Here is a 57671-nt window from a genome sequence, read left to right on the forward strand (position 1 = left end):
CGCGGTACGGTCCCCACACAGCACGAGTCGGCCCCGCGCACGCGGGGATGGTCCTGCCAGCAGCAGCCGGACGGGGGCGGCGTTGGTGTCGGCCCCGCGCACGCGGGGACGCTTGTTGGTCTGCTGGTCAACCCTGCTCAAGGACCTGAGGCAGATAGCCTCTGCGACACAGGACTGTCGGGCGCATCCGGGTGATGCGCCGTTGCTCGACAGGTGGGTGGAACAGTGAGCCCGATGCGGCTGGCGACCTGTTTTGTCGGTGGGTTTGGCTAGCTTGGCGGCCGTGGGCGCAGACAGGCTGACGGGGGTTCCCCAAGAAGCGTTCGTCGGAGATGAACCAGTCGGCTTGACGCCGCTGGGCGTGCTGTGGGGTAAGAGCGCGGGCAAGGCCGGTGGGCACACCAACCTGCTGCTGCAGCATCTGCTCGATACCGCCGCTGTAGCCGAGCTGATCTGGGATCACTACTTGGCGACCTGGGTACGCCAAGTGCTCGATGATGTGGCGGGAGACGGAGTGGGGCGCCGGTTCTTCGCCTGGATATGCGGAGTGCATGACTTCGGCAAGGCCTGCCCGGCGTTCCAGCATCTAGATGCTGCTGGTGCCGCGCTTGTCCGCCGCGCAGGACTCGTCTGGGATGAGCGGGTGGTCGCCCGGCATCGCTGGCGGCATGACCGAGCAGGCGGGCTGCTGATCCGTGAGCACCTGGCGGCAGCGCGGTGGTCCGACCTAAATATCGACTGGGTGTGGCCGCTGGTTGCGGGCCACCATGGACTGTTCCCGACGCTCGGCGAAGTCACAAAACCAGATCGTCGTGCGCGGGGCCGACTCAGCGGCAGAACTCCCGGATGGCGGAAGGCTCAAAGCGAGTTGCTGAGCGCTTTCACCACGGCGCTGGGATACGACGATGTCGCAGCCGCCGAGCCCAAGCTGGTCCCCAACCGGGCAGTGCAGTTGCAGCTCAGCGGGTTCGTGGTGATGTCGGACTGGATCGCCAGCGACCAGGCCCATTTCGTCGGTGTGGACTCGTTGGCGCGCGTCAGCATGGACGGTGCGCGGGAGCGCGCTGGGTTGGCATGGAAGCGGCTGGGCCTGCGCGGTGGTTGGGGTGAACTGCCCCCTCCAGGTAGGGACGCCTTTCGGCAGCGCTTCGGAGACGATCCGCGTCAGGCGCAGGCGATGGTGGTGGACATCGCGGCCCGGATGGATGCGCCGGGACTGGTCGTGGTCGAAGCGCCCATGGGGGAGGGCAAGACCAAGGCGGCGCTGCTGGCGGCAGAGGTGCTGGCCGCCCGATGGGGCATGGATGGCGTGTTCGTCGGGATGCCCACCCAGGCAACCTGCGACCCAATGTTCACCGCTGTGCGGTCATGGGTGGAGGCGATCGATCCGTCGCTGGCCTCGCAGGTGGCGTTGCTGCATGGCAAGCGGATGTTCAACAGGCACTGGCGGGACCTGCTTGAGGACGACGATCCCTGTCCAGACGACCGTTTCACCGGGGTCGAGGAGGACGAGTATGGGCTCGAAGACCCCTACGGGGTGGCGTCTGGATCAACAGACCCGCAGACCGTACCGGAGCGCAGGGCTCCCGCGGAGTGGTTTCTCGGAGCCAAGCGCGGACTGCTGAGCCCGTTCGTGGTGGGTACCATCGACCAGCTGCTTTTCGCGGCGACCCGCACCAAGCACGTGATGCTGCGGATGGCGGGCTTGGCAGGCAAAGTTGTCCTGCTGGACGAGGTTCACGCCGCCGACGTCTACATGTCACAGTTCCTGGCCGAAGGGTTGCGGTGGCTGGGCCAGGCTGGCGTGCCGGTGGTACTGCTGTCGGCTACTCTGCCGCCGGCGCAGCGCCGAGAGTTGTTGGCCGCTTACCTGTCAGGCGCGGCTTCGTACGAGGACGTTGACGCCCTCGACGTGGGAATGGTCCCGGAGCCCGACGGATATCCGAGTGTGACGGCCGTGTGGTGGGCCGGATCGGCTGTCGGCCATGCCGTGCAGAGCAGCCGGTCATGGCGCCCGGACCTGCAGGTGGCGGTGGAGGTGCTTCCTGAACGGCCCGGCGGCTCGACCGACGATCCTGATGCGCCGTCTCCCGGTGATGAGCAGGTGGTCGCCCTGCTGCGGGAACGTCTCGCCGACGGGGGATGCGCGCTGGTGATCCGCAACACCGTTGCGCGCGCACAGCGAACATTCGGAGCCTTGCGGACGGTGTTCGGCGACGAAGTCCGCCTGCTGCATGGGCGGCTTTGCGCCACTGACCGCGCAGACCGGACGGAAGAGTGCCTGAGCCTGCTCGGACCGCCCACGTCGGAGGGGCCTGGTCGCCCTCACCGCTTGATCCTGGTGGCAACGCAGATCGCCGAGCAGTCGTTCGACGTCGACGCCGATCTGCTCATCACAGATCTGGCGCCCATGGACCTGATGTTGCAGCGGATCGGCCGGACCCATCGGCACGCGGGCGTACGGCGGCCGGAGCGGGTAAGCGAACCGCGGGTGGTGGTCACCGGTTTCGCTCCAGGTGACGGGGCGCCGCCGTGGTTTCCGCAGGCCGCGACGCGCATCTACGGCCGCTACCTGCTGCTGCGCACGGCGGCCCTGGTCTGCGCGTACGCAGGCGGGAGCTGGTCGGTCCCGGGGCAGGTGCCTCGTCTGGTGGCCGATGTGTACGAGGGCGATCGCCAGGTGGTCCCGGCCAGCTGGGCCGAGGCCGAGCGCGAGGCGCAGGCCGACTGGGTCGCCAGGCAGCGCGCCCGCGCTGAGAGCGCGGAGCCGTTCCTGCTGTCGCGCAGAGGGGAGCACACACGGCCGACGCTGGAGGGCCTGCACCGAGGCAGTACCCGGGACGGGTTGTCGGAGGAGCACCATCGCGCGATGGTGCGGGACGGCGAGCCCGGCATCGAGGTGGTGATGGTCCGCCGCGACGATCACGGCTACCGCACCTTGTCGGGCAGGTGGCTGGGCGTGCACGGGGACGCCTCCCGTGACGTCCTTGACGACGTTCTCGGAGGCACCGTGCGTCTTCCCACGGCACTGACCGAGGAAGCCGAGCGGACTCTGGCGCCGCTGGAGGGATGGCGTGATCACCCGTGGCTGCGCTACAGCCGCGCACTGGTGCTCGACGCCTCGGGCGTGGCGCGAATCGGTGACCACGTCGTTCGCTACGACCGATTGCTGGGGCTGGTAGAGGAGAGTCGTCGCAGGTAAAGGGGGCGGAGAGGCCGTAGCCGCCTCCGCCCCCCTCCCCGCGTGACGCGGGGCCTACATGCGGCTCACACGTGATCGGGAGCCATCCCCGCCGGAGCGGGGCCGCCCTTCCTCCATGGAAGGAAGGCCGGGTCTGGCCACTTTGCCATAACTCCAATAACGATCTTTTTCCTCCATTAAGGTCACATCTCGCTACACGAGATCGATTGAGAGGTCGGCGATGTCCGAGTTCTCCCTGATAACGCAGCCGTGGCTACGGGCGCGGTTGGATGCGCGGGTCGAATTGCTGGGGTTGGCGGACGCCCTCGCACGCGCTGGCGAGATCACGGAAATCGTCGTCGATCTCCCGACCCAGTTTCCGGCGCTGCTGCGGCACGTGCTTCTCCCTGTCGTGGTCGACGCACTGGGAGCACCCGCCGACCGCCGAACATGGGCACGGCGGTTCGACCGAGGAGCCTTCACCGAGGACGAGCTCGAGAAGATCGACGCCTACCTGCACAAATACCGAGAACGCTTCGACCTGTTCCACCCTGAGACACCGTTCGGACAGGTCGCCGACCTGCGCACGGCGAGAGGCGAGACGAAGGGATCGGGGGTACTGATCGCCACGCAGGCGACCGGGAACAACGTGCCCTTGTTCTCCTCGCGCACTGAGGCTGATCCGCCTGCATTGACACCGGGCGAGGCAGCACTGTGGCTGGTACACGCCCACTGCTGGGACACCGCCGCCATAAAGACAGGGGCGGTCGGTGATCCTCAGGTCAAGTCCGGCAAGACGACCGGCAATCCCACCGGGCCACTGGGGCAGCTGGGCGTCGTGCTACCGATCGGCCGGACTCTGTACGAGACGCTGCTGCTCAACACTCCCATCGGCGTCCAAGGACGGCTCGGCGCCCCGCAGTGGACTCGCCACATCGGCCCCCAATGGGAGACGCGAACCGCGCAGGGACTGCTGGATCTGTGGACCTGGCAGTCGCGTCGCATCCGGCTCATCCCCGAGCAGACCGCCGACGGCCCGCGCGTCACCCAAGTCATCCTCGCGGCCGGGGACCGGATCGCTGAGACGCCCGACTGGGAACCGCACACCGCTTGGAAGGCCGCTAACCCCGCCAAGAGGACCGCGAAGCGCACCCCCCTGCGGCCACTGCGACACACTCCCGGCAAAGCGATCTGGCGCGGCATGAACGCCCTGCTGGCTGTGGAGGCCGACGACACCGCCGGCCTCCGGACCAGTGAGCTGCTCGATCAAATCAGCGGCCTGATGGCCGACGAGCTGATCGACGAGCGCTACCCACTGCGCGCCGAGACCTTCGGCATGGTGTACGGAAATCAGTCCGCCATCGTCGAAGACGTCCTGCACGATCTGATTCCCCTGCCGATAGCCGCGCTGCGCGCCGACACCGAGATCCACTCATTCGTTCTGGAAGCTACCGAGCAGGCCGAACAACTCGCCCAGGCCGTCAACCGCCTGTCGGCTGATCTGCGCCGGGCCGTCGGCCTCGACCCGATCCCCTGGGACAAGGGGCAGCGACCCGGCGAGCGACTGCTGCACCTGCTGGATCCGGTGGTCCGACGCCTGCTCCACGGCCTTCGGGGGGTCACCGATCCCCAGGCGCTCGACCGCGCAAGACTGGGCTGGGAACTGACGGCCCGTCGCCTGGCACTGCAGGTCGCTGACTCCGTTCATGCCGCAGTCCCGGAGTCTGTGTTCGCAGGACGCGAGGTCAGGAAACCCGACGGAACGAAAGAAGCCGCCTATCCCTTGGGCGTCGCCGAGGACGCTTTCCGCAGGAGACTCAACCTCATCCTCCCCCGCGCCGCCGAATATCGGCGCCAGAACACTCCCCCATCAACCGGCGAGGAAACTCATGACCAAGCGCTATTGGAGCCGTGTCGCCCCTGACGGCACCTGGCTCACAGACCCGCGCACCGGACTTCCACTCGGCCCTCCGCCGGGCGAAGAATTGGCCGCGTTGCGCGCCGGGCTCGGCCGCTCGGCCGGAGAAGTGCCAAAAATGTGGCGCTTTTACACGTGCCCGATCGACGACGAGCTGGCCAAGCGCGGGGAGGTGTCGGTTGAACAGGAGGCCGAGCACGCGGCGCTAGCGCTGTACGGACTGCACCAGCAGTCCAAGCGCAAGTCGATGCACCACCCGCAAGTGCCACTGGGCAAGGCGCTGTACAAGCTGCGGATCAGTTCGCGATTCAGCACCCAGGCCGTGGACGCGCGCGTCAACGCCGCCGCCACCACGACAAGCCCCACTGCACTGCTGATGCGGCTGCGCGGGCTGATCGACCAGCTCCGCGTCATCGACCAGCCCTTGGACTACGACGGGCTCATGCGGTTGATCCACGACTGGCATTACGAGGAGAGCCGCCGCAGGGCCCGCCGCCGTTGGGCCGTGGAGTACCAGGTCTGGGCAGGTCAAGACGAGGAAAGCCCTGACACCTCCGACAGCCGAGCACCCGGCGACCGAAACGCAGGGTAGCCGCTCATAGACAGGCGCTTCGAGCCGTCTACTCCGGTACCAACTAGCGCTCCACCAAGGAGATCGTCATGCCTGAGCACCAGTACGTCGACTTCCACATCCTGCAGACCGTGCCGCCGGCCAACCTCAACCGCGACGACCAGGGCAATCCGAAGGAGGCCTACTTCGGCGGCGTGAGGCGCTCCCGTGTCTCGTCGCAAGCCTGGAAGCGCGCCACCCGCATCGAGTTCGACCGGCACCTGCCCCAAGTCGAGCGGTCCACGCGAACCAAACAGATCGCCAAGCAGCTGGCCGACCGGCTCGCCGACCGCACCGCTCTCAACGAGGAGCAGGCGCAGCGGCTGGCCAACGCACTGCTGGAGCCCCTGGGCATCAAGGCCGGACGCAAGGACGGCGATACCGCCTACCTGCTGTACTACGGCTACGGCCAGCTCGACCGCATCGTCGGCCTGGTGGCCGACCGCGCCGCGGAACTGGCCGAGCTCCCCGACGACGCGCTCGTCGCCGCTGCCAAGAACTTGAAGATCGCCGACGAGCTGAAGACTGGCCATCCAATGGGAGTCGCGTTGTTCGGCCGCATGGTCGCCGACATCCCCTCCCTGAACGTCGACGCCGCCGCACAGGTCGCCCATGCGCTGTCCACACACCGCGTCGAACTCGAGTCCGACTACTACACCGCGGTCGACGACGCCAACGAACGCGACGAAACCGGCGCCGGGATGATCGGCAACATCGGTTTCAACTCCGCCACCCTCTACCGGTACGCCACCATCGGCGTGCACCAGCTGATCGACAACATCGGGTCCGTCGACGCGGCTCTGGACGCAGTGCAGCGCTTCGGCCGAGCGTTCGCGCTATCCATGCCAACCGGCCACATCAACGCCTTCGCCCACCGCACCCGGCCCAGCCTCGTCGCGGTCGTGGTCCGCGACGACCAGCCGGTCAACCTGGTCTCGGCGTTCGAACGACCTGTTCCGGCCACCGACTCGGGCGTCGCCGCCGCCTCCGCCGACCGGCTCGCCAAAGAGTACCTGCGCTCAGTCAAGCAGTGGGGCGATGAGCCCGTGCACGTGGCCGTGTCCCACGCCTTCGACGAAGACGTGGAGTCCGTCACCCGGGCGTTCGGTCCCAACCGGACCTTCGACCAGACGCTGGAGGGCCTGAACGAGACCCTGACCCAGGCGTGGAAGCAGGGCTGAGGACCACCGCCATGGCACACCGCGATCACCGCGTCCTGCTGCTGCGGCTCGCAGGGCCTCTGCAGTCTTGGGGTGAGCAGAGCCGCTTCAACCGGCGTGAGACCCGGCCTCAACCCACCAAGTCCGGGGTGCTCGGCCTCCTGGCCGCGGCCCAGGGCCGCCGCCGCGAAGACCCTCTGAACGACCTCATCGACCTGGCCATCGGAGTGAGGGTCGACCAGGCAGGGACGCTGCTGCGCGACTATCACACCGTCAGCGACTACCGCGGTCGTCCGCTACCGCAGGCCGCTGTGAACGCCAAAGGCGTACAGAAGCCCACCTCCCCGGTCAAGTACACCCATGTCACTCAGCGGTTCTATTTGCAGGACGCTTTGTTCGTCGTCGGCGTTGCCGGACAGGCCGAGCTTCTGGAGTCTCTCGCCGCCGCCGTCCGGCGCCCCGCTTTCCCGCTGGCGCTCGGACGACGCTCCTGCCCACCGACTCAGCCGATCGTCTTGGGCATACACCCCGGCACACTGAGCGAAGCGCTCACCGAGCAGCCTTGGCAGGCCGGCCCCGCCGTCCGCCGCGACTTCCAACGCCGTCACGGACGTCGCGCCCGCATCGACCTGTCCGTGACCATCGAGACCCCCGACGGCGACGACGTCGTCCACGACGTGCCGCTGTCGTTCGCTCCCCGCGACCGCCGGTACGCCAGCCGACGCGTCACCCACTCCTGGGTCTCGGCACCCACCGGATTCCCCGACCCCGACGCGCCCACCGCCGAGGGCCACGACCCCTTCGCGCTGCTGGGCTGGTGATCGACGATGCCCTACCTGTCACGCGTCCGTATCAACCCACTGCGCAAGCAGTCCCGCGACCTGCTGACCAACCCGCGGGCCATGCACAGCCACGTCTGCGCCGCCGTCCCCGCCGCGCCCGACAACGAACGCCTGCTCTGGCGGCTGGACACCGACAACCCGCACCGCCCCCATCTGATCGCCCTCACCTGGTCCAAACCCGACTGGACCCATCTGGTCGAAGCCGCCGGCTGGCCTTCAGCCGACGGCGACCACTACACCATCGCCGACTACTCCCCACTCCTGGCGCAGCTGGCCATCGGCCGCGAGTTCAACTTCCGGCTGACCGCCAACCCGGTGCAGAACACCTCCCGGCCCATCAAGCCCACCGCCATCCAGATCGCGCAGATGGGCAACGGGCAGCGCAGATCCTTCCGCCTCGGCCACCGCACCGCCGACGCCCAACTCGGCTGGCTGCTGCGCCGGACCGCCAAACACGGCTTCGAAATCCTCCCTGCACGCACCGACCCCGGCCTGCCCGACCTGCCCGCCACCGACACCACACCTGCCCCCGATGTCCGGATCACCCACCGCGAGCGCGTCACCTTCACCAAAGGAAACCGCCGACGGGTCGTCCTGCACACCGCCACCTTCCAGGGCCACCTGCGGGTCACGGACGCCGACCTGCTCACCCGCGCCCTGCTGCACGGCATCGGACCGGCCAAGGCCTACGGCTGCGGCCTGCTCACCCTCGCGCCCCGGAACGGACGCTAATGACCGACATCTGGTGGAAGGCCCACCCGCACGATCTGCACCGCCTCCAGGACCGCGTTTCCAGCGTCTACGTCGAACGCTGCCACGTCGACCGCGACGAGAACGCCGTCGTGGTCATCAACAAACGCGAGACCGTTCGCATCCCCGCCGCCCTAGTCGCGGTGCTGCTACTGGGCCCGGGCACTCGCATCACCCACGGTGCCGTCAACCTCCTCGGTGACTCCGGTACCGCCATTTGCTGGGTCGGCCAGCAAGGCGTCCGCCTGTACGCCTCCGGACTCGGCCCTGCTCGCGGCGCCGGACTGCTGCACCGTCAGGCCTACTTGGTCACCCGTCCTAAGAGCTCGTCTCATTTGGTGAGTCGGCGGTGGCAGATGAGAGCGCAGGCAATGGCGGTGAAGGCCAGGAAGTGCTCGGCCTTGCGTTCGTAGCGGCGGTGCAGACGGCGGCATCCAAGGAGCCAGGCGATGGTGCGTTCGATGGTCCAGCGGTGGCGGCCCAGCCGCTGGGAGGAATCGACGCCTTTGCGGGCCAGGCGGGGGGTGATGCCGCGCGAGCGCAGCCATCGGCGCAGGTGGTCGTAGTCGTAGCCTTTGTCGCCGTGGAGCTTGGCCGCATCGGCGCCGGCGGGGCCCGCGGCGCGAGCGGATCGGCGGGATGCCGCGGACGAGGGGCTGCAGGGCCTGGCTGTCGTGCAGGTTGGCCGGGGAGATCGCGACACTGATCGGCAGACCGGAACTTTCGGTGATCAAGTGGATCTTCGACCCGTTCTTGCCGCGGTCGACAGGATTCGGGCCTGCCGGCTCCCCCCTTTGAGCGCCCGCATGCCGGCCGAGTCGATCGCGCGCCGCGACCAGTCCAGCTCTCCACGCGAGCCCAGTTCGTCCAGGATCAGCCGGTGCAGCCTGGGCCACACCCGCGCCTTGGTCCACTCGGTGAAGCGGCGGTGCGTCGTGGGCCCGGACGGGCCGAACACCGGCGGCAGCTGCCGCCAGGTGCAGCCGGTGGTGGCCACGAAGATGATCGCGGCCAGCACCTCACGGTCGCCGTACCGGCGCCGGCCGCCGCCCTGGGGCCGAGTCGGGGCAGGTGGCACCACCCGCTGGAACAGCTCCCACAACTCGTCTGGAACCAGCCGCTCGACCATCACCACGAGCGACAGAGTACCGATCAAGCCAAATGAGACAAGCTCTAAAGAGCGATTGAACGTCGCTCGTGCCATGTATGCCATGCGCTTTCCCGGTGAGGACGTCTCCACGGCGACGATGCAGCAATTCGCGGCCGCGAAGGCACCCGCATCCGCAAGCTCTACCAGATGCACTCAGAACGCACCGGCGTCCCTTGGAAGCGCCGCCACTACAAGGCCGGAGACCCCTACGCAGTCGGCGACGACCTCAACCGGCTGTTGTCGGCCGCCAACGCTGCTCTCTATGGCATCTGCCACGCCGTCATCGTCGGCCTCGGCGCCAGCCCAGGCCTCGGGTTTGTACACACCGGATCGGCGATCTCCTTCGTCCTGGACATCGCAGACCTGTACAAGGCCGACTACACCATCCCTCTCGCCTTCGACCTGGCAGCGAAAGGACTCACCGAAGAGCGAGACGCCCGAACCGGGCTACGCGACCTCATCGCCGAAAACCGCCTTCTGGGCCGCATCGTGCACGACATCAAAACACTGCTCGCTCCCGACGAGTCAACTCGCATTCCCATCGACGAAGACGTCAACCAACTCTGGGACGAACACTCCGGAGCAGTCGCCGGAGACGTCAACTGGTCCGGCACCGAAGACCTTGTCCAACCCGGCATGGGGGACCAACACATTGCCATCATCGGCCCCGAATTCGACCCGCCCGCGGGCGATCCCCCTCACACGCCATGACAACCGTCATAGTTCTCATCGCAGCCCCGGAAGGACTCCGCGGCCACCTCACCCGCTGGATGGTCGAAGTACACGCCGGAGTGTTCGTTGGCAACCCCAGCCGCCGCATACGCGACCGCCTCTGGGAACTACTGGCCATGCGCATTGGCGACGGCCAAGTCATCCTCGTAGAACCCGCAACTAACGAACAGGGCTGGGCCGTCCGTACCGCTGGCAAAGATCGCTGACGCCCCACCGACTTCAACGGCCTCATCCTGTCCGCCCGCCGCCGAACCCAAGCGAATGAAAACCCGCCACTTCCGAGGTAAATACGCAGGTCAAACAAGTGTCGGCCCCGCGCACGCGGGGATGCTCCTGGCCAGCTTGCCGTACAGTGGCGAGAGGCTCGGTCGGCCCGCGCACGCGGGGATGCTCCCCTCACGATGGTGACCCGGTCGCCGGCGCCGGAGCTGGCCCAGCACAGGCGGGAAACTCCCCGTCCCCACCGGCCGGTCTTCGTCAATCAATTCGCCTCTGTACAGACGCGGAGACTTCTCTAGGTCTCGCGGCGACAGCTCCCTTCCCATGGCTCCCGCACGCAGACGCATTTCCGCACCAGGGCGTTTCGGGGAAGCCCGCGGACTGAGTCAGCTCCCACGCGCGCGTAGATGTTCCATACAAGTGCACGCTACTGCACGCGTATTCGCACGTCGGCCTGGCGTACGCAGGGATGGTTCTTGATCTACCTGGATTGGCTGGCCGAGGGCGTCCGTCCGCCCCGGGCACGCGGAGATGCCCCCGCCTGCACACCGGCAGTGCCACCTGATCGCGTCGGCCCCGCACGCGCGGGGATGCGTCCTTGCCCGCGACCGGCCGATCTTCCGTCGGCAGTCGCCTCCGTACAGACACGGAGGCTCCTCTAGAGTTCAGCGGCGACCAGCTCCGCGCCCCGTTGACCCCGCGCACGCGGGGATGCTCCCACCGCGTCTTGCAGGTAGCACTGCTGTGTGACGTCGGCCCCGCGGATGCGGGGATAACCGCAGAGTGAGCGGCCCTGCGCCGCCTTCCCTGATGGCGGCCACGCGCAAGCGGTGATGGTTTCACCGCGTCTTATGGCCAGGTGTGCTGTTCGGGGACGTTGGTGACAGGCGACATGCCTTGGGCGGTTCTTGAACGGCAAGAGGGCCTTCTGGTTTCGGTGTGGATTGCGACTTCTGCACCGACGTCCAGGAGGCCCTCGTGTCCCACCACAGGCGCCCCGTTGACCCCGACCGGACGCCTGCGCCCGGCCCGGTTGTCGTGGACGACGGTCAACCGTTGCAGATCGCTTCGGCGTCCGCCATGCCACAGCCGCGCGTTGGGCCGCCCGCTACCGGCACCTCGGCCAGGCTGGCATGCACGACCGCCCCCGGCCGACCGCATCACAGCCCCAGACGGACGCCACCGCACATCGATGCCCTGGTGCTCGCCCTGTGCCGGGCGTATCGCGTCGGTCCAGCCGACTCGTCCATGCACACTGGCCGCCCGCACCGGCGTCGCGCCGTCCACCGCGCACCGCATCCTGGCCCGCCACAGGTGTGGCGCCCCTGGCGGCGTGCGACCGGGCCACCGGCGAACCCGTCCGCCGCTACGAACGCTCCCGCCCCGGCAAGCTGGTCCACATCGATGTGAAGGCTCGGCCGCACCCCCGGACGGCGGCAGACACAGGGCCCCTGGGGCGTGCTCCGGGGGCCGCGCCAACCGCACTGGCACGGGCTACCTCATTCTGCACATCGCGCTGGACGATCCCCTGGCCTACACCGGAGATCCCTGGCCGATGAGACCGCGGCCACCCGCGCCGCGTTCCCGGTCCGTGCCGCGGCCTGGTTCGCCGCTCGCGGCATTGCCATACGGCGTGTGCTGACCGACAACGCCTGGGCCCACACCAGGACCACTTGCGCACCAACTGCGCAACGCTGGGCATCAGCCCGCGCTGGAACCGGCCCTGACGGCCCCAGACCAGCGACAAGGCCGAACGCTCCCACCGCACCCTGCTCGAAGAATGGGCCCACCACCGGCCTACGCCTGCGATGCCGAACGACAGGCCGCCTCCGGCGACCGGCTCGGCTGGTACAACCACCACCGACCCCACACCGGCATCGCGGGCCAAACTCCAGCCGCGCGCGTCACCAACCTGTCCGAACAGGACACCTCAGCTCCCGAAGAGTCAACTCGCATTCCCATTGACGAAGGCGTCAACCAACTCTGGGACGAACACCCCGGAGAGTTTCCGGAGGTGTCAACTGGTCCGGCAGCGAAGAGCTCGTCCAGCCCGGCATGGGCAACTAAAACATCGCCGTCATGAACAGGCGACGTTCAGGGCGAGGGCCGAGTGGTCGGTGAGGCCTAGTTCTCGTGGCTGATGAAGGTAGTCGCAGGCCAGAATCCGCGCCCGACGGGAGGTGGCGACGAACGCATGGTCGATGCGATACCCAAGGCCTGATCGGCCGTACCAGGAATGTTCGACGGCCCGTGGGTGCAGGTGACGGAATGCGTCAGTGAGGCCGGCGAGGGCGAAGGAGCGGTAAAAGTCATACTCCCAGTCGCCGAAGACGCTGTGATGCGGAATGTGACCAGGCTCGACGACATTGAGGTCTCCCGCAACGATCAACAGGCCGGTGCCGTCGGAGACCAGTGCGGGGAGGGCTGCAGAGACCGCCGCCTGGAATGCGCGCTTGTCTTCGTTGCGGCGTTGTCGTGGCCCTCGTGAGGGAACGTACAACCCCAGCAAGGTGACGGGGCAGTCGCCGATCTCTAGGGACGCACAAGGAGCGCGATGCGGGAGGACCGTGACGCCACTGTGCACTGGAGTCAGTGCGGCACTACGGGAGGCCAGCACGGCTCGGTAGTCACGGTCTGGGGCCTTAGGGACGAGCACTGAAGCGTAGCCGTGGTCGGTCAGGGCCGCGATGAGCGCGTGGCTGCCGGGCCCGGCCCCGACCTCGGTGATGACCAGCAGGTCGGCGGCCGGTTGGTCGGCCAGCCAGGCCGCTTGACGGCGAGCGCGTGCGGGCGAGGCGTGTTGTGTGTTGAACACGAGGACTCGCGCGGCGGTGGCGGACGCCTTGTGCCGAGGTGTGCGGGCGATGAGGGCGAGTTGGTCAGCTGACATGAGCGTGGGTTCTGCTCGTCGTCGAGGACGACCTCACCGAGGCCGTCCAAGCGCCAGTGGAGCCACGAAGCGGATGCCGGCCCTGGCCGACGGACGAATCCGCCGTCCACGTCATCACGCCTGGTGATCCCCGGCGACTGCGAACGGTCTTGGCGGGACAACCGAACGTTACGGCGTTTGGCGGGGCCGCGGCGAGCGTTTCGAAGGTGATCGGCACCTGTCCCTGGCCGGGGGTGTGTGCGATCGCTGCGTTGTATGGTGGCGCGAGCTCTATCTGCGTAGAAGCGGCCGGTTGGTGCCGTGTGTTGGCGTGGCGGGTGCGGAGCGGATGCAGCACCTTGCTGCGCACGAATGAGCGGAGGACGGCTGGACGTGGGGAGCTGCCTCCCCCCGGCGGGGCTCTTGGGTGAGGTAGGGCGTTGCTGGCCTCTGCGGTGTGAAAGACCACCCGCGTACGATCTCGGCAGGTGAAGGCACTTTAGGTTAGCCTTGCCTCATTTGATCGTGCCTTCGGAACGCGGAGGGGCTGTGAACGCGACTCGGACTGGGGTGGAGGTCGCCGCGGGGCGGTCCGCCGCGGAGGCGTTGGAGCCGTTGGCGCGTCGGCTGCGCGCCGCCGCGGACGGCGGGCTCACGCTGGGGATGGCGCCCGACCTGGGCGTCGTCGGCGACGGCTGGATGACCGTGACCGAGTTGGCGACTCCGCCGTACGAACGGCTGTCCGAGATGGTGGCGGCCGTCCAGCACCAGTGGGAGGCGCCGCCGCACGTGGCCGCCGCGTTGTGGTGGAAGGGCGCGTCGTACTGGACGTCGCTGCCGGTCGCGGTCGGTTGGCTTCTGAACCGGCGCGTGCCCCTGCTCACGGCCGACACCGCGCTCCTGCGCAGGTCCGAGCTGACCATGGTGGAGGTGGCGGCGCGGGAGCTTCGGGTCGCCAGCGGTGACGACCTCGGCGAGGTCATCGGCGACACGTTGCTGCGTGGTGTGCATGCGCCGCTGATCGACGCGTTGCACGCGCTGACTCGGGTGGGACGCCGCGGCCTGTGGGGGTCGGTGGCGGAGGCTTTGACTTATCCGATCGTCTCGTTCGGGCAGGAGCTTGGGACGGACGGTTCGGCGGAGGCCGCGGGCGCGCTGCTGCGGTCGATCGGGGCTCCGGTGGACGGGCTGATGGATCTGCCCGCCATGCGGCGCCGTACGTGCTGCCTTTGGGTGACGCTGGGCAAGGACCCCTGCCCTTCCTGTTGTGTCACGGTGAAGGAGCGCTACGCCCATGCGCGGGGGTGAGGTCCTGCGGAGCGCGCTCGTCGGGCAGTGGCGGTGCGCGGCGGTCGGGGCCGTGCTGGCGACCGGGCATCAGGCGGGCGAGGCGCTCGTGCCGGTGCTGATCGGCGTGGTGATCGACGAGGCGATCACGCCGGGTGACGGGCGGGCGCTCCTCGTGTGGATCGCGGTGCTGGCCGCGGCGTTCGCGGGGCTGTCGTACAGCTACCGGTTCAGTTTTCGGCTTGCCGAGCGGGCGTCCGAGCAGGCCGCGCACGAGTTGCGGCTGCGCATCACCCGCCGGACGTTGGACCCGCGCGGCGGTGCGGAGGCGGGGCGGCTGCCGGGGGAACTGGTGAACATCGCCACCGGCGACGCCAAGCGGGTCGGCGCCGTGCACGTGGCGGTGACGGCGGGGATCGCGGCGCTGGCCGGGTTGGTGTTCGGCGGTGTGGCGCTGCTGCGGGTCTCGGTGCCGTTGGGGCTGCTGGTGCTGCTCGGTGTGCCGCCGCTGCTCGGGTTGGCGCATCTGCTGGGGAAGCCGCTGGAGCGGCGCAGCGCCGCCGAGCAGGAGCGCGCCGCGCACGCCTCGGGCGTGGCCGCCGATCTGATCGCAGGGCTGCGGGTGCTCAAGGGCATCCGCGCCGAGCGGGCGGCGGTGGACCGGTACCGGCGTACCAGCCGGGAGTCGTTGGCGGCGACCGTGCGGGCGGCGCGTGCGCAGGCGTGGCATGACGGCGGCATGCTGACGTTGACGGGCGTGTTCATCGCCGTGGTCGCGCTGGTGGGCGGACGGCTGGCGGTGTCGGGGGACATCACGGTCGGGCAGCTGGTGACCGCGGTGGGTTTGGCGCAGTTCCTGCTGACGCCGTTGTCGATTCTGTCGTGGGCCAACGGGGAGTTGGCGCAGGGACGGGCGTCGGCGGCGCGCATCGCGTCGGTGTTGGGGGCTCCGCCTGCGGTGGAGCGGGGTGACGGGGTGCTTCCGGAGCCGGTGCGGGGCGCTGTGCGGCTGCGTGGGGTGTCGTGCGGCGACGGCGTGCTGCGGGGGTTGGATCTGGACGTCGCGCCCGGCGAGATGGTCGGCGTCGTGACCACGGATCCGAGGGCGGCGACGTGGCTGCTGCGTCTGCTCGGCCGTTCCGCCGATCCGGACTCGGGCGCGGTCGAGGTGGACGGGGTGCCGCTGGCGACGCTGGACCCGGCGGAGGTCCGCCGCGCCGTCGTGGTCGCCGAGCACGACGCGGACCTGTTCGAGGGCAGTCTCCTAGAGAATGTCGCGGCCGCGGCCGGCGACGGCGGCGGGGTGCGGGGGGCGATGGTCGCGGCGGCGGCCGACGAGGTCGCCGCGAACCTGCCGCAGGGTGCCGCGACGCTGCTGGCCGAGCGCGGGCGGTCGTTGTCGGGCGGGCAGCGGCAGCGAGTGGCGCTGGCCCGGGCGCTCGCCGCCGACGCGCCCGTGCTGGTGCTGCACGATCCGACCACCGCCGTGGACGCGGTGACGGAGGAGCGGATCGCGCAGGGCCTGCGTGAGGTGCGTCGAGGCCGGACGACGATCGTGGTGGCGACCAGTCCGGCGCTGCTGGCCGCCGCGGACCGGGTGGTGGTCCTGGACGGCGGTGCGGTCGTCGCCGAGGGCTCCCACGCCGACCTCATCCATGAGCATCCGGCGTATCGCGCGGCCGTTCTGTACTGAGGAGGGCCTTGTAGTGACGGTCACGGACGAGCGCGCTCTCGCCGCCCCGGTCGAGGGCGAGCGCGGCGAGGAGCGGGAGCTGCTGCCGACCGCGTCCGGGAAGCGCACCTGGGCGGCGGTGCGGGAGTTGGCGCGACCGCACCGGCGCACGCTGATGGGCGGATTCGCCGCGCTGGTCGCCGCGACCGCTGTGGGGCTGCTCACCGCGCCGGTGCTCGGGCACGTCATCGACCTGGTCGCCGCGGGCCGTCCCGCGTCCGCGCTGACCGCCCCGGCCGTCTGGCTGGTGGTGATCGCGGTGGCGCAGGGGGCGGCGACCGCCTACGGTCTGGGGCTGGTCGCCCGCGCCGGGGAGGGCATGCTGGCGGCGCTGCGCGAGCGGTTCGTGGAGCGGGCGCTGCGGCTGCCGTTGGAGCGGGTGGAGCGCGCCGGGTCCGGCGACCTGACCTCGCGGGTCACCAACGACGTGTCAGTGATCACCTCGGTGGTGCGGGAGGCGGTGCCCGCGCTGGCGCGCTCGCTGCTGACCATCGGGTTGACGATGGTGGCCCTGGCGGTGCTGGACTGGCGTTTCCTGCTGGTGGCGCTGCTGGCCGTCCCCATCCAGGCCCACACGGTCCGCTGGTACGCGCGCCGGGCCGTCCCGTTGTACGCGGCGCAGCGGGTCGCCGTCGGGGCCCAGCAGCAGGAGCTGCTCGGCTCGGTGGGCGGCGCCGCCACGGTCCGCGCGCTGCGGTTGGAGGACGAGCACGTCGGGCGCGTCGCGGCGCGGTCCCGGGCGGCCGTCGACCTGATGCTGCGCGGGGCGCGGCTGTCCACCCGGTTCTACTCGCGGCTGAACCTGGCGGAGTTCGTCGGGCTGTCGGCGGTGCTGGTGACGGGGTTCCTGCTGGTGCGCGGCGGGAGCGTGAGCATCGGCACGGCCAGTGCCGCGGCGCTGTACTTCCACAATCTGTTCACGCCGATCAACGTCGCGCTGGGCCTGGTCGACGACGCGCAGAGCGCCACGGCGGGCCTGGCCCGGCTGGTGGGCGTGGCGGACGCCGCGCCGGCGCCCTCCCCCGTCCGGGACGCGCCAGGGCAGGTCGGCGACGGGTCCGTGCGGGTCAGCGGGGTCGGGTACTCCTATCGGCCGGGTCATCCGGTGCTGCACGACATCGACCTCCACATCGCGGACGGGGAGAAGGTGGCGCTGGTCGGCGCCAGCGGCGCGGGCAAGACGACGCTGGCGAGGCTGATCGCGGGCATCCATCAGCCGGACCGCGGACATGTCGCCGTCGGCGACGGTAGCGGGTCGCGGGGCGACGTGGCGCTGGTGACGCAGGAAGTGCACGTGTTCGCCGGTCCGCTCGCCGACGACCTGCGGTTGGCCCGTCCGGACGCGACCGACGAGGAGTTGCGCGACGCGCTCGCCCGGGTGGGGGCCTTGGAGTGGGCGTTGGCGCTGCCGGAGGGCCTGGACACCGTGGTGGGCGAGAGCGGCCATCGGCTGACCGCAGCGCAGGCGCAGCAGCTGGCGCTGGCCCGGCTGGTGCTGGCGGATCCGCGGGTCGTGGTGCTGGACGAGGCGACGGCCGAGGCGGGCAGCGCGGGGGCGCGGGCGTTGGAGGCGTCGGCCGCCGCCGCGGTCGAGGGCCGGACCGCGCTGGTGGTGGCGCACCGGCTCACCCAGGCGGCGTCGGCCGACCGGATCGTGGTGCTGGACGGCGGGCGGATCGTGGAAGCCGGCGCGCACGACGAGCTGGTGCGCGCCGGCGGCCGGTACGCCCGGCTGTGGCGTGCGTGGTCGGACGGCCGCGACGGCGGCGCCGACGGTTGAGCGGTCACCCCGCCGACGGTCCGTCCATGGCCTCGACGAGGCTGCGCGGCCGCAGGTCGGTCCAGTTCTCCTCGACGTAGGCCAGGCAGGCGTCGCGGGTGTCCTCGCCGAAGACGACCGTCCAGCCCGCGGGCACGTCGGCGAACGACGGCCACAGCGAGTGCTGCCCCTCGTCGTTGACGAGGACGAGGTAGCGGCCCTCGGGGTCTTCGAACGGGTTGGTGCTCATCGGGTGTTCCTCCTCAGGATGTCGGTGAGTTCGTCGGCGAGGCTCTGGACGGTGGCGCGGTCGAACAGTCCCGCGTCGTAGCGCAGCACGCAGTCGACCGGGCCGGGCCCGTGGGGCTCGTAGAAGCTCAGCGTCAGGTCGGCGGTGAGCGCGCCGGTCGGGACGTGCTGGAAGGCGGTCACCCGGTCGTCGGCGGGCACCTCGTGGTGCACCACCATCACCTGCGGCTCCTGCAGGCCGAGCGCGGACGCCGCGCGGGCGAACGGCACGTCCTGCCGTTCGAAGGCGGCCAGGTCGGCGTCCCGGACGCGCGCCAGCAGCTCGGCGAGGTCCGGGTCGCCGCCGGTGTCGGTGCGCAGCAGGACGATGTCGGAGAAGCAGCCGATGAGGTCGGTGAGCGCCTCGTCGTCCCGGCCCGCGACGGGCGAGGCGATGGGCAGGTCGGTGCCCGCTCCGTGCCGGGTGAGCAGCATGGCGAACGCCGCGTGGAGCACCATGAACATGCTCGTCCGGGTGCGGGCGGCGAGCGCGTCGATCGCCTCGTGCAGGTCGGGGTCGAAGGTGAATTCGAGGTGGTCGCCGTGGGGGCGGTGGTCGGGGGAGGGTTCCCGGTCGTACGGGAGCGGGATCCGGCGGGGCATGCCGTCCAGGGTTTCGCGCCAGTACGCCAGTTGCCGCTCCTCCGCCTCGGCGGCGCGTTCCCGCGCCCACAGCGTGTAGTCGGTGTAGGTGACGGGCAGCGGGCTCCACTGCGGTTCGTCGCCGCGGCACCGGGCCTGGTAGGCGATGGTGAAGTCGCGGAACAGCGGTACCAGGGACCATTCGTCCGCGCCGATGTGGTGCATCGCCAGCAGGAGGGCCTGCGCGCCGTCCGGGGCGGTGAGCAGGCGCGCCCGAAGCGGCGGGCGGGCGTCCAGGTCCGCCTTTTCGGCGGCGAGGGCGCGAAGGCCCGCGTCCAGGTCGGGGACGTCGTGTTCTTCCAGTTCCAGGGGCGCGCCGCGGTGGCCGTCGTCGGCGGCGATGGTGCGGAGCGGTTCGTGGCGTTCGGCGAGGTCGGCCAGGGCGGCGGCGACGGCCGCGCGGTCGAGCCCTTCGGAGGGCCGGAAGGCCCATGCCATGTCGTACGGCGCGTCCGGGTTGCGCCGGCGGCGGGTCCGCTGCCATTCCTGCGCGGGGGCGAGCGGGACGACCTGGGGGCGCTCCGCCGCGGGACGCAGCGGCGGCCGCTCGCCGTCGGGGCGCTCGCCTCGGCGTTCGGCCAGGCGTTCGGCGAGGGCGGCGACCGTGGGGGCGTCGAACACGTCGCGCAGGGCGAGCCCGGCGTCCAGGGTCGTGCGGATCCGGCCCAGCAGCCGCATCGCCGACATGGAGTGGCCGCCCAGTTCGAAGAAGTTGTCGTGGACGCCGACCTCCGGCACGTCGAGGACCTCGGCGAACAGGGCCGCCAGCGTGCGCTGCAGCGCGGTCTCCGGCTTGGCCGTCCCGGTCAGCGCCGACCAGTCGGGGGCGGGCAGCGCGCGGCGGTCCAGCTTGCCGTTCGGGGTGAGCGGCAGCGGCCCGTCGAGCACCACCACCGCGGCCGGGACCATGGAGTCGGGCAGCAGCGTCGCGGCGTGGGCGCGGATCTCGGCCGGGTCGAGGTCGCGGGAGCCGGGTTCGGGCACCGCGTAGCCGATGAGCCGGGTGTCGCGCCCGCCGCAGTCGGCGACGACGGCGGCCTGCCGCACGTCGGGGTGCCGGGTCAGGGCCGCGGCGATCTCGCCGGGCTCGATGCGGACCCCGCGGATCTTGACCTGGTCGTCGACGCGGCCGAGGAAGTCGAGGTCGCCGTCCGGGCGCCAGCGGGCGCGGTCGCCGGTGCGGTACATGCGGGTGCCGGGCGGGCCGAACGGGCAGGCGACGAACCGTTCGGCGGTGAGGGCGGGCCGGCCGAGGTAGCCGCGGGCGAGGCCGCGTCCGGTGACGTACAGCTCGCCGGGGACGCCGGGCGGCACCGGGCGCAGCCGCTCGTCCAGCACGAACACCTGGGTGTTGGGGTCGGGCGCGCCGATCGGCACGGCGTCCGTCCAGCCGGGCTCGGCGGGCCACAGCGTGGAGTTCACCGTGGCCTCGGTCAGCCCGTAGGCCGCGAGCAGCCGCAGGTGCCCGGCCCAGCGGGCGATGACGTCCGGCGGGACGGTCTCGGTGCCGACGAGCACGGTGGCGCCTTCGGGCAGGACGCAGTCGGAGGGCAGCGCCGCCACCAGCGACGGCGGCAGGATCGCGTGCGTGATGCCCTGCTCGCGCATGAAGTCGGTCAGCTCGCGGCCCGGCACGCGCGCCTCGTCCGGGACGAGCACCAGCCGGCCGCCGTGGCACAGCGCCATGGTCAGCTCGAAGATCGTCACGTCGAAGCCGATGGAGGCGAACTGCAGCACGCGGCTGTCGGGGGTGAGGCCCATGCGGTCGACGGCGGTGGCGACGAGGCTGCCGATGCCCTCGTGCGGGACGACGACGCCCTTGGGCCGTCCCGTCGACCCGGACGTGTAGATGACGTACGCGGCCTGGTCGAGCGCCACCCAGGGCAGGGAGCCCGGTTCCGGTTGGATGTCGGCGAGTTCGGCGGCCGCTTCGGGGGCGTCGAGCACCACCCGGCGGACGCCGTCGACCTCGGGCACCTTGCCCGCGACCTCCTCGGTCGCCACGACCGCGGCGGCGCGGGAGTCGCCGAGCATGTAGGCGAGGCGGTCGGCCGGATGCGCCAGGTCGAGGGGCAGGAACGCGGCGCCGAGCTTGTTGACGCCCAGCATCACCGCGACCATCTCCGCCGAGCGCGGCACGGCCACGGCGACCACGCTCTCGGCCCGCACCCCGTGCAGGGCCAGCAGCCGCGCCATGCGGTCCGACAGGGCGTCCAGTTCCGCGTAGGTGACGGTGCGGGGGCCGTCCACGACGGCGACGGCGTCGGGGCGTTCGGCCGCGCGCCGCTGGAACATCTCGACGATGGTCTGCTCCGGCACCACCCGGTCGGTGCGGTTGAAGCCGGTGAGGACGCGTTCGCGTTCGTCGCCGACCAGCACGTCGATGTCGCCGACGCGGACCTGCGGGTCGGCGGCCACGGCGGCGACGACGCGGCCGAGCCGCTCCCCCAGCCTCGCGACCGTCGACCGGTCGAACAGGTCCGAGCGGTACTCCAGCACGCACGCGAGCCGTCCGGTGCGCGGGTCCTCGGCGAAGCTGAACACCAGGTCGAACTTGGCGGTGCGGGCCTCGACGGGCTCCGGTCGCGTCTCCAGGCCGGGCAGGGCGAAGCCGGCGGACGCGTTGGCGCGGTAGCCGACCATGACCTGGAACAGCGGGTTGCGGTCGGGCGAGCGGACCGGGTTCAGCTCCTCCACCACGGCCTCGAACGGCACGTCCTGGTGGGAGAACGCGGCCAGGTCGGTCTCCCGGACGCGGGCGAGCAGCTCGGCGAACGTCGGGTCGCCGGACACGTCGGTGCGCAGCACCAGGGTGTTGACGAAGAAGCCGACCAGGTCGTCCAGCGCCCCGTCGGCGCGGCCGGAGACGGGGGCGCCGAGCGGCAGGTCGTCGCCGGCGCCGAGGCGGTGCAGCAGCGCGGCGACCAGCGCGTGGCACACCATGAACATGCTGGCGCCGCCGCGCTGGGCGATGCGGCGCAGCGCCGCGGTGTGGTCCGGGTCCAGGTCGACGGTGTGCTCGCCGCCGGCCATGCCGGGCCGTGCCGGGTGGGGCCGGTCGGTGGGCAGCTCGAGACGCTCCGGCGCGCCGTCCAGGGTCTTGCGCCAGTACGCGAGCTGGCGGGCGGCCAGGCTGTCGGGGTCGGAGCGGTCGCCGAGCAGGGTCTGCTGCCAGAGCGTGTAGTCGACGTACTGGACGGGCAGCGGCTCCCATTCGGGGGCGCGTCCGGCCTTGCGCGCTTCATAGGCGGTGGACAGGTCGCGCAGGAACGGTCCGTCCGACCATTCGTCGGTGGCGATGTGGTGCAGCAGAAGCGCCACGACGTGCTCGTCGTCCGCCAGTCGCACCACGGTGGCGCGCAGCGGCAGGTCGCGGGACAGGTCGAAGCGGCGTCCCAGGACGTCGGCGAGCACGGCGGGCAGCCGCTCCTCGGCGGCCTCGACGACGCGGAACTCGGGGCGGGCGTCCTCGGCGGGGACGACGCGCTGGTACGGGCGGCCCTCGTGGTCGGCGATGAGCGTCCGCAGGGCCTCGTGGCGCGCCATGACGTCGCCGAGGGCGGCGCGGAGGGCGTCCGCGTCGAGCGGACCCCGCAGCCGCATGACCAGCGGGAAGTTGTACGCGGCCGAGGACGCGAGCTGCTCGATCATCCAGAGGCGCCGCTGGGCGGGCGACAGGGGCGGCTCGGCGGGCCGCTCGTCCGCCGGCACCAGGGCGGGGCGCGTGTCGCCGACGGTGGCGGCGGCGCGTTCGGCCAGTTCGGCGACGGTGGGCGCCTCGAACAGGTCGCGGATGGCCAGTTCGGCGCCGAGCGCGGCGCGGGCGCGGCCGATCAGCCGCGTGGCCAGCAGCGAATGGCCGCCCAGGTCGAAGAAGTCGTCGTCGACGCCGACCCGCTCCACGCCGAGCAGCTCGGCGAACAGGCCGCACAGGACCTCCTCGGCGGGCGTGCGCGGCGGGCGGCTCTCGGCGGCGGCGGTGACGGCCGGCGCGGGCAGCGCCCGCACGTCGAGCTTGCCGTTGACGGTCAGCGGCAGGCGCTCCACCGGCACCAGCGCCGCCGGGACCATGTAGTCCGGCAGGCGCTCCTTGAGGTGGGCGCGCAGCGCGGCGGTGAACGCGTCGGCGTCCGCGACCGGCCAGGTCTCCGGGACGACGTAGCCGACCAGGCGCTTGGCCTGGCCCGGCCCGGAGGCGTCGGCGACGACGGCCGCGTGCGCGACCGCCGGGTGCTCCTCCAGGGCGGCGCCGATCTCGGCGGGCTCCACCCGGTAGCCGCGGATCTTGACCTGGTCGTCGGTGCGGCCGAGGAAGTCCAGGTTGCCGTCGGGTCGGCGGCGGACCAGGTCGCCGGTGCGGTACATGCGGTCGCCGGGCGCGCCGAACGGGTCGGCGACGAACCGTTCGGCGGTCAGCGCGGGGCGGCGGTGGTAGCCGCGGGCCAGGCCGACGCCCGCGATGTACAGCTCGCCGGGCGCGCCGTCCGGCACCGGGCGCAGTGCGGCGTCCAGCACGTAGGCGCGGGTGTTCCAGATGGGGCGGCCGACGGTGGGGGTGTCGCTGTCGAGGGTTCCGCCGCCGAGCGTGTTGATCGTGTACTCGGTGGGGCCGTACAGGTTGTAGCCGAACGTGCCGTCGGTGTCGCGCAGCCGGGCCCACACGGTCTCGGTGACGGCCTCCCCGCCCAGCAGGACCAGCGCGGGGCGGTGCCGTCCGGCGTCGGGGTCGTGGTCGAGCAGGCCCTCCTCGATCAGGTGGTGCGCGTAGGTCGGGGTGACGTTGACGACGTCGATGCGGTGCCGGTCGCAGTACGCCACCAGCGCCTCGGCGTCACGGCGCAGCTCCTCGTCGCAGACGTGCACCTCGTGGCCTTCGACCAGCCACAGCAGCTCCTCCCACGACATGTCGAAGGCGAAGGAGACCGTGTGCGCGATCCGCATCCGGCCCGTCTCGCCCGGGCGCCCGGCGCGCACGGACGAGATCGCGGGGCCGAAGATGGCCTCCCTGTGGTTGAGCTGCATGTTGGTCAGGCCGCGGTAGGGCGTCACGACGCCCTTGGGGCGGCCGGTGGAACCGGAGGTGTAGATGACGTAGGCCGGGTGCTCCAGGCGGTCGGGCCGTGTGCGTTCGAAGCCGGGGCGTTCGGCGTCGGTGACGTCGTCGCCGGGCAGGGACGCGAGCGCCTCGACGGCCGCCGGGTCGTCCAGCGCGATCCGGCGCGGCCGGTCGGGCAGCACGGACGCGGCGACGGCGGTGGTGGTCACCACGCAGATCGGGTCGGCGTCGGCGAGCATGCGCGCCAGCCGTTCGGCGGGGTGGTCCAGTTCGAGCGGCAGGTACGCGGCGCCGGTGCGCAGCACCGCGAACAGCGCGGCCACCGTGTCGGCCGAGCGCGGCAGCGCCAGCGCCACCACCCGTTCGGGGCCCGCGCCGTGCGCCAGCAGCAGCCGGGCCAGCCGGTTGATGCGGGCGTTCAGCTCCGCGTAGGTGAGGGTCGCGTCCTTCGCGACGATCGCCACCGCGTCGGGGGTGCGCGCTGCCTGGGCCGCGAGCATCTCCGAGACGGTCTCGTTGGGCAGGGGGCGGCGGGTGGAGTCCCACTCGGCGGCCAGGGCGCGCCGCTCTTCGGGCTCCAGCAGGTCGAGCGCGCCGACGCGGGACGGGGTCGCGCCGTCCAGGCCGTCGACGAGCCGTTCGACGGCGGTGGCGAAGCGCCGCAGCAGGGCGTCGGCGAACGCCCCGTCGATCACGTCGGGGCGGTAGTCCAGCTTCATCCGCACGGGCGTGCCCGGCGTGACGATGAAGGTGATCGGGTAGTGGGTGGCGTCCCGCCCCTCGGCCTCGGCGATGCCGTGCCGGCGCCGCAGCTCGGCCATGTCGTCCTCGTCGCCGAGGTTCTGCAGCACGTAGAGGGTGTCGAAGAGGCGGGCGTGCCCGGACGCCTGCTGGATGTCGCCGAGGCCCAGGTAGTCGTGCGGCATGAGCGCGACGCGTTCGCCCTGGACGCGGCGCAGCAGGTCGGGGACGGTCTCGCGGGGGTCCAGGGCGACGCGGACGGGCACGGTGTTGAGGAACATCCCGATGACGGACTCCACGCGGGGGACGTCCGCGGGCCTGCCGGCCACGGCGGTGCCGAACACCACGTCGCCGCGGCCGGCGGCGTTGGACAGCACCAGCGCCCACGCCGCGCTGAACACCGTGTTGAGGGTCAGGCCGTGGCGGCGCACCGCCTCGTACAGCCGTTCGGTGACGGGGAGCGGCAGTTCGGCCCGGCGGCGTTCGGGGACGACCGGCTCCAGGGCGCGGTCGACGGGGCCGACGAGGGTCGGCTCGTCCAGGCCGGCCAGCGCGTCGCGCCACGCGGCGGCGGCGCGGTCGGCGTCCTGTTCCTTCAGCCACGCCAGGTAGTCGCGGTACGAGCCGGCCGGGGGCAGGCCGGAGTCGTCGCCGCGGCGTTCGTACAGGGCGATGAGCTGTTCGAAGAACAGCCAGGCGGACCATCCGTCCCACAGGATCAGGTGGTGGGTGAGGACGAGCCGGTCGGTGTTGTCGCCGAGCCGGACGAGCAGGATGCGGAACAGCGGGGGCCGCGCCAGGTCGAAGCGGCGTCTGCGGTCGGCCGCCAGGATGTCGTCGACGGCCGCGCGCCGCCGCTCGGCGTCCAGCGCGGACAGGTCGAACTCCTCCAGCGGGGGTTCGGGGCCCGCGGCGATGAACTGCACGGGCTGCCGGAGGCCGTCGCCGGTGAACCCGGCGCGCAGCGCGGTGTGCCGGGCCAGCAGCGCCGCGCAGGCGGCGCGCAGCCGGTCGGCGTCCAGACGGTAGGGGAAGTCGAAGGCGACCTGGGCGGTGTAGACGTCGAGGGCGCCGGTGTCGTAGCTGGAGTGGAAGAAAAGCCCTTCCTGCAGCGGCGACAGCGGCCAGACCTCTTCCACCGGCAGGGGGCTGATCCGCGCCAGGCGGTCGCGTTCCTCGTCGGTCAAAGCGACGAGGGGGGCGGTCGCGTCCGGTCCGCGTCCGTCGGCGGCCTCCCGCGCCGCGGCGGCGAGGGCGGCGGGAGTGCGGTGCTCGAACACCTCCTGCGGGCCGATCGCCAGTCCGGCGCGCGTCGCCCGGCCCGACACCATGACCGTCAGGATGCTGTCGCCGCCCAGCGCGAAGAAGTCGTCGTCGGCGCCGACCTCGTCGAGGCCGAGCACCTCGGCGAAGATGCCGCACAGCAGCCGCTCGCGCTCGGTGCGCGGCGGCCGCGCGGTGCGCGCGGCGGCGGGCGCGGGGGCGGGCAGGGCGTCGCGGTCGAGCTTGCCGCTGGGGGTCAGCGGAAGCTCGTCCAGCACGACGACGTCGGACGGGACCATCGCGTCCGGCAGCGTCCGCGCCAGGAAGGCGCGCAGCTCGGCGGCGTCCAGGCGGGCGCCGGGCTCGGGCACGACGTAGGCGACCAGCCGGGCGCCGCCCGGCCCGTCGTGCCGGTCGACGACGGCGGCGCGCCGCACGCCCGGCCGGTCGGCGATGCGGGCCTCGACCTCGCCGGGCTCGATCCGGTTGCCGCGGATCTTGACCTGCCGGTCGGCGCGGCCGACGTACACCAGCAGGTCGGCACCGTCCAGGTCGGCACCGTCCCAGTCGGCTTCGTCGGACGGGTGCCGTCGGACGAGGTCGCCGGTGCGGTACATGCGCTGCCCGGGCGGGCCGAACGGGTCCGCCACGAACCGCTCGGCCGACAGGGCGGGGCGCCCGTGGTAGCCGTGGGCGAGCTGGGCGCCGCCGACGTAGAGCTCGCCCGTGGCGCCTGGCGGCACCGGCCGCAGGCTGTCGTCCAGGACGTACAGGCGGGTGCCGGCCACCGGTCGGCCGATCGGCACCGCGCCGCCCCGGTGGGAGCCGTCGTACTCCCAGTGGGTCACCTGGATGGTCGTCTCGGTCGGCCCGTACACGTTGTGGACGGGCACGCCGGTCAGCTCGCGCCAGCGGTCGGCGAACGCGCCGGTGAGCCGTTCGCCGCCGCTGAAGACGCGGCGCAGGCCGCGGACCGACTCCAGGTCGCCCGCGTCCAGTGCGGACTGCAGGAACGCCGCCAGCATCGACGGCACCATCGCCATCGTGGTGACGCCGTGCTCGCGGATGAGCCGCCGCAGGTGGGCGGGGTCGCGGTGGCCGCCCGGGCGGCGCACCGGCACGATGGCGGCGCCGGCGCACAGCGGCCAGAACAGCTCCAGCAGCGAGGCGTCGAAGCTCGCCGACAGGTGGTGCAGCACGCGGTCGTCCGCGCCGAGCGGGAACCGTTCGCGCAGCCAGGTGAGCTGGCTGACGATCGCGCGGTGCGGAACGAGCACGCCCTTGGGACGGCCCGTCGAGCCCGAGGTGTAGATCAGGTACGCGGGGTGCTCCGGCCCGGCCGCCGGTTCGGCTGACGGGGCGTCCTCGTCAGCGGCGTGCCGGGCGTCCGGCTCGTCGAGCAGGACGCGGGCGACGCCGTCGACGTCGGGCAGCCGCTCCGCCGCCTCCCGTGTCGTGAGGACCGTGCGGGCGCCCGAGTCGGTGAGCATGTACGTCAGGCGTTCCGGGGGCAGGTCCACGTCGAGCGGAAGGTAGGCGGCGCCCGCCTTCAACGCCCCCAGCAGGGCGACCACCAGGTCGGCCGAGCGCGGCACGGCGACCGCGACGACGTCGGCCGGGCGCGTCCCGGCGCCCCGGAGGCGCCGCGCGACGGCCCTGGCGGCGCGGTCGAGCTCGGCGTAGGTCAGCGGACGGTCCCCGGCGACGGCGGTCGCGTTGGGGGTCCGCGCGGCCTGGGCGGCGACGGCGGCGTCGAGGGTCGGCGCGATCGCCTCCAACGGCTCGGCGGTGAGCGCCGCGCGCGCCCGCTCGTCCGCGGACGGCGGTTCGATCCGCGCGACCGGGCATTCGGGGTCGGCGGCCACCGCCTCCAGGAGCGCCGTCAGCCGGGCGGCGATCCGCTCGGCGGCGGCGGTGTCGAGCCTGGCGGTGTCGTGGTCGATGCGCAGCGCCAGCCTGCGGCCGGGCAGCACGACCAGGGCGAGCGGGTACTGCTCGACGTTGGCGAAGTCGATGTCGGTGACGGCGACGGTGCCCGAGGGGTCGCGCAGGTCCGGCTCCTCGGGGTAGTTCTCCAGGACGACGAGGGTGTCGAACAGGTCCCCCGCCCCGGCGAGCCGCTGGATGCGCGCCAGCCCCAGGTACTGGTGGTCGAGCAGCGCCGACTGCTCGTCCTGGAACCGGGCCAGCGTCTCGGCCGCCGGCTCCCCCGGACGCCACCGCATCCGCACCGGCAGCGTGTTGACGAACATGCCGACCATCGACTCGATGCCGGGCACGTCCGCGCCGCGGCCGGAGACGGCGGTGCCGAACACCACGTCGGTGCGGCCGGTCATCCGGCCGAGCAGCAGGCCCCAGGCGCCCTGCACGAGGGTGCCGAGGGTGAGCCCGTGGCGCCGCGCGCACGCGGCGAGGGCGGCGGTGGCCCGCTCGGACAGCTGGACGCGCACGTCGGCCCTGCGGCGGCTCGGGTCGGGGTCGGCGTCCGCGGCGCCGCGCGGGGGCGGCAGGGTCTCGACCAGGCGGGTCGGCCCCGCCAGGTCGTCGAGCGCCGCGCGCCAGGCCTCCAGCGACGCCTCGCGGTCGCGGCCCGCCAGCCAGGCCAGGTAGTCGCGGTACGGGGTGGCCGGTTCCAGGTCGCCGCGGGCGCCGTCGTCGGCGTGGTCGTCGGCGTGGTCGTCGGCCTTGTAGTAGTGCAGCAGCTCGCGGAGCATGATCTGCACCGACCAGCCGTCCGCCACGATGTGGTGGAACATGAGCACCAGGGAGTGGTGCTCGGGGCCGAGGCGCACGAGCGTGCAGCGCAGCAGCGGCGGGCGTTCGAGGTCGAAGCCGCGCAGCCGCTCCTCGGCGGCGACGGCGGCGGCGCGCGCCGTGCGTTCGCCCTCGTCCAGGCCGCTCAGGTCGATCAGCCGCCAGGGCAGGTCGGGCCGGTCGCGCGGGACGAACTGCACCATGCGGCCGTCGTCCAGCCGGGCGAACCCGGCGCGGAGCGGGGCGTGGCGGTCGAGCACGGCCTGGGCAGCGCGGCGCAGCGCCTCCGGGTCCAGGCGTCCGCGCAGCTCGATGACGTGCTGGACCACGTAGACGCTGCCGGACGCCCCGTCGACGAGCGCGTGGTAGAAGAACCCCTCCTGAAGCGGGGTGAGCGGGAGGATCTCCTCGATGTCCCCGGCGAGGCGGGTCAGCCGGTCGACGTCCTCCCGCGTCGGCCGGATCAGCGGTTCGGCGTCGGCCGCGGGCGCCGCCGTCCGGGCGGTGTCGGAGGCCGCCGCCGCGAGCGCGGCGACGGTGCGGTGGCGGAAGACGTCGCCGGCCGACAGCGCCAGCCCGGCGGCGCGGGCGCGGATGAGCACCTGGATGGCCAGGATGCTGTCGCCGCCGAGCTCGATGAAGTCGTCGTCCACGCCGACGTCCGACACTCCGAGCACGTCGGCGTAGATGCCGAGCAGGAGCTCCTCGCGCGCGTCGCGGGGCGGGCGGGCGGGGGCGGTGCGGCGGGAGGAGGCGAGTGCGGTGTAGTCGGGCGCGGGCAGGGCCTCGCGGTCGAGCTTCCCGCTGGGCAGCACCGGCAGCGCGGTGAGCGGCACGAACGCCGCGGGGACCATGTAGTGGGGCAGCTTCTCGCGCAGGTAGGACCGCAGCGTGTGCATGAGCGCGCCCACGTCGCGGAAGCCCGACGGCGTGTTGGCGTACGCCGTGGGCGGGTCGAGGTCGTCGTCGCGAGGCCGGTAGATCGGGCCCGGGTCCACCCCGGCGGCGGCGAACACCACGTCGACGGCGCCGTCGGTCCTGCCGCCGGTCCAGGTGGCCTCCACCGTGTAGCCGAACTCCTCGCCGATGGCGTGGAAGGCGTCCGGGTCGACGCCGTCGGGCGCCGGCGCGTCGGGCCACAGGGTCCGCAGCGCGTTCAGGTCCGGGGTCAGGCGGGCGTTGGGCACGCCGGTGAGCCGCAGCAGCGCGGGGCCCTCGGACAGCCGGTCCGCGAGCGCCGGCAGGTCGGGGACGTCGGTGCCCCAGCGCAGGTCGAGGGCGGACGGCGCGGCGGGGTGCGGACGGGTGCTCAGGACGACGTCATAGCGGTACCGGCTCAGCTCGTTGTGGTGCCGGGCGCGCTTGATGCGCACGTCGACGCCGCGCACGTCCTCGAGAGTGCGCGCCAGCGACGCGAAGAAGTCGGGGTCGAGCAGCAGCTCGCCTTCCCAGCGCACCGCCTGCTCGACCGCCGCGCGCGCGTCGCGCACGGCGGACGGATCGAGCCGTCCGCCGCGCCGGGCGACCTCCACGGCGGCGCGCAGGCACCGCAGCAGCCGCAGGTTGCGCACGTCCCCGACGAACACGCTGCCTCCGGGGGCGAGCAGGTCCACCGCGGACCGCAGCACCTGCACGAGGTAGTCGGCGCTGGGGAAGTACTGCACCACCGAGTTGACGACGATCGTGTCGAAGTACCCGCGGGGCAGGTCCTCGACGTCGTGCGCGGGCTGGGCCCGCAGCTCCACCCTGTCGGCCAGCTCGGGCACGGCGCGCACCCGGCGCCGCAGCCCCTCGACGGCCTCCTCCGACAGGTCGGTGCCCCAGTACGCCTCGCAGTGCGGCGCGACGCCGGAGAGGATCAGGCCGCTGCCGACGCCGATCTCCAGCACCCGGCGCGGCCGCAGGGCCAGGACGCGGTCGACGGTCGCGTTCCGCCACTCCCGCATCTCCTCCAGCGGGATCGGCGTGCCGTCGTAGGTGCTGTTCCATCCGGCGAAGCTCTCCGCGAGACCGCCGTCCCCGGTTCCCACGGCCGAGTAGAGCAGTTCGTGCACCTGCTTCCACTCGTCGAGCTGCCGGCGCTCGCGGTGCTCGTCGCGGCGGGCGCGCGGCCCCGCGGCGGGGACGACGTAGGCGACCAGGCGGCGGTCGCCCGGCCGGTCCTCGCGCACGGCGACCGCCGTCTGGGCGACCGCGGGGTGGCCGCCGAGGACGGCCTCGATCTCGCCGGGCTCGACGCGGAAGCCGCGGATCTTCACCTGGTCGTCGGCGCGTCCGACGAACTCCAGCTGGTCGTCCTCCGGGCGCCGCCGCACCAGGTCGCCGGTCCGGTACAGCCGTCCGCCCGGCGGGCCGAACGGGTCGGCGACGAACCGCTCGGCGGTCAGGCCGGGGCGGTTGAGGTAGCCGCGGGCCAGGCCCGGGCCGCCGAGGTACAGCTCCCCCGTCACGCCCGGCGGGACGGGGCGCAGGGCGTCGTCCAGCACGTAGGCCCGGGTGCCGGGGTCGGCGTACCCGATCGGCACCGTGGAGCCGGGCGGCGGGTCGTCGGGGCATTCGCCGAGCGTGGAGTTGACGGTGGCCTCGGTCGGGCCGTAGGCGTTGAACATCCGCCGCCCCGGCGACCAGCGGGCGACCAGCTCCGCGGGCACCCGTTCGGTGCCGGCCAGCAGCGTGGAGTCCAGCGGCAGCGTGCAGTCCTCCGGCATCGCGGCCAGCAGCGCGGGCGGCAGGATCATGAAGTTGACGTCGTGCGCGTGGGCGTACTCCGACAGCTCCGGGCCGGGGACGCGGCGCTCCGAGGGAGCGATCACGAGCCGCCCGCCCGACAGCAGCCCCAGGCACAGGTCCCAGAACGCGACGTCGAAGCTCGGCGAGGCGAACTGCAGGACCCGGCTGTGCGGTCCGACGCCGAGCCGCTCGGTCTGCGTGGCGACGAGCTTGGCGACGCCGGAGTGCGTCACCACGACGCCCTTGGGGCGGCCCGTGGATCCGGAGGTGTAGATGACGTACGCGGCGTTGCGGACGTCGAGCGCGACGTCGGGGTCGGACTCCGGGCGGGCGTCCAGTTCGGCGACCACGGCCGGGTCGTCCAGCAGCAGGCGCGGCATGCCCGCGGCGTCCGGGACGGACTGCGCCAGTGCGCCGGTGGTGACCAGGCAGACGGGGGCGGCGTCGGCCAGCATGAAGGCGAGGCGCTCGGCCGGGTAGTCGGGGTCGAGCGGCAGGTAGGCGCCGCCCGCCTTGAGCACCGCCAGCTCGGCGATGATCATGTCCGGGGAGCGCGGCAGCGCCAGCGCCACGACCCGCTCGGGCCCCACGCCGCGTTCGGCCAGGGCGTGCGCCAGCCGGTTCGCCCGGGCGTTCACCTCGGCGTAGGTGAGTTCGACGTCCTCGAACACCAGCGCCACCGCGTCCGGGGCCGACCGGACGCGTTCCCGGAACATCTCCGGCAGCGTCGCCGACGGCACCGAGCATTCGTTTTCCTGAGTCACGACCGCACCTCCGACACGGACGAGTTCGCCTGCTCACCGCTGTGACCGGGTCGGCACCGCGCCCCGACCCGGTCGGCCCGTGCACCGGGGGTCAGCCCGTGCCGTTCAGCAGCGGCACCATCCGGTCGATGGCGTACGGGATGCTCAGCACCGTGTTGAAGGAGACGGCCGCGCCGACCGGGTTGTACGGCACGAACACCACGCGGTTCTCCTTGACGACCTTCAGGCCCTTGTAGACCTTGTCGCCCTCGACGGTCTTGCGGGCGTCGGGCACGGAGGTGAGGAAGACCAGCCGGTCGGCGTCGAGCAGGTCGGCCCGCTCGGACCCGATCACCGCGGCCTGCTCCTTGCCCGCGGCCTTGGCGATCTCGTCCGGGACCTTCATGCCGAGGCCCTTCATGAACTCGACCTTGGCGTCGCCCGGGCCGAACACGGCGTACTGGCCGGGCTTGAACGGGTCGGCGATGGCGAACGTCTTGCCGACCAGCTGCGGGTTCTGCCGCCGCGCCGCGGCGAACCGCTGGTCGACCTCGGCGATGAGCTTCTTGGCCTGCTCCTCCTTGCCGAGCGCCCGCCCGATGATCAGGGTCGACTCCTGCCACGGCATGGCGTAGTCGTCGTACTCGGGCGACTGCGCGACGGTCGGCGCGATCTTGGAGAGCTGGCCGTACTGCTCCTTGGTGATGCCGGTGTAGAGGGCGAGGATCAGGTCGGGCTTGAGCGCCGCGATCTTCTCCATCTTCAGGTCCTCGCGCTGGCCGACGACGGTGGGCGCGGTGCCGCCCCACTTGTCGGCGCTCCAGGGGTACTTCTCGACGCTCAGGCCGAGGCCGGTGAACTCGACGACGCCGACGGGCTTGACGCCCAGCGCCAGCACCGCGTCCTGGTCGGTCCAGCCGACGGTGACGACCCGCTCGGGCGGCGCCTTGATCTCGGTGGTGCCGTACTTGTGCTCGATGCGGACGGGGGCGGCCCCGCCGGCGGCGGCCTCGGCGTCGCCGTCGGAGTCTCCGCCGCAGGCGGACAGGCCGAACGCGGACAGCAGGACGGCCGCCAGCGCCAGGACGAGTCTTCTGGCGAGCGACGGACCGGTGCTCGCAAGCGATGTGGGGGACATCGACTCCCTTTCGGAATCGTGGTTGCGCCGGGCACGGCGGAACACGCGGGGCGGCCCGGCGTCGGCGATACTAAGGTAAGCCTTGCCTAATCACAAGGCCCTGCACGCTGTCGCGGCCGCAGGTAAGGTATGGCTCACCTAAGCTCATCGATAGGTCATCGATCGTGGCCGTACCCCCGGACAGGTTGGGATCAATGGCGGGAGACAACCGTGCCGCCCGGCCGGCGCTGCTGGCCGCGGCGCTCGCGCTGCTCGGCGCGCTGTGCCTGCTGTCGATCGCGGTGGGCAGCCGCCAGATCCCCCTGGACGAGGTGGTGCGGGCGCTCACCGGGCCGCGCGACACCGAGGTCGCGACCATCGTCTGGGACGTGCGCCTGCCGCGGACCGTGCTGGGCGTGCTCGCCGGCGCCGCGCTCGGCCTCGCCGGGGCGGTCATGCAGGGCCTGACCCGCAACCCGCTCGCCGACCCGGGCCTGCTCGGCGTCAGCGCGGGCGCCGCGTTCGCGCTGATGCTGGCGGTCGCGGTGGCGGGAATCACGTCACTGCACGGTTACATCTGGTTCGCCTTCGCCGGGGCAGTCGTCGCCGGCGTCGCGGTGTATGTGCTCGGCGGGCTCGGCCGGGGCGGGCAGACCCCGGTGAAGCTCGCGCTCGCCGGCATCGCCGTCACCTTCCTGCTGGAGTCGATCACCCGCGGCGTCTCGCTGGTCGACCCGCAGGTGCTCAACCGGTACCGGTTCTGGTCGTCCGGGTCGCTGGCCGGGCAGAACACCGCGCTCATCGGGCAGGTGCTCCCTTTCCTCGCGGTCGGCGCGGTGCTGGCGCTGAGCCTGGCGCCCGCGCTGAACAACCTCGCGCTGGGCGACGACGTGGCCGCCTCGCTCGGCCGGCGGCTGCGGCTGGTCCGCGCGCAGGGCGCGGTCGCGGTCACGCTGCTGGCCGGCGCCGCCGTCGCGGTCGCGGGCCCGATCGTCTTCGTGGGGCTGGTCGTCCCGCACGCGGTGCGCGCCGTCAGCGGACCCGACCAGCGGTGGCTGCTGCCGCTCACCGCGCTCGTCGCGCCCTGCCTGCTGCTGGCCGCCGACATCGTCGGACGGGTGGCGGCCCGTCCGCAGGAGGTCGACGTCGGCGTCGTCGCCGCGTTCCTCGGCGCGCCGTTCTTCATCGCGCTGGTCCGCCGTCGCCGCCTGGCCGAACTGTGAGCCGTCCATGAGCCTCATCGAACTGACCCGGTCGGGCGGACGCACCGCGGTGCGGCTGACGCGTCCGCCGGTGTCGGCCGTCGTGCGGCCCCGGCTGCTGGCGACGTGCCTGGGCCTGGCCGCCGCGACGTTCCTCGTGCTGTGCCTGGGGCTGGGCTCGGGCGACTACCCGCTCAGCCCGCAGGAAGTCGTCCCGGCGCTGTTCGGGGCGGGCGACGGCGGGACCGTGCTGGTCGTCCGGGAGCTGCGGCTGCCGCGGGCGCTGGTCGGGCTGCTGGCGGGCGCCGCGTTCGGCCTGTCGGGCGCGATCCTGCAGACGCTCACCCGCAACCCGCTGGCCGCGCCCGACATGCTCGGCATCACCCAGGGCGCGGGCGCCGCCGTGGTCGGCGGCATCGTGCTCGGCCTGGGCTCCGGGCTGGGCGCGCAGACCCTCGGACTGGCCGGGGCGCTGCTGACCGCCCTGCTCATCTACGCGCTGGCGTGGAACCGCGGCACCACCGGGTTCCGCATCGTGCTCGTCGGCATCGGCGTCAACTGGATGTGCGCCGGCGCCACCCAGTACCTCATCGTCAGGGCGAAGGAGTTCGAGGCGCAGCAGGCCGTGGGCTGGCTGGTGGGCGACCTCAACGGCAGGAGCTGGGAGAGCGTCCGCCCGCTGGCCGTCGCGCTGGCCGTGCTCGTGCCGCTGGCGCTCCTGCTCGGGCCGTGGCTGCGGGCGCTGCAGCTCGGCGACCAGGTGGCGGGAGGACTCGGCGTGCCGGTGCAGCGGGCGCGGCTGGCGCTGCTGTGCGTCGCCGTCGGGCTGGTCGCGTTCGCCACCGCCGGGGCCGGGCCGGTGGCGTTCGTCGCGCTGGCCGCGCCGCAGATCGCGCTGCGGCTGGCCGGCGCCGCCCGGCCGCCGCTGACCGCGTCCGCGCTCGCCGGGGCGCTGATCGTCCTCGGCTGCGACCTGGTCGCGCAGCGGATGTTCGCCGACCTGGAGCTTCCCGTCGGCGTCGTCACCGGCGTGTTCGGGGCGCCGTTCCTGCTCTGGCTGCTCGCCCGGGCCAACCGCACCGGCTCTGGAGGCTGAACCGTGACATCCACGTCCATCCGCACGCGCGACCGCGCCGGCGGCGCCGACCGGTCCGAGCCCGACCTGCGCGCGAGCGGGCTCCGGCTGTCCTACGACGACCGCGTGGTGGTCGACGGGCTCGACCTGGTCGTGCCGCCGGGGCGGATCAGCGTCATCATCGGCGCCAACGCGTGCGGGAAGTCCACGCTGCTGCGCGCGCTTGCCCGGCTGCTGACGCCGCGCGGCGGCGCCGTGCACCTGGACGGCCGCGCCATCCACACCATGCCGACGCGGCAGGTGGCGCGGCGGCTGGGCATCCTGCCGCAGTCGCCGGTCGCGCCGGAGGGGCTGACGGTGGTCGACCTGGTCAGCCAGGGCCGCGCCCCGCACCAGACCTGGTGGCGGCAGTGGTCGTCCGCCGACGAGGAGGCGGTGACCGCGGCGCTGCGCGCGACCGGGATGCTCGAGCACGCCGCGCGCCCGGTGGACGAGCTGTCGGGCGGGCAGCGGCAGCGCGCCTGGATCGCCATGGCGGTGGCCCAGGGCACCCCGATCCTGCTGCTGGACGAGCCGACCACCTACCTCGACCTCGCCCACCAGGTGGACGTGCTCGACCTGGTCGTGGACCTGAACCGGCGCGAGCACCGCACGGTGGTCATGGTGCTGCACGACCTGAACCAGGCGTGCCGGTACGCCGACCACGTCATCGTGATGAAGGCGGGCGCGATCGTCGCCGAGGGACCGCCCGCCGAGGTGGTCGACGCCGACCTGGTCGAGGACGTGTTCGGGCTGCGCTGCCACGTCGCCACCGACCCCGTCAGCGGGACGCCGCTGGTCATCCCGATGGGCCGTCACCACGGCGCGCCCGCCGAAGCGGACGGATCCGCGGACAGGGCCGGCGACGTTGCCGGTGACGGGGCCGGTGACGGGGCCGGTGACGGGGAGCGCGCCTCGTCCGGCGGACGCACGGCGTCTTGACCGTCCGCCGGACGACACCACCGCCATAGCGTGGACGGGGCGCCTCCTTCGCGCCGCGAAGGAGGCGCCCCGCTTCGGGCCTGCGTGTCAGCTCTGCATGGCGTAGGAGTCGCTGCGCGCCGCCTGCAGGCGCTCCGCCACCGATTCGGTGATCTCCCCGGCGCGGATGGCGGTGTTGGACAGCAGCGTCGAGCCGATGCCGTGGGTGTGCTCGGTGGCGCCCTGCAGGTACAGGCCGCAGCGCATCGGGGGCGTGGTGGCGATGCGGTAGTCGCGTTCCACGCGCAGACCGCCTTCGGGACGCCGCAGGCAGTACTCGCCGGCCTCGCCGAGCAGTGTCAACGGGTCGCACGGCCGGTATCCGGTCGCGTAGACCAGGGCGTCGGCCTCCAGGACGGTGCGTTCACCGGTCGGCAGGAACTCCACCGTCGCGTGCACCGCCGCCGCGTCGGCCCGGACGTCCACGACGCGGGAGGTGTTCATGATGCGCAGCCGCTGCCTGCCGTGCACCTTCTCCTGGTAGTAGCGCCGGTACAGCTCGTCGATGAGGTCCAGGTCGACCACCGAGTAGTTGGTGGAGCGGTGGTAGTCCATCAGCGTCCGCTTCACCTCCTCCGGCGCGGTGAAGAAGTGGTCGACGGCGTCCGGGTCGAAGATGCGGTTGGCGAACGAGCTGTCGTCGGCGGGGGTGTAGCCGTACTTCGCGAACACCGCGCACACCTCGGCGTCGGTGTACGTGCGGTGCAGGTAGTCGGTGACCTCGGCGGCGCTCTGTCCGGCGCCGACCACGAGCAGGCGGCGGGGGTCGCGCAGCGAGGACACGCGATCGAGCAGTTCCGCGCTGTGCCAGATCCGCTCGCCGGCGACCGCGCCGTCCGGCAGCACCGGTTCCAGGCCGACGGCGATGACCAGGTTGCGGGTGCGGCGCGTGGTGAGCTCGTCCGAGGAGCCGCCCTGCCGCACCAGCACGTCCAGGTGCTCCACGGCGCCGTCGACGACGACGGGGGTGACGGCGACGACCTCCGAGCCGTACTCCACCTGGTCCGCGAAGGCCGAAGCCGCCCACTCCAGGTAGTCGTGGAACTCGGCGCGCGAGGGGAACAGCGTCTTGTGGTTGATGAAGTCGACCAGCCGCCCGCGCTCGTGCAGATAGCTCAGGAAGCCGAACCCGCTCGCCGGGTTGCGCATCGTGACCAGGTCCTTCAGGAAGGACACCTGCATGGTCGTGCCCTCGATGAGCATGCCGCGATGCCAGCCGAACGCCGGTTGCCTCTCCAGGAACACCGCGTCCACCGTCTGCCCGGTGCGTTCGCGGTGCTCGCGCAGCGCGATCGCCAGGGCGAGGTTGGACGGGCCGAAGCCGATGCCGACGAGATCGTGGACGTGCATGTCCGAGGGGGGCATGGACGGGCGCCTTTCCAGTATCGGACAGATGGATGAGAGTGTTAGGTTAGCCTCACCTAATTGAGGTGAGCCTAACCTGTCCAGAATCTCCGGCACAAGGAGGCCGCATGCGGGTCGTGATGTTCGGCTACCAGACGTGGGGGCACCGCACGCTCCAGGCGCTGCTGGAGTCCGAGCACGACGTCGTCCTGGTCGTCACCCACCCCAAGAGCGACCACGCCTACGAGAAGATCTGGGACGACTCGGTGGCCGACCTCGCCGCCGAGCACGGCGTCCCGGTCCTCCTGCGCAACCGCCCGGACGACGAGGAGCTGCTGACCCGGCTCAAGGAGGCCGACCCCGACCTCATCGTCGCCAACAACTGGCGCACCTGGATCCCGCCGCAGGTCTTCAACCTGCCCCGGCACGGCACGCTCAACATCCACGACTCGCTGCTGCCCGCCTACGCCGGCTTCTCCCCCATCATCTGGGCGCTCATCAACGGCGAGAAGGAGGTGGGCGTCACCGCGCACATGATGAACGAGGAGCTCGACGCCGGCGACATCGTGGTGCAGCGCGCCGTCCCGGTCGGCCCGACCGACACCGCCACCGACCTGTTCCACCGCACCGTCGACCTGATCGGCCCGATCGTCACCGAGGCGCTGGCGCTCATCGCGTCCGGCCGCACCGACTTCACCCCGCAGGACCGCTCGAAGGCCAGCTTCTTCCACAAGCGCTCCATCGAGGACAGCCGCATCGACTGGACCTGGCCCGCCGAGGACATCGAACGGCTCGTCCGCGCGCAGTCCGACCCGTACCCGAACGCGTTCACCTACTACAAGGGCGAGCGCATCCGCGTGATCAAGGCGTCGGTGTCCAAGGGCATCTACGGCGGCACCCCGGGACGGGTGTTCATCCGCGAGGGCGACGGCGTGGTCATCGTCGCCGGGGCGGAGGCCCGGCGCGGCCGCAGCCACGGCCTGGTCATCGAACGCGTCCGCACCGACGACGGCACCGAGCTGCCCGCCACGGAGTACTTCCGCACCATGGGCGGCTACCTCACGGACCGGCCATGACCGACGTCGTCGAGGCGCTGCGCGGCGAGACGGGCGCCATGGCGGAGCTGCTGTCCGAGCTGATCCGCATCCCCAGCGTCGGCGGCTCGGACGCCGAGGTGCGCATCCAGGAGCGCCTGGCCGCGTGGATGCGCGACGAGGGGCTCGAGGTCGACCACTGGCCGATCGACGTGGACGCGGTCGCCGCCGAGGACGCCTTCCCCGGCATGGAGGCGCCGCGCACGCGGGCGTGGGGGCTGGTCGGCCGCCTGCCCGGCACCGGCGGCGGCCGCTCGCTGATGCTCAACGCCCATGTCGACGTCGTCCCGCCCGGCGCCTTGGACGCCTGGACCGAGGACCCGTTCGGCGGCCGCGTCGCCGGCGACCTGGTGTACGGGCGGGGCGCGTCCGACATGAAGGGCGGGCTGGTCGCCGCGCTGTTCGCGGTGCGGGCGCTGCGCCGCGCGCGGCCGCGCGGGGACGTGCTGGTCGCGTGCGTGGTCGGCGAGGAGGACGGCGGGCTCGGCTCCTACGCCCTGCTGCGGCGCGGCTGGCGGGCCGACGCCTGCGTCATCCCCGAGCCGACCGGCCTGGACGTCGTGCCCGCCAACGCCGGCGCGCTGACGTTCCGGCTGCGCGTGCGGGGCCGCGCCGCGCACGCCGCCCGCCGCGACACCGGGGTCAGCGCGGTGGAGCGGTTCTGGCCCGTCTTCGCCGCGCTGCGCGACCTGGAACGCCGCCGCAACGCCGACGTCGACCCGCTGATGCGGCGCTGGACGCTGCCGTACGCGATCGAGATCGGGACGGTGCGGGCGGGCGACTGGTCGTCCACGGTGCCCGACGAGCTGGTCGCCGAGGGCCGGATCGGCGTGGCCCTCGGCGAGTCGGAGCAGGCGGCGCGGCGCGCGCTCGAGCAGGCGGTCGCCGACGCCTGCGCCGGCGACGACTGGCTGCGCGACCACCCCGTCGAGGTCGAATGGTGGGGCGGCCGGTTCGCCTCGGCGCGCCTGCCCGCCGACGCCGACGGCCTGCTGGAGCGTCTGCGCGACGCGCACACCCGCGTGACGGGCCGCTCCCCCGACGTGTGGGGCGCGCCGTACGGCAGCGACCTGCGGCTGCTCACCGGGCTCGGCGGCATCCCGGCCGTGCAGTACGGGCCAGGCGACGTGGCCCGCATGCACGGCCCGGACGAGTGCGTGTCGGTCCGCGATGTCGCCGTGGCCGCGCAGACGCTGGCGGCCTTGGCGCTCGCCGGGTAGCCGGCGTCGGGCTCAGGCGCCCGCCCCGCGGATCTCGGCCCTCAGGCCCGCCGGGAGGCCGGTGAGGGTGGCGCGGCCGTCGGCCTCCACCCGGGCCGACAGCACGGCCGACCCCACGCGGATGTTGTCGACCGCCAGCTCTCCGAACCCGGGCGCCGGCGACAGCGCGACCCGCCCGGCCGGGACGTCGACGTCCAGGCCGAGCAGCGCGGTGACCAGCGCCGGGGAGACCGCGGCGGCCCACGCCTGCGGGCTGCACGCCGTCGGGTACGGCACCGGCGGCGCGCTGGAGTCCTGCCCGCCGAACAGCTCGGGCAGGCGGTGGCCGAACGCCGGGGCGGCGCCGACGAGTCCGCGCGCGAACCGCAGCGCGGTCTCGGGGTGGCCGCTGCGCACCAGGCCGAGGATCGCGATGGCGGTGTCGTGCGGCCACACCGATCCCAGGTGGTACGACAGCGGGTCGAAACCGGCGGCGCGCGGCGTCAGCGTCCGCAGGCCCCAGCCGGAGTCCAGCTCGGTCAGCCGCGCGGCGACCGCCGCCTCCTCCTCCGCGGTGAGCAGGCCGGTGCCGAGCAGATGGCCCATGTTGGACGCCACGCCGTCGACCGGGCGGCCGTCGCCGTCCAGCGCGATCGCCGGGTACGCGCCGTCGGGGTCGTCCACCCAGAACCGGGCGCGGAACCGCTCGGCCAGGTCGGCGGCCCAGCGGCGCCAGCGGTCGGCGCCGGGGCGGCCGAAGGCGTCCAGCAGGTCGGCGCCGAGCACGGCCGCCTGGTAGGAGTACGCCTGGACCTCCGACAGCGCGACCGGCGGGCGGGCCAGCCGCCCGTCGGCGTGCTGCACGCCGTCGGCGGAGTCCTTCCAGCCCTGGTTGGTCAGCCGGTCGGCCGAGCCGACGTAGGAGACGAACTCGTCGAACGTGCCGAGCCACTCCAGCGCGCGTTCCACGTTGGGCAGCAGGGCGGCGACCTCGTCGTCCGGCATGCCCCAGCGCCGGGCCTCGGCGAGCGTGACGACGAACAGGGAGGTCGCGTCGACCGTGCCGTAGTAGACCGGCGGCAGCCAGGTGGCGGCGTCGCCGGGACGCAGCTCGTGCGGGATCTTGCCGGGCGCCTCCTCGGTGGCCGGATCGCGGCGCGTGCCCTGGTGGCGGGCCAGCGCGCGCAGCGTCCCCGCGGCCAGCTCGTAGCCGAGCGGCAGCGCCAGCCGCGCCGTCCACAGCGCGTCGCGTCCGAAGAGCGTGAGGTACCAGGGGCTTCCGGCGGCGCAGTAGATGTCGTCGCCGGAGGCGAGCAGCAGCGCGCCCAGGTCGGCGACGCCCTGGGCGACGAGCCGGTCCAGCCGGTCGTCGCCCGACCGGACGGTCAGCGGCGCGTCCGCCCACGGCGCCGGGCCGGACGGCGGCGCCGGCCGGAACCCCGGCGTGTCCGGGGGCGTGGCGCGGACGGTGATGGTCGTGGTGAACGACTCCCCCGGCGCCAGCGACACCTCGGCGTGGGTGCGGCCTTCCAGGCGGACCGTGTGGCCGTCCGGTCCCTCCCATTCGACGCCGTCGTCCAGCGGCATCTCGGGAAGGCCGGGATCGTCCCCGGACCGCACGGCGCTGATGGACGCCAGGTCGCCGGCCACCGCGACCCGCAGGGTCGCGGTGGCCGGGGCGTCCCCGGTGTTGCGCAGGACGATCCGCTCCGTGCCGCCGTCGGGGACGGCGGCACGGAAGCGTTCGACCGCCAGCGGACCGGCGGACGCGGTGAACCGGGCGCCGTTCGCGCCGTGCGGCCCCGCCTCGGCCGGCTCGGGCTCGCGTCCGTCGACGGTCACCACGAAGCGCGACAGCACCCGCCGCTCGGCGACGTACAGGCCGTCGACGCCGCCGGCGACCTGGCCGCTCGGCGGCGACAGCCATATCGCGGGCGCCGCCACGCAGGTGATGTGCTCATGGACAGCGGGCTGAACGGGCTGAGGCAAGGGACACTCCCGTCGGTATCAGCGAAGGGTGATCACGAGGGTGGAGGCGCCGCGGCGCGCTCCGGCGTCGACGACGACCTCGGCGCCGCGCGCGGTGTTCCGCACGCTGTAGGCGACGCTCCGGCCGTCGAGGGTCACGGACGCGACCTTGGCGCCGGACGGCAGCACGTGGCCGATCCGCAGCGCGACGCCGTCGAGCCGCGCCGTGTTCACCACGGTGCGCAGCGTCTTGCCGCGGGACTCGGCGGCGACGTCGACCGAACCGGAGCCGAGGCGGATCGACCGGCCCGCCACCCGGGACTGGCCGGGCGGGATCTGCGGCACGACCTCCAGCCGGTTGCGGCCCATGTCCGGGTCGACGCCGAGCTGCTGCCGCACGACCGGCCACAGCGTCCCGTACGCGCCCCAGGCCTGCAGCACCATGGAGCGCTCGGTGAGCTTGCGGTCGATGTTGGCCGGGTCGAAGTCCGGGCTGGGGGCGGTCTCCGGCATGGCGCCCGGCATCTCGTACACGTCGGGGTCGAGCTGGATGCGGGCGTTGGCCGTGGTGTAGCGGCGCTGCTGCGCGAGCCGTCCGAAGTTCCCCTCGGCGACGGCCATGATGCCGGTGCCGAGCGAGTAGATGACGCGTTCGCTCTGCACGGTCGAGACCGCGCTGTCGCAGGACGGCCCCTTGTTGCCGCCCTCCGCGGAGGTCGGGCCCGTCCCGGTGTGGTACAGGCCGAACTCGCCGGTGTAGCACTCCTCCTCGCGCTTGGCGAGCGCGACGTGGGCGCGCTTGTCATCGGCGAGCGGCCGCGTGACCTGGCCGGGGCGGACGAGCTGGGCGTCCATGGGCGTCACGCCGATCCAGTGCCGCTGGAACAGCTTGGCGTTGTCGTTGGCCGGGTCGTTCGGGTCGTCGATGGAGTCGGCGTACTGGTCGGTGTCGCCGCCCTTCCACCAGGTCTTGTCGAACGCCTTCTCCATGCGGGCGGCGCGCTCGTCGGCCCACCGGGCGGTCGCGGTGTCGTTCTTGGCGCGGGCCAGGTCGGCCAGGTCGCGCAGGCCGCGGATGGTGTAGACGTTGTTGTCGAGCTTCTCCTCGCCCATGCCGGTGCGCTCGACGTTGCCGAGCCCCTCCGGCCAGCCGTCGCCGTCCTTGTCGAGCTTCTCGGTGACGTACCGCATGTTGCGGACGGTGAAGTCGTACATCTCGTCAAGGAAGCGGCGGTCGCCCGTCCACCGCCACACCAGCGCCACCGCGCTGGGGAACTTGGCGGTCTCGTCGGTGTTGCCCTTGTCGTCGTTGGCGCCGAAATACACCGACCCGTCGGAGACCACCTCGTGCACGACCTTGCCGCTGCGGTCGTTGGCGATCTCACTGGCGTCGCGCAGCGCCCGCAGGTGCGCCTTGATGTTCTCGAACTGCCCGGCCGCGACGGACGCGAACGCGGTGTACTCGCCGTCGGTGCCGAACAGCCACGGGTAGTCGGGCCATCCGGCGCCCAGCCAGCGGGCCCGCGCGACCACGCCCTTGGGCGCCGGGAACTGCTTGCCCTCGTGGGTGACGCGCACCCGCAGGTCGCGGGCCTCCTGCGCCGAGTCGGCCAGGTTCTGCTTGCTCCACTCGATGCTGCGCTGCAGCAGCCGGTCGCCGGGCAGGTCGACGACGGTGTTGGCGGCGACGGCGCGGCGGGCGGCCTTCTTGCGCGCCAGCAGGCCCTCCGGGTCGCGCAGCGCCGAACGCAGCGCCGCGCGGGCCTCGGCGTCGCCGCGGTCGGAGCCGGCGACCGCCACCCACACGGTGACGCTCCGTCCGGCCGGGACCTGCACCTCGTAGGTCAGCCGTCCGCCGGTGCCCTTGCCGAACTCCGAGTCGTCGCACCGGTCGGCGTCCTGGCAGATGACGGGCGGTTCCTGCGGTCCGCGGTGGCCGGGGCCGAGCCGGTGCCCGACGGGCTTGCGGTCGGCGGCGACGAGCGCGGCGAAGTCGTGCTCGGACGCGTTGTCCACCGGCGGCTTCCCGCGCTCGCGGAACACCAGGGCGCCGTCCTCGTAGGCACCGGTGTCCTGGAGGTTGTACACGCCCTGGTTCGGGCTGGTCCCGCCCCACGGGTAGGCGGTCATCAGCTCGGAGTGGGCGTCCACGTCGAGCCGTACGGTGCGCTTCTTGTCGGCGCGGAAGGTCAGGCCGATGAGACCGGCGCGCAGACCGTCGGGCACCACGTCGGTGCGCTCCACGCGCACCCCGCCGGACTCGGCGTACCGGGTGCGGGTGTAGCCGTACCCGACGGTGTGGCTCTCCGCGCGCGCCTGCTTGCCGAGCCACGCTCCGTTGACACCGAACCACACACCGTCGAGCAGTTTCACCGGCGGTGTCCAGAAACCGCCCATTTCTCCGGTGATGTGCCATCCGGCCGCCGGATAGAGGCCGTCGGCGGTGGACATGGCGTAGAACCGGTCGCCGATGACGACAGAGCGCCGGTCCGCGAGCCGGGTCGACGTGGTCAGTTCCTCCCCGGGTGCCTGCCGCTTCTCCCGCGCCTGTGCGGGAGGCACGGCGACGGTTCCCGCGGCCAGGGCCAGCGTGGCCGCGAGGGCGATGCCGCGTCGTCTGCGGCGTCCCGAGTCGGGTTTCACTGTCATGACTCTCCTCTCAGTTGACCCCCGATGAGCGGAACCGAACCGGTGAGCGGGACCGGGGACAGGGCGCGGGGCCGCGGCGGGGCGGTCCCCGCGCCGGAGAGCTTCGGACGAAGTCAGGACGTGGCGAGCCAGACGGCGGTGTCAGCGGGCAGCCGCCCGTCGACCAGGTCGCCGCTCGCCAGCAGGACCTCGGCGCCGGCGGGCAGGTCGCACGGCTCGCCGGACACGTTCACCACGCAGGTGAAACCGGGGTCGCGCGAGAAGCTGAGGACGCCGTCGGGCGCCGGGTTCCACCGCATGTCGCCGTCGCCGAGCGCCGGGTTCTCCCGCCGCAGCCGCAGCGCCGAGCGGTACAGCTCCAGCATCGAGGCGGGGTCGCCGGTCTGCCGTTCGACCGACAGCGCCTTCCACGACTCCGGCTGCGGCAGCCACGGCTCGACGTCCTCGCCGCTGAACCCGTACGGCGGCGCGTCGCCCGACCAGGGCAGCGGGACGCGGCAGCCGTCGCGGCCCCGGCGGGTGTGGCCGGACCGCTCCCAGACCGGGTCCTGGAGGCGGTCCTCGGGGATGTCCTCGACCTCGGGCAGGCCCAGCTCCTCACCCTGGTAGATGTACGCGCCGCCCGGCAGCGCCAGCATGAGCAGCGCCGCCGCCCGCGCGCGCCTGGTGCCCCGCTCCAGGTCGAGGGAGTCGCCCGGGTCGTGCACCGGCCCCCGGCTCTCGGTGTGCTCCCTGCCGTACCGGGTGACGTGCCGGACCACGTCGTGGTTGGACAGCACCCAGGTGGCGGGGGCGCCGACCTCCGTGAGCGCGCCGAGGGTGCTGTCGACGACCTCCCGCAACCGCGCCGCGTCCCACGGCGCCCGCAGGAAGTCGAAGTTGAACGCGGTGTGCAGCTCGTCGGCGCGGACGTAGCGGGACAGGCGCTGCGGGTTGGCGACCCACGCCTCCGCCACGAAGATCCGCTCGCCCGGGTACGCGTCCGAGACGCGGCGCCACGCCCGGTAGATCTCGTGGACGCCGTCGCGGTCCCAGTGCGGGTGGTCGATGCGCTTGGTCGGCTCCAGGACGTCCTCGCCGTCGCCGCTCAGGTCGGGCAGCCCGGGCGCCTTGATCAGGCCGTGCGCGACGTCGATGCGGAACCCGTCCACGCCCATGTCCAGCCAGAACCGCAGCACGCGCTCGAACTCGGCGCGCACCTCGGGGTTCTCCCAGTTGAGGTCGGGCTGCTCGGGCGCGAACAGGTGCAGGTACCACTGGCCGTCCGGCACGCGCGTCCACGCGGGGCCGCCGAAGACGCTCTGCCAGTTGTTGGGCGGCAGCTCCCCGTCCTCGCCGCGGCCGGGGCGGAACACGTACCGCTCGCGGGCCGGGTCGCCCGGGGCGGCCGCCAGCGCCGCCTGGAACCAGGCGTGCCGGTCCGAGGAGTGGTTGGGCACCAAGTCGACGATCACCCGGATGCCGTGCTCGTGCGCCTCGCGGATCAGCTCCTGGGCGTCGGCGCGGGTGCCGAACAGCGGGTCGATGTCGGTGTAGTCGGCGACGTCGTAGCCCGCGTCCACCATCGGCGACGTGTACCACGGCGTGATCCAGATGGCGTCCACGCCCAGATCCCGCAGGTACGGGAGGCGGGAGCGGATGCCGGCGATGTCGCCGACCCCGTCGCCGTTCCCGTCGGCGAAGCTGCGGATGTACACCTGGTAGATGACCGCGCTGCGCCACCAACGCGGGGAGTCCATGTGCTGCACAACAACCTTTCGAGCTCGGGGGCGGCCCGCAGGGGGCGCCGAACGGCGCCCCCTGCGGGTGGGGCCTGCCGGGCGGGCGGCGCTACTTGACGCCGCCGGCGGTCAGACCCGCGATGATCCGGCGCTGGAAGATCAGCACCACGATCACCAGCGGCACGGTGACGATCACTCCGGCCGCCATCTGGGTGCCGAAGGGCTGGTCGAAGCCGTACGCGCCGGTGAACTTGGAGATGGCCACCGTCGCGGTCTGCATCTCCTTCTTGTTCACCATCGACAGCGCGATGATGAACTCGTTCCACGCGGCGATGAACGTGATGATCGCCGTGGTGAACACCCCGGGCGCGGCCAGCGGGATGATGATGCGCCGGAACGCCTGGCCGCGCGTGCAGCCGTCCACCATCGCCGCCTGCTCCAGCTCGAACGGCAGCTGGCGGAAGAACGTCGTCAGGTTCCAGACCGCCAGCGGCAGCGCGAAGGACAGGCTCGGCACGACCATCGCCTGGTAGGTGTTGATCCAGCCGATGTCGGTGAACAGCTTCAGCAGCGGGATGATGAGCGAGATGGTGGGGAACATCGAGGTCGTGATGACCATGCCCAGCACCAGGTTCTTCCCGCGGAAGGTCAGCCGCGCCAGGGCGTAGGACGCGAACGTGCCGACCACCAGGGTCAGCAGCGTGGTCGTCCCGGCCACCACCAGGCTGTTGACCAGCGCGCGCTGGAAGCCCACGTCCGGCTCGAACACGGCGCGGAAGTTCTCCAGCGACCACGGCGAGGGCAGCGGCGCGTTGTCGAACTGGTCCTCCGGGCGCCGGAACGACGACACGATCATCCAGTAGAACGGCGCCAGGCAGTACACCACGATGGCGACCACGCCGACCATCCGCAGCGCGTTGCCCGAGACCAGCGCCTTGCGGCGCTTGGCGGGCGCGCTCGGCGACGATGCGCTCACGAGCTCACCTCCTTGCGGAACCGAAGACGCAGGCGGGCGGAGCGGCGGCGGCCCCTCGCGGCCTGGCGCATCTCGCCGATCACGTCGGCGCCCAGCAGCTTGACGAACGCGTACGCGACGATCGCGACGTAGAGGAACAGGACCGTCGAGTACGCGGCCGCGACGCCGTAGCGCAGGTTCGACGCCTCGTCATAGGCCAGCATCGACAGCGTCTGCACCGACTCCTTCTGCGCGCCGATGAGGACGAACGGCAGGTCGAACATGCGCAGCACGTCGAGCATGCGGAACAGGATCGCGACCAGCAGCACCGGCTTCACCAGCGGCAGGGTGATCCGCCAGAACTGGTGCCAGGCGGACGCGCCGTCCACCCGGGCGGCCTCGTACACGTCCCGCGGGATCATCTGCAGTCCGGCCAGCACGAGCAGCCCGACGAACGGCGCCGTCTTCCAGGTGTCGGCGATGATGACGGCGAGCTTGGCCTGGAATCCCTCGGTCGTCCAGAGCACCTGCTGGCCGATCAGCGCGTTGGCGACGCCGTCGGCCTGGAAGACCCAGCGCCACAGCAGCGCCGACACCGCCGTCGGGATCGCCCACGGCACCAGGACGCTGGCCCGCACCAGCGCCCGGCCGCGGAAGGCCCAGTGCATGATGAGCGCCATGCAGATGCCGAGCACCGTCTCGATGACGACCGTGGTGACGGTGAAGAACGTGGTGTTCCACAGCGAGCCCCAGAACACCGAGGCGTTCGAGCCGGAGAAGATGTCGAGGTAGTTGTCCAGGCCGACGAACTGGTCGCCCTCGACGACGAACCCCTCGGCGTCCAGGCCCTGCCCGCGCTGGAACAGGGACTCGCGCAGCGCCGCCAGGATCGGGTAGCCGACGACCAGCGCGAGCACGATGAACGTCGGCGACAGCAGGATCGCGGCCAGGCGGCCGGAGCCCTGCACGTCGCCCTTGCGCCGGGCCGCCTTGACGCCGGTGGAGGGCGGCTGTTCGGGTGCGGCGATGACGGTGGTCATGCAAACCTCCCTTGATCCTCCCGCCGGGGCGCGCGCCCCGGCGGGAAGACGCCGCTACTGCTGGGTCAGCTTCCCGAGCTCGGCCTGCATGTCGGCCAGCGCTTGGTCGGTGGACTTGGTGCCGGTGAGGGCGGCGTAGGCGTTCTCCTGGATCGCCTTGGTGAAGTCGCCGTAGCGCACCGCCTCGGGCCGGGCCTTGGCCTTGAGCAGCGACTCCTTCAGAACGTCCAGGTAGGGGTACTTCTCCTTCAGCTCGGCGTCGTCATAGAGCTCCGTGAGGGTGGGAGCCTCGGAGGTCGCGAGCATGTTGGCCCGCTCCTGCTCGGGAGCGGTGAGGTACTTGATGAAGTCGAGGGCGGTCGCCTTGTTCTTGGCGAACGCGGAGATGGCCAGGTTGTGGCCGCCGAGGGTGGGCGCGCCCGGGCCGTTGGGGCCGGGCAGCGGAGCGACGTCGAACTTGTCCTTGACGTCGGACTTCTTCGACAGCGCGTACTGGTAGGGCCACTGGCGCAGGAACACCAGCTTGCCCTTCTCGAAGGCGCGGCGGCCCTCCTCCTCCTTGTAGGTGATGGCCTCCTTGGGGATGAACCCGCTCTTGAAGCCCTCCGCGAGGAAGTCCAGGCCCTGCTTGGCCTGCGGGGTGTTGACCTGCGGCTTGCCCTGGTCGTCGACGACGGAGCCGCCCGCGCTGTGCACGGCCTCGGAGAAGTTGACGGTCAGCCCCTCGTACTTCTCGAACTGGCCGCCGTAGCAGCCGACGCCGTCCTTGGCGACCTTGTCGCAGATCTGCTTCATCTCGTCCCAGGTCTTGGGCGGCCCGGACGCGCCGGCCTTCTTCACCAGGTCGGTGCGGTAGTAGAGGAGGCCGGCGTCGGTCTTCCACGGCACGGCGAACAGGCGGCCCCGGTACTGGCCGGTCTTGATGGTCGGCTGCAGGAACTTCGACATGTCGAACTGCTCCTGCGGCAGGGGCGTGATCCAGCGGTTGGCCGCGAACTCGGCGGTCCACACCACGTCCAGGTTGAGGACGGTGTAGGCGTCGGACTTGGCCTGAGCGTTCTGCACCATCTGCTGGCGCTGGGCGTCGGCCTCCTCAGGCAGCTCGATCAGCCGCACCTTCTCGTTGGGGTGCTGGGCGTTCCAGGCGTCGACCTGCTTCTGGACGTTGCCGGAGGTGTCCTTGCCCTGGACCAGCGTGATCGGTCCGCGGCCGGTCAGCTCAGCGGACGCGCCCTTGGAGTCGGAGCCGGAGTCGGAGTCTCCTCCGCCGCACGCCGCCGTCATTGCCAGCACCGTGCCCGCTGCGACCACGCAGCGGAGCGTCTTCGTCAGAGGCGTTGCCACCATCGTTCCCTTCTCTAGAGGGTTGTGCGTCATTCGCCCCCGTCCGCCCCGACGCGTCCCTCGACCTTCAGAACGCGCGGAGGGGGCCAGCGGGGATTCTGGCCGGGGCCGCTACCGTGCCACCAGTTCCGGACGCAACATCACCCCCTCCGGGGGGCCACCGGGTTCGCGGAACTGCCGGACCAGCAGGTCGACGATGTGGTGCGCCACCTGGTCGAGCGGCTGGCGCACGCTCGACAGGGGCGGATTCATGAGCGCCGCCGCCGGGGAGTCGTCGTAGCCGACGACCTCGACCCGGGGGCGTCCTGAAGAGTCGGTGCCGATCGCCTGGCGGGCGGCGACCGCGAAGGTGTCGCTGCCGCAGGCGAACGCGGTGGGCGGGTCGGGCTGCTCCGCCATCCGCCGCGCCACCGCGGCCACCTCGGCGACGTCCTCCGCGCTGGCGCCGGACAGCCCCGTGGTGTCCAGGCCGTGCCGGCGCATGGCGGCGCGCCATCCGGCGCGCCGCTCGTCGCCCACCCGCGGGCCCTCCGGCCATCCCAGGTAGGCGATGCGCCGGTGGCCGCGGGCGACCAGATGGTCCACGGACTGCGCCATCCCGTCGGCGTTGTCGACGTCCACCCACCAGTACGACCCGCCTCCGGTGGGACGGCCGAAGCTGACGCACGGGACGCCCTGCCCGGCGCACCATTCCAGCCGCTCGTCGACGGTGTCGATGTCGGCCAGCACGAAGCCGTCGACCGTGCCGGTTCCGATCAGCTCGGCGCAGGCCGCCAGCTCTTCGTCCATCGACGACGCGCTGAACAGCAGCAGGTGGTAGCCGACGTCGGTGGCCGCGCCGGTCAGCGCGTGCAGGAACCGGTCCAGCAGGTTGTTCAGCCCGTTCGGCGCGGCGATCTTGCAGCCGATGCAGCGGCTGGTGCGCTCGCGCAGGCTGCGGGCGGCCCGGTTCGGCCGGTAGCCCAGTTCGTCGATCGCCCGGCGGACCCGTTCGGCGGTGGCGGGGGCGACCCGGTCCGGCGCGTTCAGCACGTTCGACACGGTCTGGCGCGAGACACCGGCGGCCGCGGCGACCTCGGAGATGGTCACTCCGCTGCGATCGCGCACGGATCCCGCACCCCCAGCCAATACGTCGGTCACCAGGCGATTTGATCGTTCAAACCGCCGTGTGAGCGATCAAATTGGCATTGTTTCGGGCATGTGTCAAGAGGGTGACGTCCATGTGTCTTCAGACGGACGGCCGGGCGGGCCTTCGTCCGCTTCCGGCCGCCGGCCCGGATGCGCCCTCGCGGGGCGCCGTCTCGGCGTTCGTCCAGCTCAGCGGCCGCCTGCGAGCGGCCGTCGACGCGCGGTGCGGGGCAGCGTTCCCGGCGGCCGACATCGGCCGACGACGGCACGGCGGCGTTCCGCAACGGCCGCGTGCGGACGGCCGCATAGGTCGGGGCGCCCTCGTCGCCCGCTCCCGCCGGGGGCGGGCCGCGTCACCGTTCGGCGGCGCCCACCGCGACCGTGTCGGAGGAGACCGGAACGGACCTGCGCGGCAGCGTCCGCGCCAGATGGGCGGCCACCCTGCGGGCGGCGAACGCGGTGCCGTGCACGTGCCCCATGCCCGGTCCGAAGGCGTGCGACGCCACCAGGCCCACCGCGTACAGGCCCGGCATGGACGTCTCGAAGTGCGCCGACAGCCGAGGCGCCAGGCCGTCGCGGCGCAGGCCGTCGGCCAGCACGGGGTCCAGCAGCGACAGGCGGCGCAGGTCGACGGCGTAGCCGGTGCCGCAGAGCACGTGGTCGGTGTCGATGCGGTGGCGCCGCCCTTCCCGGTCGGTGAGCGTCAGCCGGACGCGGTCGTCGGCGGCGACCTCGTTGATCCGGTAGCCCAGCAGTGCGGGGATCCGGTGCGTGAACCGGTCGCGCAGCCACCACGCCCCGGCCGGGGGCAGCGCGGTGCGGACGATGTGCCGGCGGGTGGGCCCGGGCAGGTGGCGCACCGCCTGCGGCAGGTTCGCCCACACCCACGTGCGCCAGCCGGCGCCGAGGCCCGAGCCGGGCGCGCGGAGCCGGTCCCGCAGCGGACGGCGCGGCAGCGGCATGCTGTTCCAGCGCAGCCGTTCGGCGCGGGCCACGAGGCGCACCCGCGCGCCCGCCTCGCCGAGCAGCACCGCGCTCTCCAGCGCGGCCTGGCCGGCGCCGATGACGGTCACGTCCCGGCCGGCGAAGCCGGAGAAGTCGTGGTGGTCGATGGTGTGGCTGGCCAGCGCGGGCGGCAGCCCGGCCAGCTGCTCGGGGCGGCGGGCGAACGGCACGACGCCGACCGCGAGCACGACGGTCCGCGCCCGCACCTGGTCTCCGGTGGCCAGCTCGAGGGCGAACCCGCCGCCGGCGGTGCGGACCGCCAGCACCGTCGAGGTGTCGACGTGCGGGACGGCCTGGCGTTGGAACCAGCGGCCGTAGTCGACGAACCGCTCCACCGGGATCGGCAGGCTCCGGGCGCAGGGCAGCCCGTGGATCTCGCAGAACGCGGCGAAGCCGTACGCGCCCCGCGGATCGGCCAGGTTGGAATTCTGCGGTTCGGATTTCAGCAGCATTCCCTGCGGCATGTGCCGCGCCCAGGTCCACATGGGCTCGCCGAAAACGATGACGTCCAGCCCCATGGCGACGCAATGCGCAGCCACAGAAAGTCCGTACGGGCCGGCGCCCACCACCGCCACATCCGCCATGGAAGCGTTCACGGCGCTCCCCTTCGCCATCGGAGCCGGGTCGAACTCATCCGTCCGGACAATGATGCGGCGGCGATCCGTATAACGCGAGGAGCCGGGGCGATTCCCGAGTGAAGATTGGCCGGTTCTTTAGTGGTCGGGGAGAATCATTCGTGCGAAGCGGGCAGCGGTTCGATGCGCGCGCGACCGCAATCTCCGCCCGGCGTTCCGCCGCCGTGCGAAGCCGCGTCGAGCGCCGCCGGCATCGGCCGTCCACCGGCGGCGATTATCGCGCGCCCATGGTTAGGCGACGGTAATCGAATCGTCCAGATAGACGTCCTGAACGGCGCGGATCAGCCGCACGCCCTCGGCCATCGGTCGCTGGAAGGATTTGCGGCCGACGATCAAGCCCATCCCGCCGGCCCGCTTGTTGATCACTGCGGTGCGCACGGCCTGGGCGAGGTCGCCGCGGCCGGTCGAGGCGCCGCCGGAGTTGATCAGTCCGACGCGGCCCATGTAGCAGTTGACGACCTGCCAACGGGTGAGGTCGACGGGGTGGTCGGTGGTCAGTTCGTCGTAGACCAAATCGCTGGTCTTGCCGAACTTCAGCGCGCGGAACCCGCCGTTGTTCTCCGGTTGCTTCTGCTTGACGATGTCGGCCTCGACGGTGGCGGCCAGGTGATTGGCCTGTCCGGTCAGGTCGGCGCTGAGGTGGTAGTCGACGCCGTCCTTGACGAACGCGCTGTTGCGCAGATACGCCCACAGCACGGTGAACATGCCGAGCTCGTGGGCGTGCGCGAACGCCTCCCGGACCTCCCGCAGCTGGCGCATGCTCTCGGGCGCGCCGAAGTAGACGGTGGCGCCGACCGCGACGGCGCCGAGGTCGAACGCCTGCTTGACCGAGCCGAACATCACCTGGTCGTAGCGGTTCGGGTAGGTGAGCAGCTCATTGTGGTTGATCTTGGCGATGAAGGGGATCCGGTGCGCGTACCGGCGCGCCACCATGCCCAGCACGCCGACGGTGGTGGCGATGGCGTTGCATCCGGCCTCGACGGCCAGCTCGCACAGGGCCGCCGGGTCGAAGTAGGCGGGCTCCGGCGCGAACGAGGCCGCGGCGGAATGCTCCACTCCCTGGTCGACCGGCAGGATCGACAGGTATCCGGTGCCGCCGAGGCGGCCGGTGTCGAAGACGTGCTGGAGATTGCGCAGGACGGCCGGGGGGCGGTCGCTGGCGGCCAGCACGCGGTCCACGAAGTCGGGCCCCGGCAGGGCCAGCCGGTCGCGGGAGACGGTCGCGCACTCGTGGCCCAGCAGGGATTGGGCCTCGTCGCCCAGAAGTTCCTTGATCTCCATGTGATCGGCCTCCTCATCCGCGGGGACGGCGCCATGGCCGGGCGCCGCGGGTTCGGGGCCCTCTTTCCCGCTCGGCGCGGTCCCAAAAGCGCTTCCGAAGACGCGTCGGCGGGCGCGGGCGGGCGCTCGAGGAGGCGGATGCGAGGAGGCGGATGCGAGGAGGCGGAATGCCCGGCCTCCGGCGGTGAATGCAGTGCTCCCGCGATCGACGGGGTGTGAGTGGTGCCGGAGGCCGGGCGCCTCGCACTTTACCGACTGCCCGGCGCCTCGGTGGAACGACCGATCCCGCGGGCCGATCGCCAGCGCCGACGCGGCCGCCCCGTCCCCTCCGGTCGGCGCGGCCCTGCCCGAGATGACTCATCAAGGGACATCGACCACCAAAACGGGTAGAAACGGCTGGTCTCGAGGGGGTGGACATGGCGGAGGCAGGGCTGTCCATGGGGGTCGAGGAGGAGTTCCTCCTGGTGGATCCGGTGACGGGCGCGACGGTCCCATGCGCCGAATCGGTCCTGGCGCGCGCCAGCGCCGGGCCCCCGCCCGACCCCGGCGCCGCCCTCCAGGCCGAGCTGCTGAGGACCCAGGTGGAGGCCGCCACCGGGGTGTGCACACGGCTGGACGAGCTGCGCCGGCAGCTGAGCGAAGCCCGGTCGCTGCTGGCCGCCGCGGCGCGCGCCGATGACGCGCGCCTGGTGTCGACGGGGACCGCGACGGCGGCGGCGCCCGCGCCGGCGTTCCCGTTCTCCCCCGGCGAGCGGTTCCAGCGGATCGCCGAGCTCGGCGGCGGCCTGCTCGCCGACTACGAGGTGTGCGGATGCCACGTCCACGTCGGCGTCCCGGACCGGGAGACGGCGGTCGCGGTGGTCAACCATGTGCGCCCCTGGCTGCCGACGCTGGTGGCGCTGGCGGCCAACTCGCCCCTCGACCGGGGCCGCGACCGCGGGTTCGCCAGCACCCGGGTGATCGAGAAGATGAGCCGTTTCCCCTGTTCGGGGGTGCCGCCGTGGTTCGCGTCGGCCGCCGAGTACGACCGGGAGCTGGCCCGGATGGTCGACTGCGGGGCCATGGTGGACACGGCCATGACGTTCTGGCTGGCCCGTCCCTCCCCCCGGCTGCCGACGGTGGAGATCCGCGCGGCGGACGCGGCCGCCACCGTCGACGACGCCGCGCTGCAGGCCGGGCTGTGCCGGGGACTGGTCCGCACGGCGCTGGCCGACCTCGCGGCGGGACGGGAGGCGCCGCGCGTGTCCGATCAGGTGTGCGCGGTGGCGCTGTGGTGGGCCGCGCGGCACGGCATGACGGGCCCGGGGGTGCATCCGCTGCGGGAGCGCCGCGTGCCCGCCGCCGAGCTGACCGCCGAGCTCATCGAGCACGTCACGCCCGCGCTGGAGGACACCGGAGACCTGGCCGAGGTGCGCAGGCTGCTCGCCGGGGTGCTGCGGGACGGAACGGGCGCCGAGCGGCAGCGGCACGCCGACGCGCACGGCGGCCCCCGCGCCGTTCTGGAGCTGCTCGTCCGGCAGACGGCGGGCGCTCCGCAGGACGCGTGGCGCCTGCGGAGCGCCCGAAGCATGGGCCCGTCCTGAACGGGTACCGGTGCGCGGAGGTTCCCTGGCGAGGGGAGGGAGCATGACGTCGATCCCGACCGGCCCCGCCGTCGCGCGGCCCGCTCGGGCCGCGACGCCGCCGCCGCTGCCCGAGCCGCGCGGGCCGCTGTCGGAAGCGGTGACGGCGGCACTGCGCCACCCCGTCCCCGGCCCCGTTCCCCCTTCGCTCGCGGCCGCCGAGGCGCTCGTGCGGCGGTCCTCGGACGACCCGTACGGGGAGGACCTGCAGCTGGCCCTCTACACCTGCTACGAGCTGCACTATCGCGGTTTCGACGGTGTGGACGCGGCGTGGGAGTGGGCACCGGACCTGCTGCGGCTGCGCGGCGCGATGGAACGCGTCTTCCTCGACGCCCTGCGCGCCGACACACCGGGCGGCGACGACGTGCACGGCACGCTGAACGCGCTGCTCGACGAGCCGCCGGACTCCTACGGCGTCTCGCACCACCTGCGCGACCGGGGCGAGCCGTGGCAGGTGCGCGAGTTCGCGGCGCACCGTTCGGTCTACCACCTCAAGGAGGCCGACCCGCACGCCTGGGTGATCCCCAGGCTGCACGGGAGGGCCAAGGCGTCGCTGGTCGCGGTGGAGTACGACGAGTTCGGCGGAGGACGGCCCGAGGCGGTGCACGCCGCGCTGTTCGCCGACCTGATGGACGAGCTCGGGCTGGACTCCCGCTACGGACGGTATCTGGATCTCGTCCCGGCGCCGATGCTGGCGGTCGTGTCGATGATGTCGCTGTTCGGCCTGCACCGGCGGCTGCGCGGCGCGATGGTGGGGCATTTCGCCGCCGCGGAGATCACCACGCCGTCGGCCGCCCAGCGGACGGCGCGGGCCCTGCGCCGCCTCGGGGCCGGGCCGCGCTCCGTCCGCTTCTACACCGAGCACGTCGAGGCCGACGCCGTGCACGAGCAGGTGCTCCGGCACGAGGTCGTCGGGGACCTGCTCGCGCAGGAGCCCGAGCTCGCCGCCGACGTGGTGTTCGGCGCGCAGGCCACCGAGCTGCTGGAGGAGCGCTTCGGGGAGCATGTGCTGTCGTGCTGGCGCGCGGGGCGCAGCTCGCTGCGGCGTCCTCTGCCGCCTGCGTCGTCCGCAGCTCTGTCCGCGGCGTCACACCGCTGAGCGCGGCCGGACGTAGGGTCACGGGTCTTCCGCGGCATTGCGCCGCCTGCGCCGCCTGCGGCAGCGGCGGTGGCTGGTGTCGCAGAACGGGTAACGGCCGCTGGCGCCGCAGGCGCACAACGCCACCATGAAGCGGTCCGAGGTCACGGCCGTCCCGTCGGCGAGCACCACCTCGACCGGGCCCTCGACGAGGATGGGTCCGCCGCGTTCGGCGAGGACGCGGCGGGCTCGCGGCGCGGCCCCCTCATCGCCACGACCGGATGCGGTCGGCACGGATCACCACCACTTCCTCGTCGTCCTGCCCGGGGCGGATCATGCCGCGGGCCTCCAGGTCGGCCGCCCGGGAGCGCATCACCGGCCCGAACGGCACGCGCCTGCGCGCCGCCACCGACGTCTTCAGCCCGGCGTCCCGCAGGGCGCCCAGAGTGGCGTCCACCCCGGACACCGTCGACTGCGCCACCAGCAGCGTCCCGCCGGGCGCCAGGTGCCGGGGCGCCTGGACGCAGATCCGGTCGAGGAGGGCGCGGCCGTCGGGACCCCCGTCCCAGCAGCGGGCCGCTCCGCGCCGGGCCGGCGGGAACCGTCCGGACGGCACATACGGCGGGTTGGCCAGGATGACGTCGAAGACCTCGCCTTCCACGGGCGCGAGGAGGTCGCCGCGCCGGACCCGCACCGGCAGCCCCCGCAGGCGGGCGTTGACCGTGGCGGCCAGCACCGCCCTCGTGGACACGTCCACCGCCACGACCA

At 72.6% G+C, this 57671-nt stretch carries 35 protein-coding genes and 2 pseudogenes (1 of these 37 running past the window's edge); 20 read left to right on the forward strand and 17 right to left on the reverse strand.

Going from position 1 to position 57671, the window contains the following annotated elements; translation table 11 throughout:
- The first annotated feature begins 283 nt into the window (after positions 1-283).
- The 7 genes from cas3 (at position 284) to AR3_RS05155 (ending at position 8874) form a co-directional block, all read left to right on the forward strand.
- Positions 284-3202, forward strand: coding sequence for a CRISPR-associated helicase Cas3' (gene cas3 / locus AR3_RS05125; protein ID WP_217998454.1), 2919 nt, complete (start codon positions 284-286; stop codon positions 3200-3202).
- 220 nt (positions 3203-3422) lie between these two features.
- Positions 3423-5105, forward strand: coding sequence for a type I-E CRISPR-associated protein Cse1/CasA (casA, locus tag AR3_RS05130; protein ID WP_083950958.1), 1683 nt, complete (start codon positions 3423-3425; stop codon positions 5103-5105).
- A complete protein-coding gene (casB, locus tag AR3_RS05135) occupies positions 5071-5691 on the forward strand; it encodes a type I-E CRISPR-associated protein Cse2/CasB (RefSeq protein ID WP_067909203.1) in 621 nt (206 codons plus the stop codon). The genes casA and casB overlap by 35 nt, the downstream gene beginning before the upstream one ends.
- Positions 5692-5759: 68 nt before the next feature.
- Positions 5760-6890 (forward strand): type I-E CRISPR-associated protein Cas7/Cse4/CasC, encoded by a 1131-nt coding sequence (gene cas7e / locus AR3_RS05140; protein WP_067909206.1) that lies wholly within the window; start codon positions 5760-5762, stop codon positions 6888-6890.
- An 11-nt stretch (positions 6891-6901) separates the two neighbouring features.
- Positions 6902-7690 (forward strand): type I-E CRISPR-associated protein Cas5/CasD, encoded by a 789-nt coding sequence (gene cas5e, locus AR3_RS05145; RefSeq protein WP_067909334.1) that lies wholly within the window; start codon positions 6902-6904, stop codon positions 7688-7690.
- Positions 7691-7696: 6 nt separating this feature from the next.
- Positions 7697-8443 (forward strand): type I-E CRISPR-associated protein Cas6/Cse3/CasE, encoded by a 747-nt coding sequence (gene cas6e / locus AR3_RS05150; protein ID WP_067909210.1) that lies wholly within the window; start codon positions 7697-7699, stop codon positions 8441-8443.
- Positions 8443-8874, forward strand: a complete 432-nt coding sequence (locus AR3_RS05155) for a CRISPR-associated endonuclease Cas1 (protein WP_217998462.1) — start codon at positions 8443-8445, stop codon at positions 8872-8874. Before cas6e ends, AR3_RS05155 begins: the two co-directional genes overlap by 1 nt.
- On the opposite strand, the pseudogene AR3_RS30290 reads toward AR3_RS05155, so the two are convergent.
- Positions 8793-9590, reverse strand: a pseudogene (locus tag AR3_RS30290) (IS5 family transposase). The gene AR3_RS05155 and the pseudogene AR3_RS30290 overlap by 82 nt on opposite strands.
- 126 nt (positions 9591-9716) lie before the next feature.
- On the opposite strand from AR3_RS30290, the gene AR3_RS05165 reads away from it, so the two are divergent.
- From AR3_RS05165 to AR3_RS31000, 3 genes and pseudogenes are all read left to right on the forward strand, one after another.
- Positions 9717-10322, forward strand: a complete 606-nt coding sequence (locus AR3_RS05165) for a CRISPR-associated endonuclease Cas1 (protein ID WP_217998459.1) — start codon at positions 9717-9719, stop codon at positions 10320-10322.
- The gene (gene cas2e / locus AR3_RS29340) at positions 10319-10549 is read left to right on the forward strand and encodes a type I-E CRISPR-associated endoribonuclease Cas2e (RefSeq protein WP_083950959.1); all 231 of its coding nucleotides are present in this window, start codon (positions 10319-10321) and stop codon (positions 10547-10549) included. Before AR3_RS05165 ends, cas2e begins: the two co-directional genes overlap by 4 nt.
- A 956-nt stretch (positions 10550-11505) precedes the next feature.
- A pseudogene (locus AR3_RS31000) lies at positions 11506-12492 on the forward strand (IS481 family transposase); the annotation flags it as partial.
- 147 nt (positions 12493-12639) lie between these two features.
- Here the strand turns inward: AR3_RS31000 and AR3_RS29350 are convergent.
- Positions 12640-13452: an endonuclease/exonuclease/phosphatase family protein gene (locus tag AR3_RS29350; RefSeq protein WP_083950960.1), complete on the reverse strand. Its 813-nt coding sequence runs from the start codon at positions 13450-13452 to the stop codon at positions 12640-12642.
- 528 nt (positions 13453-13980) lie between these two features.
- On the opposite strand from AR3_RS29350, the gene AR3_RS05175 reads away from it, so the two are divergent.
- The 3 genes from AR3_RS05175 to AR3_RS05185 are packed head-to-tail and all read left to right on the forward strand — an operon-like array spanning position 13981 to position 18230.
- Positions 13981-14739: a hypothetical protein gene (locus AR3_RS05175; protein WP_146150356.1), complete on the forward strand. Its 759-nt coding sequence runs from the start codon at positions 13981-13983 to the stop codon at positions 14737-14739.
- A complete protein-coding gene (locus AR3_RS32545; protein WP_067909218.1) occupies positions 14726-16411 on the forward strand; it encodes an ABC transporter ATP-binding protein in 1686 nt (561 codons plus the stop codon). The genes AR3_RS05175 and AR3_RS32545 overlap by 14 nt, the downstream gene beginning before the upstream one ends.
- A gap of 13 nt (positions 16412-16424) precedes the next feature.
- Positions 16425-18230, forward strand: coding sequence for an ABC transporter ATP-binding protein (locus AR3_RS05185; RefSeq protein WP_067909221.1), 1806 nt, complete (start codon positions 16425-16427; stop codon positions 18228-18230).
- Positions 18231-18234: 4 nt separating this feature from the next.
- Here the strand turns inward: AR3_RS05185 and AR3_RS05190 are convergent, their stop codons facing one another.
- The 3 genes from AR3_RS05190 to AR3_RS05200 all read right to left on the reverse strand — a co-directional run bounded on the left by AR3_RS05190 (position 18235) and on the right by AR3_RS05200 (position 33564).
- Positions 18235-18459 carry an MbtH family protein gene (locus AR3_RS05190; RefSeq protein ID WP_067909223.1) on the reverse strand — a complete coding sequence of 75 codons (225 nt, stop codon included), beginning with the start codon at positions 18457-18459 and terminating at the stop codon, positions 18235-18237.
- Entirely contained in the window at positions 18456-32447 is a 13992-nt protein-coding gene (locus AR3_RS05195) for a non-ribosomal peptide synthetase (protein ID WP_217998455.1), read from the reverse strand. Before AR3_RS05195 ends, AR3_RS05190 begins: the two co-directional genes overlap by 4 nt.
- 91 nt (positions 32448-32538) lie before the next feature.
- Positions 32539-33564 (reverse strand): iron-siderophore ABC transporter substrate-binding protein, encoded by a 1026-nt coding sequence (locus AR3_RS05200; protein WP_067909229.1) that lies wholly within the window; start codon positions 33562-33564, stop codon positions 32539-32541.
- 194 nt (positions 33565-33758) lie between these two features.
- On the opposite strand from AR3_RS05200, the gene AR3_RS05205 reads away from it, so the two are divergent.
- Genes AR3_RS05205 through AR3_RS05215 form a run of 3 tightly spaced genes read left to right on the forward strand, consistent with a single transcriptional unit; the run spans position 33759 to position 36801 of the window.
- Positions 33759-34766, forward strand: coding sequence for a FecCD family ABC transporter permease (locus AR3_RS05205; RefSeq protein WP_067909232.1), 1008 nt, complete (start codon positions 33759-33761; stop codon positions 34764-34766).
- A 7-nt stretch (positions 34767-34773) separates the two neighbouring features.
- Entirely contained in the window at positions 34774-35841 is a 1068-nt protein-coding gene (locus tag AR3_RS05210; RefSeq protein ID WP_067909235.1) for a FecCD family ABC transporter permease, read from the forward strand.
- An 18-nt stretch (positions 35842-35859) separates the two neighbouring features.
- Positions 35860-36801: an ABC transporter ATP-binding protein gene (locus AR3_RS05215; RefSeq protein WP_083950971.1), complete on the forward strand. Its 942-nt coding sequence runs from the start codon at positions 35860-35862 to the stop codon at positions 36799-36801.
- 87 nt (positions 36802-36888) lie between these two features.
- Here AR3_RS05215 and AR3_RS05220 read toward each other — a convergent pair whose 3' ends face one another.
- Positions 36889-38205 (reverse strand): lysine N(6)-hydroxylase/L-ornithine N(5)-oxygenase family protein, encoded by a 1317-nt coding sequence (locus tag AR3_RS05220; RefSeq protein WP_067909238.1) that lies wholly within the window; start codon positions 38203-38205, stop codon positions 36889-36891.
- A gap of 107 nt (positions 38206-38312) precedes the next feature.
- Between AR3_RS05220 and AR3_RS05225 the strand changes: the two genes are divergently transcribed.
- Both AR3_RS05225 and AR3_RS05230 read left to right on the forward strand, forming a co-directional pair.
- Entirely contained in the window at positions 38313-39260 is a 948-nt protein-coding gene (locus AR3_RS05225; RefSeq protein ID WP_067909241.1) for a methionyl-tRNA formyltransferase, read from the forward strand.
- The gene (locus AR3_RS05230; RefSeq protein WP_067909244.1) at positions 39257-40498 is read left to right on the forward strand and encodes an ArgE/DapE family deacylase; all 1242 of its coding nucleotides are present in this window, start codon (positions 39257-39259) and stop codon (positions 40496-40498) included. The genes AR3_RS05225 and AR3_RS05230 overlap by 4 nt, the downstream gene beginning before the upstream one ends.
- Positions 40499-40510: 12 nt before the next feature.
- Here AR3_RS05230 and AR3_RS05235 read toward each other — a convergent pair whose 3' ends face one another.
- The 9 genes from AR3_RS05235 to AR3_RS05275 all read right to left on the reverse strand — a co-directional run bounded on the left by AR3_RS05235 (position 40511) and on the right by AR3_RS05275 (position 54203).
- On the reverse strand, positions 40511-42466 hold the full coding sequence (locus AR3_RS05235; RefSeq protein ID WP_083950962.1) for a glycogen debranching N-terminal domain-containing protein: 1956 nt from the start codon (positions 42464-42466) through the stop codon (positions 40511-40513).
- An 18-nt stretch (positions 42467-42484) separates the two neighbouring features.
- Complete coding sequence (locus tag AR3_RS05240) at positions 42485-45094, reverse strand: glucosidase family protein (protein WP_217998456.1); 2610 nt, start codon at positions 45092-45094, stop codon at positions 42485-42487.
- Between the two features lie 113 nt (positions 45095-45207).
- Entirely contained in the window at positions 45208-46833 is a 1626-nt protein-coding gene (locus tag AR3_RS05245) for a glycoside hydrolase family 13 protein (protein WP_067909250.1), read from the reverse strand.
- A 91-nt stretch (positions 46834-46924) separates the two neighbouring features.
- Complete coding sequence (locus tag AR3_RS05250; RefSeq protein WP_217998457.1) at positions 46925-47791, reverse strand: carbohydrate ABC transporter permease; 867 nt, start codon at positions 47789-47791, stop codon at positions 46925-46927.
- On the reverse strand, positions 47788-48810 hold the full coding sequence (locus AR3_RS05255; protein ID WP_083950963.1) for a carbohydrate ABC transporter permease: 1023 nt from the start codon (positions 48808-48810) through the stop codon (positions 47788-47790). Before AR3_RS05255 ends, AR3_RS05250 begins: the two co-directional genes overlap by 4 nt.
- A gap of 54 nt (positions 48811-48864) precedes the next feature.
- Positions 48865-50157 (reverse strand): ABC transporter substrate-binding protein, encoded by a 1293-nt coding sequence (locus AR3_RS05260; RefSeq protein ID WP_067909252.1) that lies wholly within the window; start codon positions 50155-50157, stop codon positions 48865-48867.
- 108 nt (positions 50158-50265) lie between these two features.
- Positions 50266-51261, reverse strand: coding sequence for a LacI family DNA-binding transcriptional regulator (locus tag AR3_RS05265; RefSeq protein WP_146150355.1), 996 nt, complete (start codon positions 51259-51261; stop codon positions 50266-50268).
- Between the two features lie 374 nt (positions 51262-51635).
- Positions 51636-52883 (reverse strand): NAD(P)/FAD-dependent oxidoreductase, encoded by a 1248-nt coding sequence (locus AR3_RS05270; protein WP_169803787.1) that lies wholly within the window; start codon positions 52881-52883, stop codon positions 51636-51638.
- Positions 52884-53153: 270 nt separating this feature from the next.
- Positions 53154-54203, reverse strand: coding sequence for a class I fructose-bisphosphate aldolase (locus AR3_RS05275; RefSeq protein WP_067909261.1), 1050 nt, complete (start codon positions 54201-54203; stop codon positions 53154-53156).
- A gap of 416 nt (positions 54204-54619) precedes the next feature.
- Between AR3_RS05275 and AR3_RS05280 the strand changes: the two genes are divergently transcribed.
- Both AR3_RS05280 and AR3_RS05285 read left to right on the forward strand, forming a co-directional pair.
- Positions 54620-55786, forward strand: a complete 1167-nt coding sequence (locus AR3_RS05280) for a carboxylate-amine ligase (protein ID WP_067909347.1) — start codon at positions 54620-54622, stop codon at positions 55784-55786.
- 43 nt (positions 55787-55829) lie between these two features.
- Positions 55830-56924, forward strand: coding sequence for an iron-containing redox enzyme family protein (locus AR3_RS05285; RefSeq protein WP_083950965.1), 1095 nt, complete (start codon positions 55830-55832; stop codon positions 56922-56924).
- Positions 56925-56942: 18 nt separating this feature from the next.
- On the opposite strand, the gene AR3_RS05290 is transcribed toward AR3_RS05285, so the two are convergent.
- The gene (locus tag AR3_RS05290) at positions 56943-57197 is read right to left on the reverse strand and encodes a CDGSH iron-sulfur domain-containing protein (RefSeq protein WP_067909265.1); all 255 of its coding nucleotides are present in this window, start codon (positions 57195-57197) and stop codon (positions 56943-56945) included.
- Positions 57169-57671, reverse strand: partial view of a HemK2/MTQ2 family protein methyltransferase gene (locus tag AR3_RS05295; protein WP_217998458.1) — the 3' portion only. The gene runs 157 nt beyond the window's last position; the window shows 503 of its 660 coding nt (coding positions 158-660); its start codon lies beyond the right edge, outside the window; its stop codon occupies positions 57169-57171. Before AR3_RS05295 ends, AR3_RS05290 begins: the two co-directional genes overlap by 29 nt.

Source organism: Actinomadura rubrobrunea NBRC 15275, assembly GCF_001552235.1.
Lineage (GTDB): Bacteria > Actinomycetota > Actinomycetes > Streptosporangiales > Streptosporangiaceae > Spirillospora > Spirillospora viridilutea.

What these genes read in the sequence shown, in the direction of transcription:
- casA (WP_083950958.1), top strand. Translation starts at nt 3,423, where the DNA reads ATGTCCGAGTTCTCCCTGATAACGCAGCCGTGGCTACGGGCGCGGTTG.
- casB (WP_067909203.1), top strand. Translation starts at nt 5,071, where the DNA reads ATGACCAAGCGCTATTGGAGCCGTGTCGCCCCTGACGGCACCTGGCTC.
- cas7e (WP_067909206.1), top strand. Translation starts at nt 5,760, where the DNA reads ATGCCTGAGCACCAGTACGTCGACTTCCACATCCTGCAGACCGTGCCG.
- cas5e (WP_067909334.1), top strand. Translation starts at nt 6,902, where the DNA reads ATGGCACACCGCGATCACCGCGTCCTGCTGCTGCGGCTCGCAGGGCCT.
- cas6e (WP_067909210.1), top strand. Translation starts at nt 7,697, where the DNA reads ATGCCCTACCTGTCACGCGTCCGTATCAACCCACTGCGCAAGCAGTCC.
- AR3_RS05155 (WP_217998462.1), top strand. Translation starts at nt 8,443, where the DNA reads ATGACCGACATCTGGTGGAAGGCCCACCCGCACGATCTGCACCGCCTC.
- cas2e (WP_083950959.1), top strand. Translation starts at nt 10,319, where the DNA reads ATGACAACCGTCATAGTTCTCATCGCAGCCCCGGAAGGACTCCGCGGC.
- AR3_RS29350 (WP_083950960.1), bottom strand. Translation starts at nt 13,452, where the DNA reads ATGTCAGCTGACCAACTCGCCCTCATCGCCCGCACACCTCGGCACAAG.
- AR3_RS32545 (WP_067909218.1), top strand. Translation starts at nt 14,726, where the DNA reads ATGCGCGGGGGTGAGGTCCTGCGGAGCGCGCTCGTCGGGCAGTGGCGG.
- AR3_RS05190 (WP_067909223.1), bottom strand. Translation starts at nt 18,459, where the DNA reads ATGAGCACCAACCCGTTCGAAGACCCCGAGGGCCGCTACCTCGTCCTC.
- AR3_RS05200 (WP_067909229.1), bottom strand. Translation starts at nt 33,564, where the DNA reads ATGTCCCCCACATCGCTTGCGAGCACCGGTCCGTCGCTCGCCAGAAGA.
- AR3_RS05205 (WP_067909232.1), top strand. Translation starts at nt 33,759, where the DNA reads ATGGCGGGAGACAACCGTGCCGCCCGGCCGGCGCTGCTGGCCGCGGCG.
- AR3_RS05210 (WP_067909235.1), top strand. Translation starts at nt 34,774, where the DNA reads ATGAGCCTCATCGAACTGACCCGGTCGGGCGGACGCACCGCGGTGCGG.
- AR3_RS05220 (WP_067909238.1), bottom strand. Translation starts at nt 38,205, where the DNA reads ATGCCCCCCTCGGACATGCACGTCCACGATCTCGTCGGCATCGGCTTC.
- AR3_RS05225 (WP_067909241.1), top strand. Translation starts at nt 38,313, where the DNA reads ATGCGGGTCGTGATGTTCGGCTACCAGACGTGGGGGCACCGCACGCTC.
- AR3_RS05230 (WP_067909244.1), top strand. Translation starts at nt 39,257, where the DNA reads ATGACCGACGTCGTCGAGGCGCTGCGCGGCGAGACGGGCGCCATGGCG.
- AR3_RS05240 (WP_217998456.1), bottom strand. Translation starts at nt 45,094, where the DNA reads ATGACAGTGAAACCCGACTCGGGACGCCGCAGACGACGCGGCATCGCC.
- AR3_RS05245 (WP_067909250.1), bottom strand. Translation starts at nt 46,833, where the DNA reads ATGGACTCCCCGCGTTGGTGGCGCAGCGCGGTCATCTACCAGGTGTAC.
- AR3_RS05255 (WP_083950963.1), bottom strand. Translation starts at nt 48,810, where the DNA reads ATGACCACCGTCATCGCCGCACCCGAACAGCCGCCCTCCACCGGCGTC.
- AR3_RS05260 (WP_067909252.1), bottom strand. Translation starts at nt 50,157, where the DNA reads ATGGTGGCAACGCCTCTGACGAAGACGCTCCGCTGCGTGGTCGCAGCG.
- AR3_RS05275 (WP_067909261.1), bottom strand. Translation starts at nt 54,203, where the DNA reads ATGGAGATCAAGGAACTTCTGGGCGACGAGGCCCAATCCCTGCTGGGC.
- AR3_RS05280 (WP_067909347.1), top strand. Translation starts at nt 54,620, where the DNA reads ATGGCGGAGGCAGGGCTGTCCATGGGGGTCGAGGAGGAGTTCCTCCTG.
- AR3_RS05285 (WP_083950965.1), top strand. Translation starts at nt 55,830, where the DNA reads ATGACGTCGATCCCGACCGGCCCCGCCGTCGCGCGGCCCGCTCGGGCC.